Genomic DNA, 56,417 nt, shown 5'->3' on the forward strand with positions numbered 1-56,417 from the left:
GCCCGCCATGCCTCGCGAGCGGCCGGCATCGATCCGCAGGATCTTCGCATGGGCGTGCGGGCTGCGGACGAAGACGGCGTGAAGCTCGCCCTCCGCCTTCTGGTCGGCGACATAGCGCCCGCGCCCCGTGACGAAGCGCAGGTCCTCGCGCCTGAGCACGGACTCGCCGATCCGGTACGGGGCTTCCGCCCGGCTTTCGCCGGCTGCGTCCGACTTTAACGGCAGCATCAGCGCCACGCACCTGCCTGGCCGAGACCCGCGAGGGGAGTAGCTCCGCGCACGCGCGTCACGCCTCGCGCGTGCGTACCTCGGACCAGCTCCTGTCCTTCGACAGGTAGTCGATCGCGCACAGCGTATGCACCCGGACCGCGTGCAGGAATTCCTCGATCAGCACGGATTCGTTGGGCGCGCTCACGTTCTTAGGCGACGGGCCGTACACGAAGGCCGGCACGGCCCGCTCGCGCCACATCCTGCAATCGGAGGCGGCCAGCATCGGGATGCGGATCGGCTCCGGCCAGCCGAGGCTCTGGACGTTAGCCGCGATCAGCTCCGCCATCTCGTGCGTCGGATCGGAATAGTTCGGCACGCTCCCCTGACGGAGCTCGCCGACCGTCGCCCCGGGATGGCGCGCGACGATCCGATCCAGCTCGGCCAGGACCGCATCACGATCGACGCCGATCGGCACGCGGATGTCGACCTCCATGACGCAATCCGAGGCGACCATGTTGATCTTCGAGCCACCGCGGATTGTCCCGACATTCACCGTCACGGCCGCCATCACCTCCGTGGTGCCCGGCCCCATGGTCTCGTTGATAATCGCGCTCGCGCGCTCGCCCGTAATCCGCTCCGCCACCGCATCGGGGAGTTTCGCCTTGAATGCCTTCAAGGCATCGAGCTCGCGCATCAGCTCGCCGGCGATGCGGATCGCGCTCGGGCTGAGATGCGCATAGGGGCCATGCGCGCCCCGCGTGCGGATATCGATCGAGAATTGCAGGATTCCCTTCTCGCCGAACCGGATCGTGCCAACGCCACCCGGCTCGCCGGACAGGAGGCAATCGCCCGTGACCTCGTCGCCCAGCTTCTCCAAGAGGTACTGGGATCCCCACCGCCCCCCGGTCTCCTCGTCGGAGACGATCATCAGGGTGACCTTTCCGGTCAGCTCGTCATGCAGCCGGGCGAGATACCGGTAGGCGAAGATGGCAGCCGTGGTGCCGGCCTTCATGTCGGCAGAACCGCGGCCATGCAGCCGCCCGTCAGCGATCGTGCCCGACCAGGGATCGTGCTCCCACAGGTCGGCCCGGCCGATAGGGAAGACGTCGGCATGGCCATTCAGGACGAGGTGCCGCCCGGGCTGGGGAAACGTGATCGAGCCCACCAGGTTCGGGAGATGCTCCTCCGCGGCATGGCGGCGGTAAGGCAGGGCCTCCCGATCGAGATAGGCGGCAACGAAGTCGATCGCCTCGCGCGTGTCCCCCGGCGGATTGGGCGATTGGCATCGGACGAAGTCGCGGAAGAAGCCGATCAGCAGCTCGCGATCCTCATCGATCCAGCACAGCGCACGCTCTCTCAACCCTGCCATGCCAGCCCCCTCAGCCCGCACACGCAGCGCGAGTGCCTGACGTACCACAAACTGAACCGCAACTTGCTGTAGCTACTAGGGGCTATACGCAAGAAGCGATACCGAAACCTCAGGCAACCAAGTACCATCGCCGCTTTACAGGCGTCTAGCCCCGTGCAACTTTCTTTGCATCATCGGCAGCCTGCGGGGCATTCTAGCATGTCAGTGCGTCTGACGGATCTCGGGTCGTGACCGCGGCGGCGCACCGTCCGTGGCTATTGCTCGCTCCGGCGCTCGTCCTGTTGGCGGTGCTGCTCGTCGCGCCGATGCTCGTCATGACCGCGTACTCCTTCTTCGAGTACGTCGACATCGGGGTGGAACGTCCTGCCTTCGAGCTGAAGAACTGGGCCGACTTCCTCCGCGACCCGTACTACCATTACGGTCTGGCGAAGACGGCTAGGGTTGCGTTGATCTCGACCGTCGCGAGCGTCGTGCTCGGCTATGTGCCGGCCCTCGTCATCGCGTCGACCCGGTCGCGCGGCCGCTGGCTGCTGATGCTGCTCCTGCTGCTGCCATTCTGGATCAGCTTCGTGATCCGGACGATGTCTTGGATCCAGGTGTTGGGCGCCAACGGCCTGATCAATGCCGTGCTTATATCGCTCGGCCTGATCGACGCGCCTCTTGAGCTGCTCTACCGCGAGGCGGCCGTCGTGATGGGCCTCGTCCACTTCCTCCTGCCGTTCACAATCCTGAACATCTTCGTAGCGCTGGAGGGGATCGACGCAAACCTGGTCCCAGCCGCCCGGACGCTCGGCGCGTCGAGCTTCCAGGCCTTCCTCCAGGTGACGCTACCGCTGTCGCTGCCTGGCGTCGCCACGGCCGCGCTGCTCGCCTTCGTGCTGGCAGCCGGATCCTACGTGACGCCACTGATTTTAGGCGGGCCGGGCGACTTCCTGTTCGGCAACCTCATCTACTCGGCGGTGATGACAGAGCTGAATTGGCCGCTCGGCGCGACGCTCGCGATCGCGCTCACGGTGATCCTTGCCGCCTTGCTCCTCATCTACAATCGGTTCTTCGGGGTGGATCGCCTCGCCAGGGGGCTGTCGTGAGCGGCCTCGCCCGGGAAGGGCGCTGGGCCTGGCGCCTCCTGATCTGCGCGACGGCGCTGGTCTACGTGTTCCTATTCGCCCCGATACTAGTCGTCGTGCTGCTGTCCTTCAACGACTCGACATTCGGCGCCTTCCCTATGCGGGGGATCTCCCTGCGCTGGTTCGCCAAGCTCTGGGAGAATGGCGCCATCGTCAGCGCCTTTGCGACCTCTCTCGCGCTCGGCGCCCTGAGCGCCCTGATCGGCACGGCGGTCGGCCTCATGGCGGCGCTCGCGCTCGTGCGTCACCGGGTGCGGTTCCGCAGGCCGATCTCCGCCCTGCTCACCGCGCCGCTGCTCGTACCCGAGACCGTGCTCGCAGTAGGGCTCCTCCTGCTCCTGCGTGCGGCCGACCTGCCGCGCACATTCGGTCTCCTGCTCGCAGGCCACACGCTGCTCACGATCCCGTTCGCGACCTTGGTGATCCAGGCGAGGCTCGCCGGCACCACCCGGGTCTACGAGGAGGCCGCACGCAGCCTCGGCGCTCCACCCTTCGCGGCGTTCCGGGAGGTCACGCTGCCGCTCGCCATGCCGGCTATCGTGGCGGCGCTCCTGTTCTCCTTCACGATCTCCTTCGACAACCTCACGGCCTCGCTCTTCTGGCGTCCGGCCGGGACCGAGACGGTACCGACCCAGATCTTCTCGATGCTCAAGGATTCGGTGAGCCCGGAGATCAACGCCCTCGGGACGGTGATGATCGTCATGACCGTCGGGCTCGGGCTGATGGCAGGGCTGATCGGGCGAACGCTGCCCGGACGCAAGCCATCCCCGGGCGGGCGCGGTCACACTTAGCCCCGATTTAGAAGCCGCAAGCCAGAGGAGACACGACCATGCGTCCCGAAGACCCGCAACGCCTCGACGTCCTGCTCGATCGCTACCGCGACGGGCAGATCGACCGCCGCACCTTCTTGTCTCTGCTCGGCTTCGCTGGCCTCGCCGCCGGCGTGGTCGGCGGGCCACTGCGTGCCATGGCCCAGGCCGGCGGCGACGCCGTCAAGCAGATCCGCTTCGACAGCTGGGGCGGCGTCGTGTCCGAGGCGATCCGCCGGACCGCGATCACGCCCTACGAGAAGACGACCGGAATCAAGGTCGTCGAGGGCACGTTCGGCCTGGAGGAGGAGATCCTGTCCAAGGCCAAGGCAGGACGGCCGGGCGACTACAACGTCATCAGCTCCGCCGGGCTCAGCTGGTACAAGCGCTGGATTGACGCCGGCTTCGGCGTGACGCTGAACGAAGGCAACATCCCGAATATCAAGAACGTGATCCCGGCCCTGCTCGAGCCGTTCCGCAAGATCACGCCGGACGGGCTGTCCGCCGTGCCCTACACCTACGGCAATACAGGCATCGCCTACAATTCGAATTTCATCTCGCACGACGAGGCGAAGGCTAAGCGGGAGAACCTGCTTCTCGATCCGAAGTACAAGGGCAAGCTCTCGGGCCACAACGATTTCCAGACCCGGATGTGGATCGCGGCCGCCCAGACCCGGCAGGACGGCAACGACATCAAGGACCTGGACAAGGTCTGGGCAGCGATCCGCGAAAACCGGGGGCTCGTGAAAAAGTACTGGAGCTCCGGGGCGGAATCGATGGAACTGCTCGCCTCCGGCGAGGTATATGCGGCGGATATCTGGTCCGGCCGCGCCGCCGCGCTGATCGAGCGCTCGCCGCATATCGGCTACGTAGACTTCAACAAGGCCTACTGCTGGGGCGGCGACATGCTCGTGCTGAAGGGCTCGCCGGTCGGGGCCTGCGAGCGATTCCTCAACTTCCTGCTCGAGCCGGAGGTCGGGATCGCGATCGGCGAGGCGCAGCTTTACCCGACGCCTTTCGACCCGAACAAGGTGCCGATGCCGGAGAAGATCAAGCGCCTGCCGAACTACGATCCCACGGGCACGCTCGAGCGCTACGTCTTCGCCGATCCGAACTACTGGACGAAGTACGAGAAGGACTGGAAGCCGATGTATTCCAGGATCGAGAAGGGCTTCTGATGCTCAAGCGAGCGTCGTCTCCGGCTCGGGACGCGGCGGGCTCCTCGCCCGCCGCTTCGGTCCGGATCTCCAGCCTGGTGAAGTCGTTCGGCAGCGTGAGGGCGGTCAGCGGTGTCGATCTCGCGCTTCCGCCGGGCAGCCTGACGAGCCTTCTCGGACCGTCCGGCTGCGGAAAAACGACGCTCCTGCGCATGATCGCCGGCCTCGAGGAACCGAGCGCCGGCGAGATCGAGGTGAACGGCCGGCCGATGCGGGACGTGCCGATCCACAAGCGGAACATCGGGATCGTGTTCCAGAACTATGCGCTGTTCCCGCACAAGACCGTCCGGGACAATGTCGGGTTCGGGCTGAAATATCGCGGCATCACGGGGCAGGAGGCCGAGACGCGCGTCCGGCGGGCGCTCGAGATGGTGCGCCTGGACGGCTTCGAGACGCGGCTGCCGAGCCAGCTCTCCGGCGGCCAGCAGCAGCGCGTGGCGCTGGCGCGGGCCGTGGTCTTCGAGCCCGACCTCCTCCTCCTCGACGAGCCGCTCTCGGCGTTGGACGCCAACCTGCGCGAGCAGATGCGCCTGGAGATCAAGCTGATCCAGCGGCAGCTCGGCCTGACGACGATCCTGGTCACGCACGACCAGCAGGAGGCGCTCGCCATGTCCGACGAGATCGTAGTGATGCACGAGGGCCGGGTGCAGCAGAAGGGGCCGCCGGCCGAGGTATTTCGGCACCCGGCGAACCAGTTCGTCGCCGGCTTCATGGGCCAGGCGAACATCCTTCCGGCGACGCTAGCCGAAGCGTCCGAGGCCGGTACGTGCCGCGTGTCGCTGGTGGGCGGCCATGTGGTCGACGGCCGACTCGGCGCCGGCTCGGCAGGCGCGCTGGCGCCGGGCGACATCGTCGACCTCGTCATCCGGTCCTCGGAGATCGGGCTGAGCCGGCGCGGGGTCGGCTGCGACGGTGCGATCGAGGGCCGGGTCGAGGATGCGAGCTTCCTCGGCGACGACGCCCTCTACCTGGTCGACCTCGGGAGCTTGAAGCTCAAGGTGTCCCGGCGGGTGTCGGACGAGGCGGATGCGGAACTGCTGGATCCCGGGACACCGGTCTGCATCGAGCTGAGGCCGTCGGCCTGCACTGTCCTGCCGAGAATGGAGACGCGATCGTGAACGCCCCTATCACCTGTTTCCGCGCCGCGGATTGGCTGGTCGCCTGGGACGAGGGCGCCGGCCGGCACCGCTACGTCCGCGGCGGCGACCTCGCCTTCCAGGGCGACACGGTCATCCACGCCTCGGCCGCCCGCTTCGAGGGCCGCTGCGACGAGGAGATCGATGCCGGCGGCATGTGCCTGCTGCCGGGCCTGGTCAACATCCACACGCATACCGGATCCATGCCCACCTTCCGCGGCGTGCGCGAAGATCTCGGCAACCCGAACTTCTACTTCAGCGGCCTCTACGAGGGATGGGGCCTGTTCATGCCGCCGATCGAGCGGCGGTCCGTGTGCTGCACGGTCGCCATTAGTGAGATGCTGTTGAGCGGCGTCACCACCTATGTCGACATGTCCTACCCGTTTCCGGGCTGGGTCGAGACGGTGGCGCGGAGCGGGATACGGTCGTTCGTCAGCCCATTGTTCGATTCCGCCCGCGTAGTGGCCGAAAGCGACCACGCGGTGCGCTACGAGTGGTCGGACGATGGCGGGGAGGGTGCCTACCGGCGTGCTCTCGATGTCCTCGAAGTGGTCGAAAGCGACCGTTCGGGACTGCTCTCGCCGATGATGTCCCCGATGGCGGTCGACACCGTCTCGCCCGATCTCCTCCGGCAGAGCCACGCCGTCGCCCAGGAGCGCGGCTGGCCGTACCACCTGCATGCCGGCATGGCCGTTCTCGAATTCCAGGAGATGACCCGCGGGACCGGACAGACCCCGATCCAGTGGCTGGCGAAGCTCGGCGTGCTCGGCCCGGGCACCATCATCGGGCACGCCATCTTCCTGGACCATCATTCCTGGCTGCACTGGCACACCCGCTCTGACCTCGGGATCCTGGCGGAGAGCGGCTCGTCCGTCTCGCATTGCCCGGTTGTGTTCGCCCGCTACGGCGTGCTGCTGGAGAGCCTCGGCAGCTACCGCCGAGCCGGGATCACGGTCGGAATCGGCACCGACACCCACCCGCACAACATGCTGGAGGAGATCAGGATCGCGGCGACCAACGCCCGCATCGCGGACGAGCACATGTTCTCCGTCACCACGGCCGACGCCTTCGACGCCGCGACAATCGGCGGGGCGGAAGCGCTCGGGCGCCGGGACATCGGCCGCCTCGCGCCAGGCGCGAAGGCCGACATCCTGGTCGCCGACGCGACCCATCCCATGATGCTGCCGCTTTACGATCCGATCCGCAGCCTCGTGTACAGCGCGGCCGACCGGGCCGTGAAGGACATCTATGTCGGCGGCCGCAGGGTCGTCGAGAACGGACGCGTACTGACGCTCGACCACGCGGAGGCGGTCCGCCAACTGCACGAGATCCAGTCCGAGGTCACGGCATCGATGCCGGGGCGCGACCGCAAAGGCCGCCGCGCCGACGAGGTTGCGCCGCGCGTGTACGAGGGCGCCTAGAGGCCTAACCTCCCAATACTCCTCCAATTACCTCATCCGGCAGGCGGTTTCCTTTTACCGCACCACCCGCGCGGGGCGCTTGACACTCTGTGGCCTGAGCATTCCTCGACCGAGCCTCCGCTCGATTCCAGGGATCACGTTTCTGCGGCCGGTCCAGTCGAGAAACTGCGAGACACTGTCGACCTGGTCGTCGTGCCGCATTTGCGGGAACCCCTGCAGCTCTCGCTTGAACTCGGGCAACCAGTGCGCCTCGCGGAGAAGCGCAACTTTTCCGTCCTCGATCTTCGCAAGCTGGGTCTCGAACCGCACCTCCTTGGAGAGTAGCGGCTTGTACCCTTCCAGCATGCCCCGCCGCTCATTGCGGAACTCTTGCCACAGCGCGAAGCCCGGATTGGCAGTCTCCACGATGACGGTTTCCGCCCTCCAACGGCCTCGCAGCTCTGTCACCTTGCGCTTGAGGGACGGGTAGTCGAGGCGCTGGCGGAACACGTCAAGCAAGAGCCAGGTTCCGGTCTTTTGCCTGCGCCACAAGCTTGTGGTTCAGTCCCAGTCCCGCAACGGAGCCGCCGAGCGGATCAGGACAACCACGCGCCGCGTCGCGCCAGAATGTCTGGCGGTGCAATCCGCGACGACCTCCGCCGGTCACACCTCAAGAACTCGTGGCCTGAGTGCAGGAACCGGGGCCTAGGAGGGGCCGATGCGTCTCAGGCCGCCCGGATTTGGCACAGCGTGACCTTCGGTTCCTGCATGCCTGTCACCGGATCGAAGCCATAGGTCGTGACGGTGTTCATGCTTTCGCCGAGGACGACAGGGTCCGCTCCGGCGGGGTATTTGGAGCGCTGATCCTCGCCCTGGTACCAGCCGGCGAAGTGGTACGGCATCCAGGCGACGCCCTTGCCGACGCGCTCGGTGACGAGTGCCTTCACCTTGATCCTGGCGTTGTTCTCAGGACCCAGGACCCAGCACCAGCCGCCGTCCTTGATGCCGCGCTCGGCCGCGTCCACCGGGTTGATCTCGACGAACATGTCCTGCTGCAGCTCGGCGAGCCACGGGTTGGACCGCGTCTCCTCGCCGCCGCCCTCGTATTCGACCAGACGGCCGGACGAGAGGATGATCGGGAAGGATTTGGCGATGTTCTTCTCGACCGCCGCCGTCTGCACCGAGAAGCCGTTGTTCGGGATGCGGAACTGCCGCTCGTCCGGCCGCGTCGGGTACTTCGCGACGAGTTCCGGCTTCGGCGAGTAGATCGGCTCGCGATGCACCGGGACGGGGTCCGGCAGGTTCCAGGCATTCGCCCGGGCCTTCGCGTTCCCGTAATGCATCACGCCATGCTCGAGGCAGACGCGCTGGATGCCGCCCGAGAGGTCGATCGCCCAGCTCACGGCATCGACGTTGTTGCCGCCGATCCGCTGGATTGTCGCCAATTCCTCCGGGGTCAGGTCCCTGTCCCAGCCGAGCTTCTTCAGGATGCCGAAGGTGAACTCGGGATAGCCGTCCGTCAGCTCGGAGCCGAGCGGGTAGGAATCCTCGGCCAGCAGGGTCGCGCCGTTCCGCTCGACGCCGAAGCGAGCCCGGAAGCAGCCGCCGCCGTCCTTCACGTGCAGGTTGGTGTTGTAGAGGATCGCCGAGCCCGGGTGGCGGATCTCGGGCTTGCCCCAGCACGGCCAGGGCAGGCCGTAATAGTCGCCGCCGACCTCCGGATCGTCCTTCGGCGCGCGCAGCGTCACCAGGTCAAACTTGTGCTGGTTCTTCATATGGGCCTTCAGGCGCTCGGGCGACTGCCCGCAATAGCCGGTGGACCATCCGCCACGGTTGATCTCACGGAGGATGTCCTCCGCGGAAGGCACGTTGTTCTCGACCTTGATGTTCTTGAACAGATCCTCCGCGAAGCCGAGCTTCTTCGCGAGCAGGTACATGAACTCGTAGTCGTTCTTGGACTCGAAGGCGGGCTTCACGATCTGCTCGCCCCACTGGAGCGAGCGGTTGGAGGCCGTGCGCGAGCCTTCCATCTCGAGCGAGGTGCAGATCGGCAGGAGATAGACCCCGTCCTTGCGATCGCCCATCGTGGCGAAGCTCGTCGGATGCGGGTCGGCGACCACGAGCAGTTCGAGCTTGTTGACGCCCTCGACCGCCTCGGGGATGCGGGTGACGGTGTTGCCGCCGTGGCCGAACACCATCATGGCCTTGATGTTGGCCTTCTGGTCGACCTGGTCCTCGGGCAGGTTCACGGCGTCGAACCACCGGGTCGAGGTGATGCCCGGGGCCTCCATGTTCTGCTTGCGGGTGCGGGCGGGGCGGCCGGCCTTCGCCGGCACCTCGTCGAACCGCGACTGCAGCCAGTCGTAGCTGACGTCCCAGACGCGCGCCCAGTGCCGCCATGCGCCCTCGACCAGGCCGTAATAGAGCGGCAGGGTCGTTACATCGAGGCCGAGATCGGTCGCGCCCTGCACGTTGGTGTGGCCGCGGAAGATGTTCGCGCCGGTGCCGGGCTTCCCGACATTGCCGGTCGCGAGACACAGGATGCAGAAGGCACGCACGTTCGCGGTCCCGACAGTGTGCTGGGTCGCGCCCATGCACCAGATGAGGGTGGCGGGCTTCTCGTGCGAGAAGAGGTAGGCGAGGCGCTTCAGCTGCTCGCCGGGCACGCCCGTGACGCGCTCGACCTCGTCGGGCGCCCACTTCGCAACCTCCGTGCGGACGTCGTCCATCCCGTAGACGCGCCGGCGGATGAAGTCCTTGTCCTCCCAGCCGTTCTGGAAGATGTGCCAGAGGATACCCCAGATGACCGGGATGTCCGTGCCCGAGCGCAGGCGGACATACTCCGTGGCGTGAGCGGCCGTGCGGGTGAAGCGGGGATCGATGACGACGAGGTTGGCGTTGTTGAGCTCCTTGCCGGCGAGCACGTGCTGCATGGAGATCGGGTGCGCCTCGGCCGGATTGCCGCCCATGATGAACATGGTCTTGGCGTTGCGGATGTCGTTGTAGGAATTCGTCTGGGCGCCGTAGCCCCAGGTGTTGGCGACGCCCGCAACCGTGGTCGAGTGACAGATGCGCGCCTGGTGATCGACCGAGTTCGTGCCCCAGAAGGCGCCGAATTTACGCAGGAGATAGGCGGCTTCGTTGGTGTACTTGGCCGAGCCGAGCCAATAGGCGGAATCGGCGCCGTACTTCTGACGAATTTCGAGAAGCTTGTCGCCGATCTCGTTAATCGCCTGGTCCCAGCTGACGCGCTGCCACTGGCCCTTCTCGAGCTTCACCGGGTATCTCAGCCGGCGCTCTCCCTGGACGACCTCGCGGATCGCGGCGCCCTTGGCGCAGTGCGTGCCGCGGTTGATCGGCGATTCCCACGAGGGCTCCTGGCCGACCCAGACGCCGTTCACGACCTCCGCCGTCACCGTGCAGCCCACCGCAGTGGGTGCAGATGTTCTTCTTGATCGTCACCTGCGGGCCGCTCACGGACGTGCCGGCCGCCTCGGCCTGCCGGATCAAACCGGGCTGGACGGGTCCAAGAGCCGCAAGGCCGGCGACCGCAAGCCCGGATCGGCGAAGGAGGGAGCGGCGGTCCATCGTTCCCGAGGAGAGGCCGGCGGCCGTGGCCTGGAGCTTCGCGCGGCTCGCTTCGCCGCTCCTGCGCTTCGTCAGCATCGGGCAGCCCTCACATTTTCAGGGTCTCGCACCCATTGGCTCGTCGCGGAGTCGGATCCGCCTTCGCCTCACCCTCCGCGGCCCTCTGCCAATAACCCGAGCCTTCAGGCTGCACAGCCTGTCAGTTGTCTCGGCTGTCACGTCGGATGTCAGCCTGTTCGTATGCGTAGATGACGAGAAGCGGCTGCGAGAGGCCCCGAAACGTGTCGGCAAGCTCAAGGCATTGAACCTGGCGGCCGACATGAGCCGGAGTGAAGAGCGCAGCGCAACCGAAGGCGGTTGCGTGGAACGGTCGGCCTAGTTCAGCGGATCGAGGCCGATGTCTGCCCGTCCGACCGGCAGGTGCGGGAAGAACGAATACCGTGGAGGAAGACGTCATGCTGCATGAACCGTCTGGAACGAGTCGTGGCGCGCCGACGTCCTTCGCGATCGAGTTGACGGTCAATGGAACCCGCCATTCGCTTCGGCTGGATCCGCGAACCTCGCTACTCGACCTGTTGCGCGAGCATCTTGACCTGACTGGCACCAAGAAGGGCTGTGACCAGGGTCAGTGCGGTGCCTGCACGGTGCTCGTGGATGGCCGACGGGTCGTCTCGTGCCTGACGATGGCAGTGATGACGGACGGTGCGAGCGTCACCACCATCGAAGGATTGGCGATCGACGGAAAGCTGCACCCTCTACAGCAGGCCTTCATCGACCACGACGCGTTCCAGTGCGGCTACTGCACTCCGGGTCAGATCTGCTCGGCAGCCGGGCTGATCGCCGAGGGCAGGGCGAAGACGGCGGCGGAAATCCGCGAGCTGATGAGCGGCAATCTCTGCCGCTGCGGTGCCTATCCCAACATTGTCGCGGCCATCCAGCAAGCGATGGGGCAGCCATGATCAGCTTCGAATACTCACGCGCCAGCGACGTCGCCGATGCTATGCGGCAGATCGCTTCCGGCGGGACTGCCAAGTTCATTGCGGGCGGAACGAACCTGTTCGACCTGATGAAGATGGACGTCGAGCGGCCCGGCAAGCTCATCGACGTCACCAGGCTGCCGCTCCAGGACGTCGAAGGAACTGCCGCGGGAGGGTTCCGCATCGGTGCACTCGTGCGCAACACCGATCTGGCTTACCACCCGGAGGTGGAGCGCCGTTACCCGATGCTGTCGAGCGCCATCCTGGCCGGAGCATCGCAGCAGCTCCGCAACATGGCGTCGGTCGGCGGAAACCTGCTCCAGCGTACGCGCTGCGCCTACTTCTACGACCTCGTCACCCCGTGCAACAAACGCGCGCCGGGCAGCGGCTGCTCCGCCGTCGGTGGACTTAATCGCGGCCATGCCATCCTCGGCACGAGCGATTCCTGCATCGCGGTCCATCCTTCGGACATGTGCGTGGCTCTCGCCGTGCTCGACGCGAAGGTGCACGTGACGGGCGCGGCGGGCGAACGCGTGGTTCCCATCGGGGAGTTCCACCGCCTGCCCGGCGATACGCCGGAACGCGACACCAATCTGGGCGCGAACGAGCTGATCACCTCCGTCGAGCTGCCGCCGCAGGGGTTTTCCGCGAACTACACCTATCTGAAGATCCGTGATCGGCTCTCCTATGCCTTCGCGCTGGTTTCCGCGGCGGTGGGTCTCGAACTCGAGGGCGACCGGATCAGGGACGCACGCTTCGCGCTCGGCGGGGTCGCCCACAAACCTTGGCGTGATGCCGAGGCCGAGGCGGCGCTCCGCGGCCGGACGGCCGACGACACAGCCTTCGGTCAGGCGGCGGATATCCTCCTGCGCGACGCGAAGGCTTTCGGCCACAACACGTTCAAGATCGATCTCGCGCGGCGTGTCCTCGTACGCGCGCTCTCGCAGGCGGCGCGGGGCACTCCGCAGTCGCAAGCCGACAAGAAGATCGCGTGAGGAGAGCCATGGCCGCCTATATCGGAACCGCCACATCACGGGTCGACGGGGCCGCAAAGGTCACGGGCGCAGCGAAATACGCTGCCGAGTTCGCGGCTACCGGGGTCGCGCATGCAAGCGTCGTGACGTCGACCGTCACGAAGGGCCGCATCGTCCGGGTCGACGCCAGCGCGGCGATGGCACTACCCGGCGTGATCGAGGTGCTCACGCACGAGAACCGGCCGCCCATGGCGGAGAGCTTCGAGGCCTACAAGGACGAGGTGGCCCCGGACGGGTCGCCGTTCCGGCCGCTCTTTGACGATCGGGTGATGTTCAACGGCCAGCCGATCGCGCTCGCTCTTGCCGAGACGTCGGAGATCGCGCGCCAGGCGGCCTCCCTCGTCCGGGTAGAATACGCCGAGGAGCCGCATGAGACGGACATGTTCCGCCGCCGCGACGCTGCGGTCCCGGTGAAGGATCCGACAAACCCGATCGAGGCCCTGTTCGCGCCGCCCAAGGTGCGGGGAACCCCGGACAAGGCATTGGCCGCCGCGGCCCTGCGCCACGAGGCCGAGTATTTCGTGCCGATCGAACACCACAATCCAATGGAGCTCTTCGCCGCGACCGTGGTGGTCGAGGACGACGGAAAGCTCACGGTCTATGACAAGACGCAGGGCGTGCAGAACGTGCAGAGATATCTCTGCAGCGTGTTCGGCATGGAGGCGGACCAGGTCCGCGTCATGAACCCCTTCATGGGAGGAGGGTTCGGAGTGGGCCTGCGCCCGCAATACGAGGTGGTGCTGGCCGTCCTCGCCGCTCGCGCGCTTCGGCGCTCGGTGCGGGTCGTTCTCACCCGTCCGCAGATGTACGCCCTCGGTTACCGGCCTGCGATGATCCAGCGGATCGCGATCGGTGTCGCCGAAAGCGGAACGCTGGACGCGATCACGCACGACGCCGTCACCGTGACGTCGCAATATGAGGATTTCCATCGCCAGGAGACAGGCTGGTCGGGGCTGCTCTACAAGTCGGAGCATGCGAGCTACGCGCACAGGCTCGCGCGGCTCGACCTGCCCACCTCATGCGACATGCGTGCGCCGAGCGCCGCTCCGGCACTCTTCGCTCTCGAGTCCGCGATGGACGAGTTGGCCATCGCGCTGAAGCTCGATCCGGTCGAGCTAAGGCTGCGGTGCTATTCGGACCGCGATCAGCACGAGGACAAGCCCTACAGCAGCAAGGCGCTGCGGGAATGCTATCGCGAGGGGGCCGAGGCGTTCGGCTGGGACAGGCGCAACCCGGAGCCTCGCTCGATGCGCGACGGTCGTGAGTTGGTGGGCCTCGGAATGGCAACCGGCGTCTGGGAAGCTTTGCAGGCGCCGATCACCGTCCGCATCACTCTGACGGCAAACGGGCACGCCGAGGTGGCGTGTGCGACCTCGGACATCGGGACCGGCACCTACACCATCATGGCGCAGGTCGCGGCCGACATGCTTGGGCTGCCGCTCGACAACATCAGCGTCCGGCTCGGCGATTCCAGCCTGCCGCAATCGCCGGTCGAGGGTGGATCGTGGATCGCGGCTTCCGTGGCGAACGGTATCGCCGCGACCGCGGATGCGCTTCGGGACGAATTGCTGCGTCTCGCCCAGGGGACGCCGGGCTCGCCCCTGGCAGGCACCGAGCCAGGTGACGTGGTCTTGATGGAGGGCAGTCTCGTCAGCAGGCGCGACGCCACGCGAGCGGTGTCGATCGTCGATGCGATGCGCCAAGGCAGGGTGGACCGCGTCGAGCAGGTGAGGTCGACGAACCCATCCCCGGATTCACGGGCGCACAACGCGCATTCCGCGGTTTTCGTGGAAGTGCGGGTGGATGAACAGCTCGGCGTGGTCCGCGTCACGCGGGTCGTCAGCGCGGTGGCGGCCGGACGCATCCTGAATACGAAGACGGCGGGCAGCCAGATCCTCGGTGGCGTGGTCTGGGGCATCGGGATGGCGCTGCACGAGGAGACGCAAATCGACCACCGCTTCGGGCGGATCATGAACGCCAATATTGCCGAGTATCATGTGCCGGCGAACGCCGACATCCACGACATCAAGGTGATATTCGTCGACGAGCAGGACGACAGCAATCCTCTCGGGATCAAAGGCGTAGGCGAGATCGGCATCGTGGGGGTGGCAGCCGCCGTTGCCAACGCGGTTCATCATGCCACCGGCAGGCGCGTTCGCGATCTTCCCATCACCCTCGACAAGGTGCTGGTTTGAAAGGAATTCCATCGGATCTCGCCGACGAGCTGGGTGCCGCAGCAACGTCGCCCGCCCGATGGCCCCGATCTGTCCCTCGAGGGGCCTTGCGGCTCGACCGAGCACTGCCGTGCCCCCGGAAACGCAGCCCTGTCCCAACGATCCGCAAGCATTCGCCGCTCAGCCTCGCCCGCTCTCCGATGGCCTTACGGATCACACTCCCGCGTAGACGATCATCCAGGACCCGCGGCTCCACCGGGTCGATGCGCCCTTCCTCGACCGGGTCGGCAGCCTCTGGCGCCCAGTGCCGCAGATGGACCACCCGCCGGACATCGCCGGCGCCGATCATCCGCGCGAATGGCCGGTACGGCTCTATCGATTGGGTGGCGGGACCACTCCACTTCCTGCAACAAGCGATGGGCATGAGAGCCGGTAAGGCGGCAGATCCTGATCGTCCGCTTCGAAGCAGATGTTCCGGCCAGCCAGATGGCGGAGTTGGAGGCAATCTGGAACGTCCGCTCTCGGGCGCTGGCCCAAGTTCCGCTTCTGGCGCACGCCCGTAGTTCTCCGGCGTGCCGAGCGCGATGCTGACCTCTCCTACCTAGGAGAGTGTCATGCGTTCAGATCACGAGGCCAATCGCGGATCCTGGAACCACGGCCGGATCATCGGACCTAAGCCGCCTCTCAAACCGAAGCATATCTGGGCCATTCGGACCAGGTTGCAGCACGAAGGCCGCGTCCGCGACCTCGCGATGTTCAATGCCGCGATCGACAGCAAGCTGCGGGGCTGTGACTTGGTGCGGCTTCGCGTCTCCGACATCCACCTCGGCGACTCGATCCGGCTGCGCACTACCATCGTGCAACAGAAGACCGGCAGGCCCGTCCCGTTCGAATTGACTGAACCAACGCGGGAGGCGCTCGCGTCCTGGCTCCGTGTTCGTGGGCTACGAGGCAGCGATTGGCTCTTCCCCAGCCGGAGCCGCCCAGGCGATCACCTCACCACGCGTCAGTACGGCCGATTGCTGGACGACTGGGTCGCGCTGATCGGGCTCGATCCGGCGGCCTACGGCACCCACAGCCTGCGTCGGACGAAAGTCGCGCTCGTGTACAAGCGCACAGGCAACCTGCGGGCCTGCCAGCTTCTGCTCGGCCACACGAAGCTGGAGAGCACTGTGCGCTACCTCGGGATCGAGGTGGACGACGCCTTGGTCCTCTCCGAGCAGACGGACCTTTGAGAGACCCACGGCGGCTGCTGAAGCCGCCGTGACAACCCAAGGACCGGACAGGGTGGTGAGCCGACATCATGTGCGACGGAGCGACGTGATGAATGCCTCCAGCCGCCGAAAAATGGCGTCCCACTGCTCCTGGGGCGCGTGCCGATCAATATCGAAAAGGACCGCAAGGCCATCCTCGGTCCGTCCCGAAATTCGATACCATCCGAGCCATGGATTTCCCGGCTCTGGCCGGGCCGCCTTCCATACTATGGTGCGTTCGACGAAGAGCCGTGGCCCGAATTCCGCGTCGGGGATCAGCCGTAGCGGCCCGTGGGCAACTGATAGCCGGAGCAAATGAACCGAGGGCACAGGTTGGGGGGCCGACTGCAAATGCCGACCGGCTACGAAGATGCGTGTCACGGCGGCTGGAGCATCATCCGCGCGCTGGCAGTAGTCAAATAGAGGATTTCGCCCTGGATGAACCTCGGTGCGGACAGTACCGGGATCGAAGCTCGGCTGCATCGCGGCCGGAATCGCGAAGCTGATCTCGCCGAGCTTCACTCGGACCTGTTCAACTGGCGAGCAAGATGTCCTATCTAGGCGAGGCTGTTCAGAGCACCACGCCAAGAAGATTGCGATGGTGAAGACGAGGGCAAGGAAGCTCCACGTTGCACGGCCCGGCATGGGTACTCGCAAGTCCCGGAGGAGGCAGTTCCCCGGCGCCCAAGTAGCGGGACCGGGTCACTTACGACTTACTAAGATCACTCAACATTAAGCTTGGGTCAGATGCACGCGCACATCGAATGGCGGCCTAGGTCCGCTCAGGGTCGGAAGCGGCTGGAACCGAGTTGCGCTGCTCGCGTCCGCTTTCGGGCAGGCACCTGGAGTCTGCTCATGGCGCGACCCAGAAGTGAACCGCCGGGCGTACATACTTCGTCCGGCTTCAGTGAATCGCGGGCTTTCGATCAAGCGGTTTGCTTGCAACGACGCAGGTACTCCCGCGCTCAGGGCCCGCGAAGGTAGACTAGCCTCCTGGTAGCTCGGGCAGCATGACTCAATTGCGGTAACGTAGCGCTTCGACCAACAGGGCGAAGGCCTGCGTCGGCTGGCGACGGCTCGGGTAGTAGAGGTGATATCCTGAGAAGGGCGGGCACCAATCCGCCAAAACGCGCACCAGCTGCCCGCTCTGCAGATCCGGCCGCACCTGCTGCTCGGTCAGGTAGGCGAGCCCAATCCCCGCCCGTGCAGCCATGATCATCAACTGGGATGTCCCAAAGATCAGCTGGCCATCGACCCTGACGCTGAGTTCCCGTCCGGACTTCTCGAACTCCCAGGCATAGAAGCCGCCATGCGTCGGCAGGCGCAGGTTGATGCAGTTGTGGTCCGTCAGGTCCTGCGGATGCTTCGGCGGCTTCCGCCCCGCGAAGTACGACGGCGCGCCGACGACCGCCATACGCAGGTCCGGGCCTATCGGGACGGAGATCATCCCGCTCGCGACTGTCTCACCAGTTCGAACGCCCGCGTCGAAGCGCTGCGCCACGATGTCTGTCAGTCCGTAGTCGATGACGATCTCCACCTTGATGTCCGGGTATTGAGGCAGAAGCCTCTCAATAGCCGGCCAGAGGATCGACGCCGCGGCATTCTCAGTCGATGTTAGCCGGATGGTGCCGGCTGGCTTCTCGCGCAGCTCCGTGACGGCTGCAAGCGCGGCGTCGACTTCTTCGAAACGTGGCCCTACGGTGCGAAGCAGGTGTTCCCCTGCTTCGGTGGGCGATACGCGCCGCGTCGTACGCGTGAGCAAGCGCACACCGAGCCGCTCCTCCAGCCCTTTCACGGTCTGACTGAGCGCGGATTGTGACACCCCGAGCTTCGCCGCCGCCCGAGTGAAGCTCTGCTCCTGTGCGACCAGCAGGAATGCCACCAGATCGCTCGCCGTATCTCGCTGCATTCGTAAGCTCAGCTTCTAGGTTTATGCATCGAACCGAGTCTAATCACGGCCAATCGCGCGCGCTATCTCCCATGAGGCACGGACGCTCGGCGTCCAGACTTTGGGAGACGATCATGAACACAGCCGTCGCGGCTACCCTGGCGCTCGCGGCCTCAGCGGCTCCGGCCCTGGCCGAAAGCATGCGCATCTTCCCGAACGGTTCGCGGCCGTCGGTGAAGGGACCGGAGGCGACGTTCACCGGCCCGGTGCGGGTGGACATGCAGTTCGCGGCGCCAGAGAGCCGCGTTTCGGCTGGCCATGTCACCTTCGAGCCGGGCTCTCGTTCTGCGTGGCACACCCATCCGGCCGGTCAGGTTCTCATCGTCACGTCCGGCACGGGCTGGGTGCAGGAGGAGAACGGCCAGAAGCGCGAGATCAAGCCGGGTGACGTGATCTGGACGCCGCCGGGCGTGAAGCACTGGCACGGCGCGACGGCCACGAACGGCATGACTCACCTCGCGATCACCGAGACCGTCAACGGCAAGAACGTCGACTGGATGGAGAAGGTCACCGACGAGCAATACGCGAAGTGATTTGGCTCTCGGCCGGTCACGCCCGACGCCCTCACCCGGCCCCGAACACCACGGAGGCAAGCTCATGAGAACCGTTGCCGCAACTCTCCTGTCACTCGGCTTGCTCAGCCCCGCTGTGGCGCAAAGTCCCGTCACGCCGACAGACGTACAGGCGGTTTCGCCGGCGCTCGCGCAGTACACCGAGCGCGGACTGCTCGGGGGGGTGTGGAAGCGGCCCGGCCTGTCCGCCCGCGACCGCAGCGTTGTCACGCTCGCGATCCTCATCGGCAAGGGGCAGACGGTCGAGATGCCGTTCTACCTGAGCCTAGCGCTCGACAACGGCGTGAAGCCGGCCGAGATCTCCGAGATCGTCACCCACCTCGCATTCTACTCGGGCTGGGCGAACGCGACCGCCGCCATCCCCCACGTCAAGGACGCATTCGCGAAGCGCGGTTTCGACCCCGACCAACTGCCGAAGGCCGTACCCACACCACTGCCGCTTAACGAGGCCGCCGAGGCCACGCGGGCCAAGAACGTGGGAGACAACTTCGGCACGACCTCGCCGGGTCTTGTCGCCGACACGACGAACTTTCTATTCAAGGATCTGTGGCTGCGGCCCGACCTCGCACCCCGTGATCGGAGCCTCGTCACGGTCTCGTCGCTGATCGCGAACGGGCAATCGGCTCAGCTGACCTCCCATCTCCGGATCGGGATGAACAACGGCCTGACGAAGGATGAGATCGGCGAAGTCATCTCGCACAGCGCCTTCTACGCCGGCTGGCCGAACGGCTTTTCCGCGATGACGACCGCGAAAACCGTGTTCGAGGCGCAGGCGAAGTAGCCATGACGGGCCAGCCACAGGCGGCCGTCCCGGCTTCGCTCGGTTTGAGCGAGCCCGCACAAACGTCCGTCGTCGTCGCGCTCTTGCCTCTCAAGGCGGCGGTCCTTGTCGCCTTCCTGGTGATCGGGCTCGCCTTTCCGGTGGTCCCGCTGCACGTTCGCGACGGGCTCGGGTTCGGGCCTGTCGTGGTCGGGGTCGTGGCCGGCTGTCAGTTCGCCGCCTCCCTGATCGCGCGGATCTGGTCGGGGCATGCCGCCGACGCGCGAGGGGCAAAGTGGGCCGTCGTCGCCGGGCTGATCAGGGCCACCGTCTTGGGCCTCCTCTATCTCTCCTTGCTCGCGTTCGTCGGGCGGCCGGAGGTGTCTGTCGCGGTGCTCCTCGCCGGGCGGGCACTCCTGGGTGCCGCCGAGAGCTTCGTGATCACGGGCGCGACGGCTTGGGGCCTCACCCGGGTCGGAGCGGCGAACGCAGGCAAGGTCATCGCCTGGATGGGTACGGCGATGTTCGCCGGCTTCGCCGCCGGAGCCCCGCTCGGGAGCCTGCTCTACGCGGGCGGTGGATTCGCTTCCGTGGCTGCCGTGACCTCGGTCGCTCGGCTCCTGACGCTCGCCCTTCTCTGGCCCTTGCGAGGCTCCGTTGCCGCCGCAGTCGCTCGGCCGCGCATCGCTTCGGTGATCGGACGCATCTGGCTACCCGGACTAGGCGCGGCGTTGAGCAGCGTTGGGTTCGGCGCCATCCTGGCATTCGGGTCGCTCCTTTTTGTCGAGCATGGCTGGACCCCGGTCTGGCTCGCCTTCTCGACGTACGCGATCGCGCTCATGGTCGCTCGGCTCCTCTTCGGGCATCTCCCTGACCGCCTCGGCGGCGCCAAGGTCGCGGTAGGCTTCGTGGTCGTGGAAGCGGCCGGGCTCGCCACCATGTGGCTTGCGGCTTCCGGAGGGCTCGCAGCCTTCGGCGCGGCGCTCACCGGTTTCGGCTACTCGCTGGTGTTTCCGGGGCTCGGCCTGGAGGCTGTCCGCCTTGCTCCACCCGAGAGCCGCGGCGTCGCCATGGGCGCCTACACGGCCTGTCTCGATCTGGCGCTTGGGATCGCCGGTCCAGCCCTTGGCCTTGTCGCCTCCGGCGCCGGTTACAGCGCCGTGTTCGAGGTCAGCGCGATTGTCGTGCTCTGCGCCGCGCTGGTCAGCATCCCGCTGCTCACGAAGCGCGCACCCCGGGCCCAAGCAACCTGAAGGAGGATCGAACATGTCTCATCTGAACCGCCGAACGCTCCTCGCTGGAGGCACCGGTCTCGGAGCGGCGTCTCTTCTGACGGGCCTCCCCGCGAGGGATGCCCAAGCGCATCATGGCTGGGGAACGTTCGACACGCGCTACGCCTACTACGTCACCGGTGCTCTCGCCTCCGTGCGTTGGGGCAACCCCCACGGGGAGGCTGTGCTGCGGGTCGAGAAGGCCGGACTTCCCGCAAACTGGGCGGGTCGGCAGCTTCCGCCCGGCGCGAACGAGCGGAACGCTCGCCTGACCATGGCGTCGGCTCGCCCGTACGATGGGCGGCATCGGGAACTGCACCTCGTGCTCGCCGGCCCGGAATGGATGGCGCGCTGGGGGCTCAATCGTCCGCTTCAAGCGGGGGAGCGCATCGAGGCCGTCGGCTTCCTGGACGCCCGTGGCGGGCACGACCTCCGCCCGGTCATGTTCTGGCTCGCCGACGGCCAGGGCGTCTGGCAGCAGCTGACGTCGTTCCCGCGCGACCGGAACCCGCGCGATAGCCATGGAGTGCCTTTCCGACATGCTTGGGCTGCTGGAGCAGTCCTGGCTTGGCTCAACGGTCCGGGCGACGCCGTTCCTCTACGCCGTGCTGGAGAGTGGCCACATAATCGGGCTGGCGCTCCTCATCGGCTCGGCGGTCGCGGTCGACCTCCGTTTGCTGGGTGTGGGCCGGAACGCGGTGCCGGTGACGCTGGCAACACGCTACCTGCTCCCCGTCTCACGTGTCGGCTTCGCGATTGTCGCCCTAACTGGGGTCGCGATGTTCGTCGGGAACGGGCTGGCTGTGGCGTCGAGCCCGGCCGCGCCCTGGAAGTTTGGCCTGATCGCGCTCGCCGGGCTGAACATCCTGATCTTCCATCGAGGAATCTACAGGACGGTCGAAAGCTGGGATCTCGGGGAGGCACCTCCCGCGGCGGCGAAACCCGCGGCGCTGCTATCCGTCTCCACGTGGTTCGGCGTCGTTACTGCGGGCCGCTTTCTCGCCTACTGAGCCTAACGTCCGCTTTCGGGCAGGCATCTGGAGTCCGCTCATGGCGCGCTGCTGACCACAAGGTTTGACGTCGCGTGGCACCGGGTGAAATCATGTAGCTCGAGTTGCGGCGAATGCCGGGCTGAGAGCGCATCATGAGAAGCGTCGTCATCCATCCGCCTCACCAGCTTCGGGTCGAGGACGTCCCAGACGAGCTTATGGGCCCCGGCCAGGTCAGGGTGGCCGTGAAGGCCGGCGGCATTTGCGGCTCGGACTTGCACTACTACCGGCACGGCGGCTTCGGAGCGGTGCGCGTAAAGGCGCCGATGGTGCTCGGGCATGAGGCATCAGGCGTCGTCCGGGCGGTCGCGCCGGACGTTACAGCCGTCGCCGTCGGCGATCGCGTCGCCATCAATCCGAGCCGCCCCTGCCGTGCATGCCGCTACTGCCTCGAAGGCCTGGCGAACCACTGCGAGAACATGCGATTCTACGGCAGCGCGATGCCCTGGCCGCATGTGCAAGGGGCTTTCCGCGACGAGCTCGTCTGCGATGCCGGACAGTGCGAGATTGCGCCCAGTGACGTGTCGTACGAGGAGCTGGCGCTCTGCGAGCCGCTCGCCGTCGTTCTTCATGCCGCTCGCCAGTCGGGCTCGTTGCTGCAGAAGCGCGTGCTGGTCACCGGATCAGGCCCAATCGGGGCCCTCGCCGTAGCCGTGGCCCGGCATCTCGGCGCGGAGGAGATTGTGGCGACCGATGTGCTTCCGGAGCCCCTCGAGATCGTGCGCAGGCTCGGCGCCGACCGTGCGATCGAGGTATCGACCTCTCCGGACCAGCTGGCGGCCTACGCTGCCGGCAAGGGCACCTTCGATGTCCTGTTCGAGTGCTCCGGCAACGAGACAGCCATCCGCGCCGCCTTGCCGGCAATGCGGCCACGAGCGACCATCGTTCAACTAGGCATTGCGGGAGCCGAGGTGGCTTTTCCCATCAACTCGGTCGTTGCCAAGGAGCTGGAGCTGAAAGGCTCCTTCCGCTTCGTGGAAGAGTTTCGCCTTGCCGCGAAGCTCATCGGCTCGCGCCGGCTCGACCTACGGCCACTGCTGACCCGCACCTATCCGGTGGATGATGCCGTCGCGGCCTTCGAGGCAGCGGGCGACCGCCGCTCGGCCATGAAGGTCCACCTCGCCTTCCGTTGAGTTGGGCCTGCAGTCACAGCGAGGCCGTGATGCCCCCATCAACATAGAGAGTGTGACCGTTCACGAAGGAGGACGCGTCCGAGGCGAGGAACACGGCCGCGCCGACGAGCTCTTCCACGTCGCCCCAGCGGCCCGCAGGCGTTCGCTTTTCGAGCCAGGCGGAGAACTCCGCGCTGTCCACGAGAGCCTGGTTGAGTTCGGTCCTGAAGTAGCCCGGCGCAATGGCGTTGATCTGAAGCCCGTGCTTCGCCCAATCGGTGCACATGCCCTTCGTGAGCTGCTTGATGGCGCCCTTTGTCGCCGTGTAGGGCGCGATGCCGGGCCGGGCGAGCTCGCTCTGCACCGAAGCTATGTTGATGATCTTCCCGCGGCCTCTGCCAATCATCCGCCGGGCTACCGCCTGGCCGACATAGAAGGCCGTGTCGATGTTGGTGCGCATCAACTCCGACCACTTCTCGACGGGGAAGTCTTCCAGCGGAGAGCGGAACTGCATGCCGGCGTTGTTGATAAGGATCTCAATCGCGCCGATCTTCGCCTCGATGTGCTCGACCGCGGCTGCCACCGCTGCATGATCGGAGGCGTCAAAGGACACCACTTCGACGTCGAGGCCTTCGTCGCGCAGCATTCGCGCTGCTTCTGACAGCCTCCTCTCGTCGCGGCCATTCAGGACGATCCGCGCTCCGGCCTGCCCGAGCCCACGGGCAAGACCGAAGCCGATGCCCTTCCCGGAGCCGGTGACGAGCGCAAGTCGGCCTTTAAGATCGAACAACGCCATCGCTTCACCTTGTGCAGCGTCGCGGCACCGCGCGAGGAGTCTCCGCGCCGCATCTCTAGCCATCCAGGCAATTGGAACTCAACCGGAGCGGCAGTTCGCTAGGTGCTGTGACCTACGCCCTCCGCCCTGCTTCTGTCGATGTGCGAAATGTCCGCTTAGTGGCAGCGTCTGAACGTCAGCTCCTGGCGCTGCTGAGACGGTCGTCAGCGTAGGTTGTCGACCAGAAAATCCACGAAGGCACGGACTCGCGCCGGCGTACCTGCCCCTCCGACGAAAACAGCATGGATGTGCTCGACGTCTCCTGGATTGAACTCCTCGAGAAGACGCACGAGCCGACCGTCGGAAAGCTCGTCCCCGACGCTGAACGCGCCAACCCGCGCGATACCGACTCCAGCTGCTGCGAGTTGACCGAGGGTCTCGCCATTGTTTGCGACGATGCTGCCGCCCACCGACAGCGAAAAGTCCACGCCATCGCGGCGGAATGGCCAAACAGGTTCAGCACGGCGGAAGTTGAAGTTGAGGCAGTTGTGCTGGTGGAGGTCTTCCGGCGTCTCAGGAGTACCATGCCGGGAGAGATAGCCGGGTGAGGCGACGATCACGCGCCTAGTCTCACCGATCCTGCGCGCAATAAGCGCGCTGTCTGGAAGCGGGCCGAAGCGGACCGCGACGTCGGCTTCCCCGGCTGCCACGTCGACCAGAGTGTCGGTTAGCGCGATGTCGATCAGGATGGTTGGGTAGAGTTCAGCAAACGCCCCGAGGATGGGCACGACGCAGAGCCGCCCGTGTGACAGTGCGGCGCTCACGCGAAGCCGGCCGCGAGGAGAGCCCTGATCGGCAATCTGCTGCTCCGCGTCGTCCAGGTCGGCCAAAATGCGACGCGCCGCCTGCACGTATGAGCGTCCTTCAGCCGTGAGCGTCAGGACACGAGTAGAGCGGAGCAGCAGCCGAACCCCAAGCCTCGCTTCAATGCGGTCGACCGCACGAGCGACAGCCGACGGGCTGAGATCGAGGTCTCGTCCCGCCCCCGAAAAGCTCCCCCGTTCAGCGACCCTGGCGAACAGCGCCAACTCCCGCGCCCGATCGGCCCCGCTGCCCACTTTTGCGTTCAATGCAGCAATCCTTCGCGTCGGCTGAGGATAGCGCAGCTCTCGATGCGCCGGCATCTATGCGCACCAGTAGCAGTCAGCGGGCGAATATGGATATCGGCAACTCAGATCCTCGGACGTCGTCGCGAACTCGCGCGCTGGATGAGGGGTCGAGATCGTCCAACCTCGGCCTGATAGCTCTGGCTTCGGGAGCCTTCGGTATCGGGGTCACCGAGTTCGCCCCGATGGGTCTGCTGCCTGTCATCGCCAACGATCTAGGCGTCTCGATACCGTCAGCGGGCCTCCTCATCAGCGCCTATGCGCTCGGCGTTCTGATCGGCGCGCCGTTGATGACGCTTACCACCGGCCGAGTTCCCAGGCGAACCCTGCTCGTCGGACTGGCCGCGATCTTCACGCTGGGAAACCTCCTGGCCGCGATCTCGGACAGCTACGGCACCCTCCTTGCGGCGCGCCTGCTGACCTCCTTCAATCACGGCGCGTTCTTCGGCGTTGGCTCGATCGTGGCGGCAAGTCTCGTTGCGCCGAACCGCCAGGCCAGTGCCGTCGCCGCCATGTTCATGGGCTTGACGATCGCCAACGTCGTCGGCGTCCCACTGGCGACGTGGGCGGGAGAGCATCTGGGCTGGCGCTCCTCCTTCTGGGGCATCACGGCACTTGGCGTCGTGATCATGGCCGCCCTCCGGCTCACCCTCCCCAACCTGCCGGCCCCCACAGGCGGGAACGCGCTGGCCGAGTTGCGCGTCCTGCGGCGAGGCAGCGTCCTCGGCGCGCTGGCGCTGACCGTGGTGGGTTCGAGTGCCATGTTCACGGTCTTCACCTATATCGCGCCGATTTTGCGTGAGGTGACCCAGGCCTCGCTTCCGTACGTGACGGCTATGCTCGTCACGTACGGTGTCGGTCTGACAGTCGGGAATTGGCTCGGTGGCAAGTTCGCGGACCGCTCCGTCGACCGCACGCTTATCATCACTCTCGCGTCGCTCTCAGCGGTGCTTGTTGCCTTCGCGGCCCTCATGTCGTTCGGAGCTCCCGTCGCGGTGCTGATATTCCTTTGGGGTGTCGCAAGCTTCGCGCTGGTGCCACCGCTTCAGGTCCGCGTCATGACCGCCGCAGCTGACGCGCCGAACCTTGCATCTTCCGTCAACATCGGCGCGTTCAACCTCGGAAACGCTCTTGGCGCAGCTCTCGGCGGAGGCGTGATCGCGCTCGACCTGGGTTACCCGGCCGTCGCATTAGCCGGAGCCGCCACCTCGGCCATTGGGCTTGTCGCCGTCCTGCTCGCAGTACGAAGTAGCGCGGTGTCTGCCGAACAGCAGCTCTGTCGCGCCTGAAAGGTCCGCTTTCGGGGACAAGAGCAACGTCAGCTTGTGGCGCACACGAGTAGTGCGTCAGCGCGGCGGGTTCGATGCTGACCTCTCCTACGTAGGAGAGTGTCATGCGTTCAGATCACGAAGCCGCTCGCGGGTCCTGGAACCACGGCCGCATCATCGGACCGAAGCCGCCTCTGAAGCCGAGGCATATCTGGGCTATTCGGACCAGGTTGCAGCACGAGGGCCGTGTTCGCGACCTCGCGATGTTCAATGCAGCGATCGACAGCAAGCTGCGGGGCTGCGACCTCGTCCGACTTCGCGTCGCCGACATCCACCTGGGCGACTCGATCCGGCTTCGCACCACCATCGTACAGCAGAAGACCGGCAGGCCGGTGCCGTTCGAGCTGACCGAGCCGACGCGCGAAGCGCTCGCGGCGTGGCTCCGCGTCCGGGGTCTACGAGGGAGCGACTGGCTCTTCCCCAGCCGCAGCCGCCCAGGCGATCACCTGACGACGCGTCAGTACGGTCGGTTGCTGGACGCCTGGGTTGCTCTGATCGGGCTCGATCCGGCCGCCTACGGCACACACAGCCTGCGCCGGACAAAGGTCGCCCTCGTGTATAAGCGCACCGGCAACCTGCGAGCGTGCCAGCTTCTGCTCGGACACACGAAGCTGGAGAGCACCGTGCGCTACCTCGGGATCGAGGTCGATGACGCCCTCGTCCTTTCAGAGCAGACCGACCTCTGAAGAATCCACGGCGGCTCCTAGACTAGCCGCCGTGACCTCGAGCGACCGCTCAGGGTGGATTGCGGCCGTCCGAGGCGTCGAAAGCTAAGGTCAGCTCTCGCCTAAGCAGCGGACTTAGATCCGGCATCAACCGGTCGTATTCAATCGCCGTGGGGGCGAAAGCGGAATGTCCGGTTTCGAGTGGTAGGCTCGGCGCAGCGGATGGTTGATACAGTCTGGAGCGCGGCAGCCACGTGAGCCGCATAACACTATCGACCAGGGCCCGTCGCTTTCGCGACGGAACTCGCAATAGCGGCCGCGATCCGCGTATCCGGCAGGGCAACTTTGCACGCAGGCCCCGGCAGCGAATTTGAGGGGCGGCCGGCAGTAGGAGCCGGCCCGCGGGTCGAAGCGCTGCGCGAAAGCTGCGGGCGTTCCGAGAACCATCTCGAAAAGGATGCAAACCGCCAGCCTATCATCGTTGCCATCCTTCGACGCGGGCCAGATTCGCTGAAAGCCCGGTTCGGATACCGCTGGGCTCCACGACGTACGCATCAGGCGCCCGCCTTGGCAGGCGCGGGGGCGATCAAGCAAGTTGGGTAGCCGACCGAAGCTCGTCCTGCGCCGCCGCATTCCGCTTCGGGAGGACCCAGTTCGGGCGCGGGAAATGGCAGGTGTACCCGTTGGGGTAGCGCTCCAGGTAATCCTGGTGCTCGGGCTCGGCTACCCAGAAGGGGCCGGCGGGCGCGACCTCGGTCACCACCTTGCCCGGCCACAGGCCGGAAGCCTCCACGTCCGCGATGGTGTCCTCGGCAACGCGCTTCTGCTCCGGGCTGTCGTAGTAGATCGCCGAGCGGTAGCTCAGGCCGCGATCCCCGCCCTGGCGATACAGCGTCGTCGGATCGTGGATCTGGAAGAAGAATTCCAGCAGGTCGCGATACGTGACCCGCGCGGGGTCGAAGATGATCTCGATGGCCTCGGCATGCGTGCCGTGGTTCCGGTATGTGGCGTTCGGTACGTCGCCGCCGGTATAGCCGACGCGCGTGGAGAGGACGCCATCGCGGGGGCGGATCAGGTCCTGCATTCCCCAGAAGCAACCACCGGCCAGAATCGCGCGTTCTTGTGCCATAGCCCGTCCTCCGTTCGCTCAGGTGTCGCAGCTCTACGCCGCCCTTCCTTGGGCAGACGTTGAGCAGGTCGCGGAAGTTCCGGCTATGCCGCTACTTCCGCCTCTTCGGCCAATGCTAGGGCAGGCTCCACCGCGAAGGACGATCCCTCCACCCTCGCGAGCCGACCCCGAATGGACTGTTGCGTCACCCTGGCTACCCGCTCGCCGAGTGCCTCGGCCGTGCGAAGATCGGATGCGGGCGGGGCGATTTCGGAGCCCTCGTCAGTGTTCGACTGCGCAGCCGCGCCAAGGAAGAATACGAGGCGGTTGAGGTCGTTCTCGGACCCGTCCGACCGATTGTTTCCAGGCAGCATTCCGAGGCTAACCCAATGCATTCCGAGCTGGGCAGCGAGGATGTTGAACTCGATCAGGGTCAGCAGCTTGTCGCCGGCGCGCGACCCCGAGTTCGTGAAACCTGCCGCGATTTTGTCGCGCCATGCGCCTGAGACGAATACCTGCGAGGTCGCGTCCATGAAGGTTTTGAACGGGCCTGACGCGCTGCCCATGTAGGTCGGGGCGCCGAAGATGATCGCGTCGGCGCCTTCGAGCGCGCTGAAGCGCGCCTGCGCCTCGTCCGATTTGAGGAACAGCACCGCCGCGCCCGGCACCTTTTCGACCCCGCGCCGCACGGCTTCGGCCTGGCGGGCGGTGTGGCCGTAGCCGCTGTGATAGACGATCGCGATCACGGCGTCTGTGTGTTTGATGTCTGAGCTCATGGTCGTCACGCCGCGTTGGAGGTCGGGGAGGCCTGTTGGCCCGAGATCGTCTTCAGGAGCAGGCTGGCGGCGGCAGTTGACGAGGCAGGGTTCTGGCCGGTGACGATTTGGCCATCGACAAGCGCAAAGCTCTCCCAGTCCGCCGCCTTTTCGTAGATCCCGCCGATCCGTTTCAGCTCGTCCTCAACGAGGAACGGAACCACGTGAGTGAGGCCGACAGCAGCCTCCTCGCCGTTGGTGAAGCCGGTGACACGCCTTCCCTTCACAAGCGGGACGCCACCATGCATCACCTTGTGAAACACCGCCGGCGCATGACACACGGCCGCGACCATCTTGCCCGACTCGTAGAAGGATCGGATCAGCGCGATCGAATCTTCATTTTCGACGAGGTCCCACATGGGGCCATGGCCCCCGACGTAGAAGATCGTGTCGAAATCCTCCGAGCGCATGTCGCCCAAACGCGCCGTGTTCGCGAGGGCTGCGCGAGCGACTGGGTCGCTCTTAAACCGGGTCATGGCCGGCGTTTGGTTCTCGGGCTCGTCGCTCTTGGGATCGATCGGCGGCTGGCCTCCTTTCGGAGACGCGAGCGTGAGCTCAACGCCTGCATCGCGAAACACGTAGTACGGCGCCGCGAACTCCTCCAGCCAGAAGCCGGTCTTCCGGCCTGTCTCTCCCAGGAGGTCGTGTGAGGTGAGCACCATCAGAAGCTTCATCGTCCAGCTCCTTAGTTCAGTCGTCGTAGTTGTTATGTTATGAAGCGCCTCTCTGGGATGATCACTTGCACCGTGGTATCACATACACCATCGTGTAGGCCCTGTATCAGAGAGATATTAGGGGCGTGTGTGCTTCAGTATACGCGTTTGCCTAGCGGGATGGGTCGCGTATCGAAAGACAATGGCTCGAGGTGAACCGGCCGGTAGTCGAGGCGCGTCGTGCCATCTTTATCCAGCCAGCAATAGCTGTGCTTGAGCCACCGCTGGTCGTCTCTGTCCGGATGATCCTCCCGGGCATGAGAGCCACGACTCTCAGTCCTCGCGAGAGCCGAGGTCAGGCTGACCACCGACTGCGCCATCATGTTGTCGAGCTCCAGCGCCTCAACCAGTTCGGTGTTGAAGAGCAACGAGCGATCCGTGAGCCGCAGGTCCGAACGAAGCGTCTCATCGATCTGGCGAAGCTTCGCCGCGCCTTCGAGGAGCAGAGGCCCGTCCCGAAACACAGCGCAGTGACGCTGCATCGCGCGCTGCATGGCAAGCCGGACCGTACCGACGTGTGTCTGGCCGGACGACAACCGGAGCCGGTCAAACCGGTCGAGGGCTCGTTCAGTCGCGATTCCTGGGACAGGTGCATGACGGTCGCCGGGCGCGACTGCCGCTACGGCCCGAGAGGCGGCTGCGCGACCGAACACGATGATGTCGAGCAGGGAATTCGAGCCCAGCCGATTGGCGCCATGTACCGAGACGCAAGCTGCCTCTCCGATCGCCATCAGGCCAGGAACCACGGACTCGGGATCTCCGTCGTGCAGAGTGACAACCTCGCCGTGCAGGTTCGTTGGCACTCCGCCCATGTTGTAGTGCACCGTCGGGAGGACCGGGATCGGCTCGCGTGTGACATCGACGCCGCCGAAGATCCTCGCGGTCTCGATGATCCCAGGAAGGCGCTCGTGGAGCAGGGACGAGCCAAGATGCTCGAGATGGAGATGAATGTGGTCCTTCTGCGGGCCGCAACCCCGACCCTCGTTGATCTCCAGGGTCATCGCGCGGCAGACCACGTGCCGGCCGGCCAGATCCCTGGCTGTCGGGGCATAGCGCTCCATGAAGCGCTCGCCCTCTGAATTGGTCAGGAAGCCTCCCTCGCCGCGCGCACCTTCGGTGATCAGGCAGCCTGACCCGTAGATGCCAGTGGGATGGAACTGCGTGAATTCCATGTCTTCGAGGGGCAGGTTGGCGCGCAGCACCATGGCGTTGCCATCGCCCGTGCAGGTATGAGCAGCCGTGCAGGAGACGTAGGCCCGGCCGTAACCACCGGTCGCAAGCACCGTCCGGTGCGCGCGGAACCGGTGCAGCGTGCCGGTTTCGAGGTTCCAGGCGATCAGCCCGCGGCAGGCGCCCTCGTCATCCATCAGGAGGTCGAGTGCGACGTATTCAACGAAGAACTCGGTGCGAAGCTCCAGGCACCGTTGGTACAAGGTGTGCAGGATCGCATGGCCCGTGCGATCTGCCGCCGCGCACGTGCGCTGCGCGATCCGTGAGCCGTATTCGAGGGTCTGACCGCCGAACGGGCGCTGGTAGATCCTCCCGTAGGCCGTGCGAGAGAAGGGCACGCCGAAATGCTCGAGCTCGAGCACGGCAGCCGGCGCCTCCCTGCACATGAACTCGATCGCATCCTGGTCGCCGAGCCAGTCCGACCCCTTCACGGTGTCGTACATGTGGTAGTGCCAGTTATCGCCATCGCTCATGTTGCCGAGCGACGCCGCCATGCCGCCTTGGGCCGCGACCGTGTGACTGCGCGTCGGAGCCACTTTGGTGATGTACGCCGTCCGCAAACCCGCAGCCGCCATGCCCAGCGCAGCGCGCATACCCGCACCCCCGGCTCCGACGATCACGACGTCGTAGAGGTGTTCTTCAACCTCATAAGCTCGTGCCATGGCGGCCTGCCTCGACGGCAATCAGTGCCCGGCGCTCTGGCCGCCATCGACGTGAAGGATCTCGCCCGTCACGAACGGGGCCGACTCGAGGTAGAGCGCGGCCTGGACGACGTCGGTGATGTCACCCATGCGTCCGATCGGATGCATCCGGTCTAGCGAGGCGTGGGTCTCGGCTGCGTGCATCGGCGTCTTGATGATGCCCGGGGAGACGGCATTCACGCGGATCCCGCGCTGGGCGTACTCGATCGCGAGCGCGCGGGTGGCGGCGTTCAGCCCGCCCTTGGTCAGGGAAGCGAGGGCCGACGGAACGGCGGAGTTCGCCTGGTCCGCCAGGGTTGTCGTGATCTGGACCACATGGCCGCTCAGGCGCTTCTCCATGTCCGCGAGCGCCTGTTGCGTGATGTAGAAGAACCCGGACGTGTTGACGGCAATGATGTTCCGATAGTCGGCTTCTGTGTAGTCCGTGAACGGCTTGGCGATGAAGATGCCCGCGTTGTTGATCAACGAGTCCACGCGCCCGAACCGAGCCACAGCCTCTGAGATCACACGCTCGGCGGTCTCGCGGAGTGAGATGTCACCAGGGACTGCCAAAACATCATCGTCAGCGCCTGGCCTGATCGTACGAGCGGTGGCGACCACCCTGTAGCCGCGCTCCCGATAAGCGGTGACGAGCGCAGCGCCGATGCCCCGAGACGCCCCGGTGATAACGGCGACCTTTCTGTCCATCGCTGCCTCCTCTCTTTCTGCGGATCGAGCCGGGTCAGGTCAGAGCCCGAGTTTGCCGACGTAGTGGCCGAGCCTCGTTTCGACGTCCCCCGGCTTGTGAAACCCGAGGTTCATCAGCGCCTGGATCCGCCGCTGGGCCGCGGGACGGTTCAGGGATCCAAGGAAGGCATCCCATTCGGGGGCTATGTCGGTATCGGGAGGAAGGCTGGCGGCATCGACCAGCCGCTTCGTTTCGGCGATCGCCTGTCGATCGAAGGTGGCGATGCGGCTTGCGAGGGCATCGACAAAGGCGTCGAGTTCCGCATCCGGGAAGCTTCTGTTCACGTAGCCGTAGCGCTCTGCGAGCTCGCCATCGACGTCGTCGGCGCCCAGCAGAACCTCGAGCGCCCGACCTCGCCCGATCAGGCGCGGTAGCCGCGCCATTGGCCCGCCGCCTGGAACAAGTCCTGCGCCGACCTCCCATTGCGAGAGGATCGCCTTCTCGCGGCTTGCGAAGCGCATGTCGCTGGCGAGAGCGAGCTCGCTGCCGACGCCGGTCGCCCGGCCGCGGATCTTGGCGATCGAGACGACCGGGGCCCTGCTGATGCGGACCAACATGTCCGGGAGCTGCTGCAATCCGGTCGGCCCGGGCGGAAGGCTCAGCGTCCGTTCGCGATCTGCAAGGAAGTCATAATGCGTGATGAAGAAGCCCGGCACCGCGCTTTCGAAGACGACGACCTTCACTTCCGGGTCGGTCTCCAGCTCCCGCACAACCATCTCGAGTTGCGGCATGCCATCCGGGCCGAAGATATTCAGCGGCGGATTGTCGAAGATGACGCGCCACCATTCCGGCGAGCGACGATCCAGGCGAACCAGTTGATTGTCTGACATGACCGACCTCGCTCACCCGGGCATCCGGCTTCATTCGGTCAGTCGCAAATGACAAAGGGTGTGTCGCGATCCTATTGCACGAAGGTGTCGTCGATACCTGAGTATCAGTTCCGACTGATGATCCCGAGCTGCGCCGCCATGTTGACGAGATCGGCGAATGAGGTCGCGCCCATCTTGTGCATCGCCCTGCCGCGATGAACCTTGACAGTGATTTCGCTGATCCCAAGCTCGCCGCCCACTTGCTTGTTCAGGAGCCCGGTCACGACGAGCGCCATCACCTCCCGCTCCCGCGTGCTGAGGGAGGAATGGCGCTCCTGAAGCGCCTGCAACTGAGAGCGCTGGTTCAGGGCGGCGGTGCTGCGCACGAGGGCCTCGCTTATCGTCTGAAGCAGGGCCTCGTCCCCGAAGGGCTTGGTGAGGAACTCGATGGCGCCCGCCTTCATGGCCCGGACGGTGGTCGGCACATCGCCATAGCCGGTGATGAAGATCACCGGCATGTCGGCTCCGTCCTGGAGCAGCCGTTGCTGCAGCTCAAGGCCGTTGAGATCCGGCAGGGAGACGTCGAGCACAAGGCAGCTCGGTGATCTTGGTCGTGGATGCGAGAGGAAGTCCTGCGCCGATGAGAAGACGACCGGCGCCCAGCCGGCTTCGTCGATCAAGGCTTCCAGTGCCTCGCGAACGGAGATGTCATCGTCAACCACGTAGACGGTCGGCTTGACCTCTACGTTCGCGCGCGACGCGAGGCTATCCAGAGGAGAGTTCCGCCACTGCATCCCGCACCTCCCGTCTGGATAAAGCCTCGCCGGCTCACTTCGGCATCAGGACTGTTTCAAGCGCGTCGAGCAGCGCCGTATCCGTGAAAGGCTTCAGTAGGCACTCGGTATTGCCGGGCCTGCGCAGGCGGGCGCAGGTCTGCTCATCGCCGTGCGCCGTGATGAACACGACGGGGATGGCCCGGCCGCGATGCACCAGCTCCCGCTGGAGCTCGATGCCGGACATGCCGGGCATGGCAACATCGAGCACGAGGCACTCCGCCTTGTCCAGGAGATCGGACGCGAGGAAATCCTCCGCGGAGGAGAATGTCTCAGCGTTGTGTCCGAACAAGGAAATCAGATCGGGCAGAGATTCGCGAACCGATTCATCGTCGTCGATCACCGCGATCATCGCTCTTCGTGTCATCATCTGAACCCGTTCGCATCCATCCCACCCGGCAGCGCGCTTTGTGGGGGAATGAATGTCTGGCCGGCGGCCTTTGCGGGGATGGAAAAGCAGAAGGTCGAGCCCGACCCGGCGTTGCGCTTCGCCCAGAGCCGCCCCTGATGGCTTTCGATGATGGTCCGGCTGACCGCGAGGCCGATGCCCATGCCGTTGCTCTTCGTCGTGAAGAAGGGATCGAACAGCTTCTGTTCGTGGGCGGGATCGAACCCGACGCCGGAATCCATGACGCGGACGATAACGTGGTCGTCGCCCGCGCGCTCGGTCGCGAGCAGCAGGTCTCTCGGGCGGTCGGCGATGTCGCGCATCGCCTCGGAACCGTTGAGGAGCAGATTCAGAAGAACTTGCTGGAGCTGCACCCGGTCGCCAACGACGGATGGCAGATCCTCTGCCAACTGCGTGCGAAGGGTCACGCCGTTCCTCCGCAACTCGGTGAGCGAGAGCGTGACGACCTCCCGTGCTGCGGCGTTCAGGTCGACCGCTTCCGGGGCGGGCGCGCGCCTCGAAAACAGTGCCCGCAGGCGCGCGATGACTTCGGATGCCCGCTTCGCATCTCGGATCGTGCGACGCGCTGTCTCCTGGGCTCCACCTATGTTCGGCGGGTCGGCTGCCAGCATGCGCAGCCCGGTCCCGGCATTGGTCATGATCCCGGCCAGCGGCTGGTTCAGCTCGTGCGCGATCGAGGCCGTGAGCTGCCCCATCGTCATCACGCGGGTCGCGTGCGCGAGCTCGGCCTGTGTCTCGCGGAGCTCGTCCTGCGCTTGCTTCCAATCATGCATGTCGACGCAGACGCCGTGCCACTTGACGATGTGGCCTTCCTCGTCACGCAGGGGGAGGCCGGCAGTCAGGCACCACCGATAGGAAGCGTCTGACGCGTGAATCAGCCGGACCTCGGCCTGGAACGGCGCGCCTGTCGCGGCGCTCGCCTCCCAGGCGCCCGTGGCCCGCTCGCGATCGTCGGGATGGAAGAGACGCCGCCAGCCGCCCCCCCTGATCTCGTCGGCCGTAAAGCCGGTGTAGTCCAGCATACGGGTGTTGCAGTAGTCGCACGATCCGTCCGGATCCGCGCTCCAGAGCATCTGCGGGATCGTCTCGGTCAGATTCCGGAGGTTCCACTCGCTAGCCCGCAGCATCTCCTCCGTGCGCTTCAGCTCTTCGATGTCGATGGTGACGCCGAACCATTTCGTTGCCTTGGAGCCGCGTTCGAGCGGGTGCGCCCGGTTCAGGAACCACCGGTAGCGCCCGTTGAAGCGGCGGATGCGGGTTTGGGCCTCTCCGGCGTTCCCCGAGGCAAGGCAGGCATTCCGGAAGTCGACATGGCTCCGAAGATCGTCGGGGTGCACGACCTGCAGCCATTTTCGCCCTTCGACATCTTCGAGCGTCAGGCCCAGGTAGTCTCGATAATGCCTGTTGATATAGGTGATCCCGCCATCCGGGCCTGCAGACCAGACATAGGCCGGTATCGTGTCGATGATCTCGGCGAGATTGCGCTCGCTCTCGACAATGGCCGCCTCCGCAACCTTTCGATCGTGGATGTCGATACAGGTGCCGTACCACCTGATGATGCCGCCATATCCGTCCCGAAGGGGAAGGGCGTTGGTCAGGAGCCAGCGATAGGTGCCGTCGGCCGGGTGTACGGTGCGCACCTCGACCTGGTACGGCGCTCCGGTCTCGATGCATGAGAGCCAGACCTGGCTGGCCGGCTCGACATCGTCCGGGTGCAGCATCTTGGTCCAGCCGGTGCCCATCACCTCGTCTGCAGAGAGGCCGGTGAAGTCAAGGAGGCGAGTGTTGCAATAATCGATGGAGCCGTCGGGCAGCGCGCTCCAGAGCATCTGCGGGATCGTTTCGGTGAGCTGGCGCAGCTTCCACTCGCTCGTACTCAGCGCCTCCTCGGCGCGCTTCCGATCCTCGATGTCGATGTTAATTCCGAACCACTTCACGACCCGGCCGGCGTCGTCGCGAAGCGGGTTCGCGCGGAACAGAAACCAGCGATATTCGCCGTCAAAGCGCCTGACCCGCGCCTCCGCGCCTCCGGGTTGGCCCGAGGCGAGAAGCTCCTTCCAGACGGAGATCAAGCCCGCCCTGTCGTCGGGATGAACGCTCGCTGCCCAGCCGGCTCCGAGAACCTCGTCCAGCGTCAGTCCCGTGTAGTCCAGATAATGCTTGTTGAAGAAGTCGGCCGAGCCGTCGATCTCCGCGGACCAAACGACGCTCGGGATGGCATCGACGATCTGCGCCAGCCTGCTCTCGCTCGCGGCGAGAGCCTGTTCGGCCCGCTTCTGATCGTCGATGTCGACGATCAGGTGAAACCAGCGGAGAATGTTTCCCGCAGGATCGCGCAGCGGGACGCCAAGCACGTTGAACCAGCGATAGACCCCATCGTGACGGCGATGCCGGCTCTGCACATTGTAGGTGTGCCCGGCCCGGTGAGCCGAGAGCTGTGCGCTGATCGTCGCCTCAATGTCGTCTGGGTGGACGAGGTCGGACGCTTTCCATTCCTTCAACTCGTCGAAAGATTTGCCGAAATACGTCATCGTCGGCCGGTTGACTCCCTCGACCGCTCCGGTCGGTGTCGTGACCGCGACCGGAACGGGGATGCTGTCCACGACGAGCTGAAAATCCAGCTCCCTCCGCCGCAACTCCTCGTTCGCCGCGGCGAGCTCGCGAGTTCGGGCCGTGACACGCTGCTCGAGTTCCTCCGCAAGGCGCTTCTGTTCGCCCAGGCGCCGAGCTGCCTGGAGGCCGATCGTCGCCTGGCTGGCAGCGACATTCAGCAGGAGAGCCTCCGTTTGGCTGGGAAATCCGGCTTGCCGCGACCCGACCACAAGCGAGCCGTGTTCCCCAAGCAGCCCGAGCGGGGTCGCGTGGATTGCCAACTCTGCGCCGGCAATGGTCAGGCACCGCGCCCTGTCATGCTCTTCGGCGTTCAGCCAAGGGCCCAGGGCGGCATCGAGTTCCCCCGGTTCCGCGACGGCCGCGGCCCAGGGGGACAGGCGGCTCACGATGGGCGGCAGCTCGGAGCCCGCGAGGTTCAGGTGGAGATACGCAAACTCCGCCTCCAGCAGGTTGAATACCGCAGCGACGAGGCTGCTCGCGATCCTGTTTGCATCCTGTCCGGCCCAAGTGGCGGGCAGCGCCATCAGGCCGATCATGTCGCCGATGCAGCGCTGGAGCCGCCTGTTCTCCGCCAGCACTGAGCCGAGCTCCATGGTCAACTCGCGCAGGCGCAGGCGCAAGACCGGGGCTGACGATCGCGCAGCTCCCGGAGGAAGACATCGGGCGGCACGAAGAACGGGTTCCGCTGGATGACCCCGCCCACGATGATCAACGGGTGCGTGCGCGTGACATCCAGGACGGCGTCGCTGCTGAACTTGGCGAGGTCGTAGACGCACACGACCGTGTCGCCGTGGCGAGACCACAGGTGGTTCACGCGCGCTTCGAACTCGATCACGTCATGGATGCAGGATGGGTGATCGGCGGCCCATTCCATCTGGCAGACGATGCGGTTCGCCGGAAAGATCGCCTCGCGGCGGCTTGCGATCTTCTCGAAGGTTTGGAGCATCCGGTCCTGGTTGAACCGGCCGCCATGCAGATATGCGCCGGTGCTGGAGCGGATGTCCAGTTGCCCGCGGCGCCGCGCGTCTGCCGCGTCGATCCCGGCAGCGATGAGCCTGTCGACGTGCTGGTCGTGCCGGTCTGGGCTGACCACATGCACCGCCTTGTGACCGACGGCGAAGCCGTCCTTGATGAAGGGCAGGAGAACCCGGTACTCCTCGTCTTCGCTGTTGAAGAATGCGCAGACATGGCGGGGAGGATCCAACAGGGCACCCGCTAGCCGAGGCGGCTCGTCTTCCCTCATCACCCGGATCCTTCGCGCGATCGCTTCCAGCTGCCGCGCACCATGCACTCGGGAGGCGCCGCACACCGATAGCACCTTGGTATCGGTTTGGCGGATTTCGCCCTCCCCAGAGCCGCTGATCGACCTCGCCGGGGCGGGCGGGACCGACCACAAGGTATAGGCGACACCATCGTGCAATCGCCGTGCTCCCGCTGAAGACGGACTTTGACCGGGCGAAACACCTCGCTCGGCCCGTCGGGCCCAGGGGAGAAGCTCCATGTTGCAGGCCCACTCGTCACCGGCGCGCCGAGAGGTGCTTGTCGCCGCCGCAGCCGCCGGGGCGGCCAGCATCGTGTCTGTGCCGCTCCACGCGGCGCCGGCCGAGATCCGACCCTTCCAGGTGCGCTTTCCCGACGAGGCGCTGCTCGATCTGCGCCGCAGGATCGGCGCCGCGCGCTGGCCGACGCAGGAACTAGTCGGCGACGCCTCCCAGGGCGTCCAGCTCGCGACGATGCGGAGCCTGGCCCGCTATTGGGCGAGCGAGCACGATTGGCGGAAGGTCGAGGCGAAGCTGAACGCCTTGCCGATGTTCCTCACCGAGATCGACGGGCTGGATATCCACTTCATCCACGTGCGCTCGAAGCATCCCGGGGCCCTGCCGATCATCATCACGCACGGCTGGCCCGGCTCGGTCATCGAGCAGTTGAAGATCATCGGCCCGCTGACTGACCCGACAGCGCATGGTGGCGCACCCACCGATGCCTTCGACGTGGTGATCCCGTCTCTCCCGGGGCATGGGTTCTCTGGGAAGCCGACCGCGACCGGCTGGGACCCGCAGCGGATCGCGCGTGCCTGGACGGTGCTGATGAAGCGCGTCGGCTATACCCGCTACGTCGCACAGGGTGGCGACTGGGGCGATGCCGTCTCCGAGCAGATGGCGGTGCAGGCGCCGCCCGAACTGCTCGCCATCCATACCAACATGCCCGCGACCGTGCCGGACCGCATCGCCAAGGCGCTCGCGGCAGGCGCCGAGCCTCCCGTCGGCCTCTCGGCCGAAGAAGCGAACGCCTACGCCCAGCTCGACTTCTTCTACAAGCACGGCCTCGGCTACGCGCAGGAGATGGCGAACCGTCCGCAGACCCTCTACGGCCTGGAGGACTCGCCCGTCGGCCTCGCCGCCTGGATGCTCGATCATGACGCGCGCAGTTACGAGCTGATAGCGCGCGTATTTCGGGGCGAGCGGGAAGGATTGTCGCGAGACGACATCCTCGACAACGTCACGCTTTATTGGCTGACGGGTACAGCGGTTTCGTCGGCACGGCTCTACTGGGAAAACAAGCTGGCCTTTTTCGCACCCAAGGGCATCAAGATACCGGTCGCGGTGAGCGTCTTTCCGGACGAGATCTACGCGGCACCGAAGAGCTGGGCGGAAGAAGCGTTTCCGAAGCTCATTCACTACAACCGGCTCCCCAAGGGCGGGCATTTCGCGGCCTGGGAGCAACCCGAGGCCTTCACGGCCGAGCTGAGACAGGCGCTTCGCCAGCTCCGCGCGTAGGGCGCCGAGCCGCAGCGCACCACCCCTCGTCCAACCTGCCGCTGCCCGGGAGGCACGCTATGAACCAGCAGAGCAAGCTCATCTACACGGCCAAGGTCCACACGACGGGTGGGCGCGAAGGCGGAACGTCCTTGAGCTCGGACAGCAATCTCGACGTCCATATCGCGCCGCCCGGCAGCGGCCGGCCGGGCACGAACCCCGAGCAGCTCTTTGCTGCCGGGTGGTCCGCCTGCTTCGAAAGCGCAATCGGGATTGCGGCCCGCCGCAAGCGTGTGACGCTGCCGCCTGGCTTTGCGATCGACGCTGAGGTCGATCTCAGCCTCGTGGACGGGTTCTACACTCTGGGGGCCCGGCTGGACGTTACCCTACCCGGACTGGCCCGCGAAGTCGCGCAGGGACTCGTCGACGAGGCCCACACGCTCTGCCCGTACTCCCGGGCCACGCACGGCAACATCGAGGTCACGACGACGGTCGCGGTCTAGTCGCCTGTCATCGAGGAGCAGCACCGATGAGCAGCTTGGGGCAAACTCAGGGGATGGATCTCGACCGCCGGCGGCTTCTCGGCGGAGCGGCGCTCATCGTCGCCGCTTCGGAGATCGGCATCACGGGCGCCGCAACGGCGCAAACCTCCGCGGGCACCGGGGGCGGATCGCTCGGTCAAATCAGGCAGATCGGTGCCGGGCTCCTCAACATCGGATACGCCGAAATCGGCCCGGCGAGCGGGGCCGCCGTGATCCTGCTGCACGGCTGGCCCTACGACATCCACAGCTATGCCGAGGTTGCTCCGCTCCTCGCGTCCAGCGGCTTCCGGGTAATCGTGCCCCATCTCCGCGGCTATGGCTCAACGCGCTTCCTCTCGAGCGACACGCCTCGGAACGGGCAGCAGGCGGCGCTCGCGGAAGACGTTCTCGCGTTGATGGATGCCCTGCGGATCCAGCGCGCCGTCATTGCGGGATACGATTGGGGCGCGCGCACCGCCAATATCGTCGGCGCGCTCCGACCCGACCGCTGCGCGGCGATGGTTTCGGTCAGCGGCTATCTCATCGGCAGTCAGGCCGCCAACCAGCGCCCGCTTCCGCCCCAGGCCGAGCTCGCATGGTGGTATCAGTTCTACTTCGCCACGGAACGCGGACGGGCCGGCTACCAGGCGAATACACGCGCCTTCGCCCGCCTCATCTGGCAGACGGCCTCGCCCCGCTGGGAGTTCGACGAGGCGACCTTCGCGCGTAGCGCCGCCGCCTTCGACAATCCGGACCACGTGGCCATCGTGATCCATAACTATCGCTGGCGCCTCGGTCTGGCTGAGGGCGAGAGTCAGTATGACGCGATGGAGAAGACGCTGGCCACCGGGCCCGCCATCTCCGTCCCGACGATCACGCTGGAGGGCGATGCCAACGGTGCGCCGCATCCGGACCCGAAGGATTACGCCAGGAAGTTCTCCGGGCCTTACGAGCACCGCACGATCCGCGGCGGCGTCGGGCACAACCTGCCCCAGGAAGCACCGCAGGCCTTCGCGCAGGCGGTGCTCGACGTGAGCCGGATCTGAGCTCATGGGCTCGCCTGCCTGTTACCGCACCGTGAGCGTCGATGGCCTGCCCATCTTCTACCGCGAGGCCGGCCGGCAGGACGCGCCGGTCCTGCTGCTCCTGCACGGTCTGCCCTCGTCGTCCCGCATGTATGCCCCGCTGCTGGACCGCCTCTCCGACCACTATCGACTGGTCGCACCGGACTATCCGGGCTTCGGCCACAGCGCCGCTCCAACACCGAGCGCGTTTTCCTACACGTTCGATCGCATTGCGGAGGTGATGGTCCGCTTCATCGAGACGATCGGCATCTCCCGCTACACCTTGTTCATGCAGGATTACGGCGGTCCGGTCGGATTTCGCATGGCGATGGCGCATCCTAAGCGCGTGGAGGCGCTGATCGTCCAGAACGCGGTGGCCCACGATACGGGCCTCGGCGAGGCCTGGCTGGCGCGCCGTGCCTTCTGGGCAGATCGCGCCGCGCACGAGCGCACGCTCCGCGAGAACCTGCTCTCGCTCGAGGCGACCCGACGCCGCCATATCGGCCATGATCCCAATGTGGAGCGCTACGATCCGGACCTCTGGACGGACGAGTTCGCTTTCCTCAGCCGGCCCGGCCAGGCGGAGATCCAGACCGAGCTGTTCTACGACTATCGCAGCAACGTCGCGGCCTACCCGCGGTGGCAGGAGTGGATGCGGAGCTTTCAGCCCCGAATGCTGGTGCTGTGGGGCAAGTACGACGCGTCCTTCGACATCTCCGAACCGGAAGCGTACCGGCGCGACGTTCCCGGTGCCGGGGTCCACATACTGGAGGCGGGCCACTTCGCGCTCGACACGGAAGCGGACCGGATCGCCGCTCTGATCCAGGGCTTTCTCTGACGTCTCTTTTCCGAGACCGGCGGCGCCACCAGGCCCCCGCTCAACGATCATGAATGACCTCTCGGCAGCTCACCTGCCGGGCCGACCCTGCTCACCCGGAATCCGTAGCTTGAGGACAGCGACATGACCGGTCACGAGATCGTCGATTCCAGCTTCACCGCCATCATCAACGCACCCATCCACATGATCGATATTCCGGAATGGTGCTTCTCGCTCGGGGAGAAAGACTACCAGGATTGCTCGCCCGCCCACATTTCGGCTGGGTTCACGACCACGCCGGATGGCCGGCGGATGTCGATCAACGTCGAGGTCATCGGCGGCAGCCTGATGGTCCAGCATTATGTCGATACCCTCGGTAGGCCCGACCATCTCGTACTGGAGTCGGTGTCAGACGTCTTCACGCCCTCGGGCCGGACCACCATCCATGTGCTCTGGGAGCTGACCGTTAAGGCGATCGACTCCGAGCGCTGCGAGTTCATCAACCGCGTGCGGTCGAAAGCGACGGACGAGTTCAACGCCTTCCTGGACCGCCAAGGCATCCCGTTCGACGTCTTCCGCGCGCAGCGCCAGCCGATGTCGATCGCACATAACCGCGGCGAGACGCCCTTGTTCGCCGCGAGCATCGAACGTGCGGCCCTCAGGCGCGCCACGGCAAACTGAGAGCCGGGGCAGGGAGATCAGCCATGCGACCGACGACCTATGCGAAGGACTCGACGGCTCTCCTCTTCGTCGATCCGTACAATGACTTCCTGTCCGAGGGCGGCAAGATCTGGCCGCGCGTAAAGGCGGTCGCCGACGAGGTGAACCTCCTCGAGAACCTGAGGCAGGTCACCAAGGCCGTGCGAAGGGCCGGCATGAAAATCTTCATCGTTCCCCATCGCCGATGGGAGCCCGGCGACTACGAATGCTGGTGCCACCCGAACCCCACCCAGATCGCGATCATCAAACGCCACTCTTTCGCGCGGGGGGAATGGGGCGGGGACTGGCACCCCGATTTCGCCCCGCAGGCTGGCGACATCATCGTGAAAGAGCATTGGGCCCAGAGCGGGTTTGCGAACACCGATCTCGATCAGCAGCTTCGGCAGCACGGTGTCACGCATGTCATCGTGGTGGGCCTGCTCGCGAACACCTGCATCGAGTCGACGTCCCGGTACGCGATGGAACTAGGCTATCACGTCACGCTCGTCCGGGATGCGACGGCCGCGTTCACGATGGAGATGATGCACGCAGCTCATGAGCTAAACGGGCCGACTTACGCGCATGCAATCTTGAACACACACCAGATGCTGGCCGCTTTAGCTTGCTAGACGGCCGAGGGATTATCCCGAAAGGTCGATGATGCGCATTCGAGAAGTGCCTTGACTGATGGAGCCGTGCATATGTTCACCAGCTTTTCTAGCAAACATCAGCCTGGCCAGGATCGTTTTCGAGCGATCTGCAGTGAGGATTTGCTGTGGAAGCCCTTCCCTGCATTCCCGCCAGCCGCTCGACTCGCGGTCGTGGTGGGCGATCCGCAAGGCGTCGGTGTCTACGTAATCCGGGTCCATCTACCCGCCGGGACGAAGATGATGCCGCACAGACACCCCGAAGATCGGATCTACACCGTGATCTCAGGCGTGTTTTATATCGGCCTCGGTGACGAATTCGACGAGAGCAAACTCTTGGCCTATGCGCCCGGCACTGTCGTCATATTGCCCGGAGGAACATCGCACTTCCATTGGGCAAAATCTGGCGACTATATAACCCAAGTCAGCGCCGTTGGTCCGCTTGGTCTCGATTATGTGGATTCCGCAGAGGACCCCCGTGCCTTGGCCAGAGTAGAAGGGGAAGCAACGTCCGAGCATAAGTGGGTCGCAATTCCTTAGGCCATCGTTCTTCGACGTCTACTCCGGGCCGAACGTCCGCTTCGGGGTTAATATCGAGCCCGGCTGGTTGGCTGAAATGGGCGCAGTTCGGAATGTCCGCTCTCGGGCGCTGACCCAAGTTCCGCTGTTGGCGCGCCCCGGAAGCGAGAGCTCGGGATTCCATCCTGTCCGGGTCCGGGTGGATTGCGGCCGTCCGAGGCTTCGAAAGCTAAGGTCCGCTCTCGCCAAGCAGCGGACTTAGATCCGGCATCAACCGGTCGTATTCAATTGCCGTGGGGGCGAAAGCAGCCTGACTGGTTCCGGGCAATTGGGGCGGGGAAGCGGACCTAGCGCTTAGCTCGAGGTTTGAGGGCTTGATGGGGAAGGGCCTTGCGCACTTTAGATCTTTGCTCTAACAGGCGGCATCCCGTCAGAGTACCCCCGCACGATGTGATCTTTCCCCGAAGCTGTGCCTCGTCCAAGCCTGTTTCGGAAACAGATCCATGTCTGCTACTATCGCGCTTTCGCGCCTATCTTATTCGACACCTGACGGTCGTCTGCTCTTTTCTGATATTGACCTGACTCTAGGGCCTGTTCGTACCGGACTGGTCGGTCGGAACGGGGTTGGAAAGTCAACCTTGCTTCGCCTGCTCTATCGCGAGCTTCGCCCGAATGCGGGTTCGGTCATGCTGCACGGCCGTCTCGGCTTCTTGCGGCAAGTCGTTCAACAGGATCTGTCCCAAACTATCGCAGACCTGTTTGGCATCCAGGCCGATCTTGCGCGCCTGAGCCGCGCGGAGCGGGGCGAGGCCGACGCAGATGACCTGGCCGCAGCCGATTGGACGCTCGGCGCACGGCTCGACGCCGCTCTCGCGGGTTTCGATCTGAGGATCGCACCAGACACGCTGCTCGCCAGCCTGTCGGGGGGGCAGCGCACCCGGGCTGCGCTGGCCGCCCTGACCTTCGCCGAGCCGGACTTCCTGCTCCTCGATGAACCGACGAACAATCTGGACCGGTCGGGCCGAGACACGGTGGCGGAATGGCTGGCGAATTGGCGCAAGGGGGCTCTCGTCGTCAGCCATGATCGCATGCTTTTGGAAAGCATGGACGCGATCGTGGAACTCACGGCGTCAGGTGTAAGCCGCTACGGAGGCGGCTGGAGCGCTTATCGCGCTCAGAAGGATCTTGAGCTCGCGGCCGCAGAGCGCGATCTATCTGATGCTCTGAAGGAAATCGCCGCTGCTACCCGCGCGGCGCAGGTCGCGTCCGAACGCAAGGTCCGCAAAGACAGTGCAGGCGCGCGTGCGGCGGCAAAGGGCGGCGGACCCCGCATCCTGCTCGGCGCAAGGAAGAACCGCAGCGAGGTGACCGGCGGTGTGAGAGCTCGCCAACTCGAGCGCCGGACGAACGACTCCAATGCCGCCGCCGCGTCCGCGCGCGAACGCGTCGTCGCGAACACGCAGCTTCGGGCAGCAACGACGTCAACCGGCCTATCTGACGACCGGAGGGTACTTACGGTGCGCGAGGTGACCGTGGGCTATCGCGCCGACAAGCCGGTTCTCCGCGACGTGTCGCTGGAGATCGTCGGCCCCGAGCGCGTGGCGGTGGTGGGGCCAAACGGGACGGGCAAGTCGACCCTTATGCGCCTTCTGCTAGGGACGCTGAAGCCGTGGTCCGGTGAGGTCGCCGTGCATGTCCCCTTCGCGATGCTGGACCAGCGCGTCAGTCTGCTCGATCCGCGGACGACGATCCTGGACAACTTTCGTCGCATCGCTCCGGGAAACAGCGAAAATGCCTGCCGAGCATCGCTCGCCCGGTTCCAGTTCCGAGCGAACGCCGCTTTGCAGCCGGTATACTCGTTGAGTGGTGGGGAGATGTTGCGGGCCGGCCTCGCCTGTGTGTTGAGCCCTCAGGCTCCGCCAGCTCTGCTCATCCTGGACGAGCCGACAAACCATCTAGACACCAGCTCAATCGAGGCGGTCGAAGAGGGTCTTTCCGCCTATGACGGTGCTCTCCTGGTCGTAAGTCACGACGAGCCGTTCCTGACCGCGATCGCGATAGACCGACGCGTAGCCCTGGCGCCGAATGATGTCGGGTTCTCGCATGGGTTGTCGGATGCCTCGGGGTGAAACGAGAGCGGTCTTGCCCGAATCGCCACAACGCCTAACGGCTCCACGCGCCCTCGGATGTGGCGCACGCCAAGATCGTTGAGTTCGAGCTCGTTCGGGACGGTTAGGCAAGCGAGAAGGTCCCTGGAAGCCAGCACCGACGCGCCGACCTCTTTGGCCAAGTGCTCGAGGCGGCTCGCAATGTTCACCGCGTCGCCGAAATACGTGATCTTGCGTCGTTCCAGACCTAGCTCGGCCGTCACCACCGAGCCGCAATGCAGCGCGGCTCTGAACCGCGGCACTTCACCGACCTGCGCCGCCCACCGCTCCGCGTCCTGTTCGATCATGCGAGCAAAGTCGAACACGCAGCGCAGGCAGGCGGCATCTCGCACGCCAGCGCCCATGGTCCAGCTGACGATGGCCATGTCGCCGACATAGTCGTCGATCGAACCGCCCCAACGATGGACGGGAAAAGCGAGTTCGCTGAAGATTGCGTTGAGGTACGATTGGATAGCGAAGTTCCCATGCTGCTCCGCGAAGCGCGTCGACCCGAGCACGTCCAGGAAGAGAAACACGCGCTCCTCCGTGACCGGACGATGATACCGACCCAACACGAAACTTCCGAAGATGCGGGGTCCGATGAAGTCGCGGACCCGGAACAAGAAGGTGGCAAGTGCTGAGATCGCGAGGGCGAAGGCTAGGCCATCGTCCGACATGATCATCGCCACGCGCGGGCTCGGCGCGTAATCGAAGGCGTGATGCAGCAACGTTCCGGCGGCTGCATTCCCAATGAGGATGAGCACCAGGTAGGTGGTGATGGCGGCGGCGGCATAGATCGGCGTTGCCGCCCGCTCGTCAGGTTGCGCCAGCGGCGGATCAGAAGGCCGCGCTCATACAAGAGGACCGGCCAGCCGATGAATGCGCCTCTTATTGCGGATATCGCGGCATCGACATCGAAGGCGAGCCCGTAGATCAGGCCTGCAGATGCACCGGTGGCGGGAGCGACAAGCCAAATTCGGGTGATGATCGGCCAAGGTCTGGACGCGCGCCTTCGGCCGGTGGGACCGCACGGCTCTAGTCTCGCGTCACTGAGCATAACGGGTGAAGACGTAGTCGCGCGCCTTCACGCGAGCCTCGTGACAGGCAAAGCAGGTCCGATGCTGCTCTTCATCAACGGGCTTGCCGCCGATGAACCGGCCGAAGCCCCATCCGCCGGTCGCCGCATACCTCTTCGAGTCCTTGACCATCACCTGCACGGTCGTCGGCGAGCCGGGGACCGTGGCCGGTTCGAACTCGGCTGATGGGACGTGCATCCAGGCGAGCTTGACGAGGATGGTTCCGTCGGGGAACGGCAGCTTCCCGGCCCGGTACGTTTGCACCGCGGCCTCGTTGCCGAGGACCGTCCTCAGTTCGTTCAGCGGCTCGCCTTCGAGAGCCGGCGCAATGAGCTGCCAATCACGATAGAGCTCCGGGATCGTGACCCCGAAGATCGGAGAACGAGGTTTCTGGCGCTCATCCCTGTCGATCGCCGCCGCGATCGCGGCTGAGCCGATCATCAGCGTGAGAAGCAGGAGCCCGCCGCAGCGTCGGAAGACGGTGGTCACGGCGGTCATCCGAACGTTGCGCTGAAGACCGAGAGGCCCGGCCTGTCCGTCTGGATGGTGATCGTATGCTCGCCATAGCTCGCGCCGTCGAGCAGCGTGTAGAGCGTCGGCTCCCCAATCTCGACGGTCCGCACCGGAGCGCCATCCGACGCGACCAGTAGCGTTGTCGGTCCGGCGGAAGCGGCTACGAGATGCAACTTCGCCGCGGAAAAGCGTAGCTTGAGGGCTCCCCGGGGTGAGCGCAACACCAAGGCTTCCCCTTCGCGCGCCCATCGTCCGTCCAGTTGATACTCATTCAAGCGCGGTCCGGTCGGCGGAAAGACATACGTCGTCTCGCCTGAACGCGGCTCCTGCGTTCGATCCTGCCGACTGGATTGGTGATCGCCGAAGTAGATCTCCAGGCTGCCGACTCGGGACAGATCTGTATCGTCGCCTGGCCTGGGACTTGAGGGCGGCACGCCGAGTAGCGCGCGGATGGAGCTCTCCAGCTCTCGGGCGTGCCCCTCCCCTTCTCGCATCAGCACGATGCGCCCACTCCGGTCCAGGAGGTAGAACGCGGGCCACGCTCGATTTCCCCAGGCCTGCCACGTCAGCCGGTGGTTGTCCTGTCCGACCGGGAATTCGATCCCGAGCCTGCGCGTGGCGACATCGACATTCGTCCGGCTGCGCTCGAACCCGAACTCAGGTGTGTGTATTCCGACCACCTGGAAGCCGTGAGCGCCGTATTCCGCTTGCCAGCGGTTCAGGTACGGAACGGTGCGACGGCAGTTGATGCAGGAATACGTCCAGAAGTCGACCAGCGCGACACGGCCCCGTAAGCCGGCAACCGTCAGCGGCGCTGGCGCATTCAGCCATTGGTCGATGCCCACGAACTCCGGAGCGGCAGACGACGCCTGCACGCTGGCTGGCACCGCGGCTGCAACGAGACCGCTGGCGAGCATGTCTGCGATAAATCGGCGACGGTTTTTCATAGGCGCGCTCCTGCCAGATCCTCGCCTTCAGACGGCATCGACATCGATGACTGCTCGGGCGAAGTCCTGGGGTGCTTCTTGTGGCAGGTTGTGACCGATACCTCCCGTGATCAGCCGATGCTCGTAGCGCGCGCCAAACTGCCTGGCATAGGAGGCCGGCGCTGGATGCGGGGCGCCATTCGCATCGCCCTCCATTGTGATCGTCGGTACGCCGATGATCGGAGCTTTAGCCAAGCTCTGCTCCAGGGCGTCGTATCGTCTCTCACCATCGGCGAGGCCGAGGCGCCAGCGATAGTTGTGGATCACGATGCTGACGTGATCGGGGTTGTCGAATGAGCGGGCGCTGCGTTCGAACGCTTCGTCGCTGAAACGCCATTCCGGCGAGGCTGTCTGCCAGATCAGCCGTGCGAATTCTTTCCGGTTTGCCTCGTAGCCGGCTCTGCCACGGCTGGTGGCGAAATAGAATTGATACCACCAGGAGAGCTCGGCTCGGGGTGGCAGCGGCATCTTCCCAGCCTCCTGATTTCCGATGAGATAGCCGCTGACGGACACCAGAGCCCTGCATCGCTCCGGCCAGAGTGCCGCGACGATACATGCGGTCCGAGCTCCCCAGTCGAAGCCCGCGAGAACGGCCCGCCGAATGCCAAGTGCATCCATGAGGTCGATGACGTCGACCGCGAGCGCGGATTGCTGGCCGTTGCGAACGGCATCGCTTGCCAGAAACCGGGTCGACCCGTAGCCGCGCAGGTGCGGCACGATCACCCGGTAGCCCGCGGCAACCAGAAGCGGCACGACCTCGGTGAAGCTATGGATGTCATAAGGCCAGCCATGCAGAAGGAGGGCGACCGGCCCGTCGTTTGGCCCGGCCTCGACATAGCCGATATTCAGCACACCGGCCTCGATCTGCTTCGGCGTGCCGAAGTCCGCGCCGCTCCTGTTGCTGCTTGGCGCTTGCGCCTGAGCGAGTGTCGGAAGGCCCAACTCAGCCGCGGCGATCGCTCCCGCGGCGACTCCGAGAAAGCGGCGCCGCCCTTTATCGATGATCTCGTTCTGCATGTCGGTCTCGCTCGTGCCTGACTGAAAGAGTCTTGCACCTTCGCGACGAGCCGCGCTTTGAGCTGCCTTTCATTTGACTTTCAGGCGATCATGATTTTTGCGGCAGGCCAGCCGCGCACCTGCCTGCACCCTTATCGGCCCGCCCGTGATCTACCAGTTCGAAGACCTCCACCTGGACGTCGCGCGCCGCGAGTTGAGGAGGAACACCGACCTCATCGCAGTTGAGCCGCAGGTCTTCGACCTCCTCCTTGTGCTGATCGAGGCGCGGGACCGCGTGGTGAGCCGTGACGAGCTGCTGGAAGCGGTCTGGAACGGTCGCATCGTCTCGGAAGCTACCATAGGCAGCCGCCTCAACGCGGCGCGGACAGCCATCGGCGATACGGGCGCCGAACAACGCTTGATCCGAACCATCCCTCGCAAGGGTGTTCGGTTCGTCGGCAAGGTGCTTGAGGCCGCCGATCGGAAGCCTGAGCGACCCAAGAGTTCCGAATCATCCGCCCCAATGAGCCTGCGCCCAGAACAGAGGCTACCCGGAATTGCGGTGCTCCCTTTCACCAACATGAGCGGCGATCCAGAGCAGGATTACTTCGCCGACGGCATGGCAGACGAGATCATCACCGCCCTGTCTCGCAGCAGCGGGTTGCTCGTTGTCGCCAGGAATTCCTCGTTCACATACAAGGGTCGCGCGGTTGACGTGCGGCAGATCGGGCAGGAGCTCGGCGTCGGGTACCTGCTCGAGGGAAGTGTCAGGCGCAGCCGAGATCGAGTCCGCATCACTGGCCACCTTATCGAGACGGCAGCGGGCGCTCATCTCTGGTCGGAGAAGTTCGACGGCGACCTGGCCGATGCGATCGCCTTGCAGGAACAGGTTGCTGAACGCGTCGCTGCCGCGATCGAACCGACCCTTCAGCTGGCGGAGGCCAGGCATCACGGGCGTGAGATCCGACCGCAGGTGGACGCCTATGACCTGTTGCTCCGCGCCAATGCGCTCATCTCCGAGTTCACGGCGAGCAGCATGGTCGCGGCGCTCGACTGTCTGGCGCAGGCCCTCGCGATTGATCAGGCATACGCACCGGCCATGGCGTCGCTGGCCTACTGCCGTGCACAATGCGACTTCCAGGGTTGGGCAAGGCAGAACGAGGCCGACCGCGCGAGCGCAGTCCAGCTTGCTTGGCGGGCCGTGGAGATCGCACCCGACGATGCACAGATCGCCTGGATGGCCGCCTTCGCGATCTGGGCGATGGGACGATCCGAGGGACAGAAAGCTCGCGACCTGTTCGCCCGCTCGTTGCTCCTCAATCCCAACTCCGCGATGGCACTCACATTTGCGGGTTGGATCGAGATCATGTGCGGCAATGTGACCGATGGGCGCTCCATGGTGGCTCGCGCTCACGTCCTCAATCCGCGCGATCCCCGCGGCTGGCTGACTTTCGGCGTCCAGGCGCTCGCGTCGCTCGTCGAAGAAGATTACCCGAGCGCGCTGCGCCTTGCAGAACAGGCGCTCGCGCTCAATCGGCGCTTCGCCGTGGCGTTGCGCGTCATCGTGGTCGCACACGTAAAACTCGGCAATCTCGATCGTGCGCGTGGTGCTGTAACGGAGCTGCTGGCGATAGAGCCAGAACTCACAGTTTCCGGATTTCTGTCGCGTATCCCGATGCCACTCGAGAGCATGGCCCAGACATACGCCAAAACATTGCGACTGGCCGGCCTACCGGACTGACACTTGGTGGCGCGTGCCCCCTGTCCTGCCTAGCCGAGTGGCTGCCGTTCGCGTTTTGCCTCAAGCGCTTCTCGGGCGGCGAGTTCTGGCCGACAGCAGAAGGACTGCTTAAGGTGGAGCGATGCAGTACAGCAGACACTGAGTACAGGCAGCTTGGGCTATCGATGCTCCGGATCCAGATTGGCCGTCTCGCGTGTAACACTACCTTGGACTCACTCACGCTCCTGCGATTTCTGTTTGTCCTTTGAGCGATGACGGGATCAACGCCAGACAACCAGGGGGCGAAGCACACTTGGTCGCTCTGACCGGACGATTCCGCGACTGAGATCCTCAGCGCGCGACGGACGCCGATCACTCGTCTAAGACGACCGTGGCCCGGTCGGCGGGGGCTTCGTCGATCAACAGCAATCGAACCGTGTCCGGACCGGGATTTACGGCGAAGTGCGGGAGGCCGATCGCCTCCACGATGAACTCGCCCCGGCCGAAGGTGTGCGCGGTCCCGGTAGCGGCGTTGGTGACCGTCAGCGATCCGGACAGCACGTAGCCGAACCGCAGATAATCGTGGTGGTGCTTAGGGAGCGTCGCGCCCGGCAAGATCACATAGGTGGCGACGCTGATCTCAACCGGTCCGCTGGGCGCGACGATGGTCTGGCCGGCGACCGTCGTCTGAAACTTCTTGAGGAGCGTGACGGTCACATCCTGGGCGCTCACCGATTCCGCACAGGACGCCGAGAAGAGGCCGATGAGGGCCGCGATGATTTTCTGCATCTCAAGTCCTCATCCGACATCCGCAGCCCAGATCCCTGCGGACGGCACCTACGACGCATCGCCTCCGTGGAGCGCCGACAAGGGACGACCGTCGGAACGCGACGTGACCCGGCATCGCCGTTCGGCAGATCCGGGCGCCTAGAGATCGTGTTCCTGATCGGTGTCCAAAGGAGCTCGATGCGAACACAGCATCCCTATCGCGGAACGATGATGAGACGCGGCGCGCAGGCGTCAGAGCGGAAGCAATCCGACGACGCATTTTTGCGCATCTGCTCCCTAAGTCTGCGGATCGACCGACCGAGGATGTTCCGAGCGCCGCGACAGCATTAGCTCACGTGTATCGAAGCCGGAGATATGCATGTCGATCTAGAAGAGAGCGGCGATCGTGACCGGCTCGTCGCGCGGCATCGGTGCCGCGATCGCGAGACGCTTGGCCGTGGAGGGATCGTCCGTCGTCGTGAACTACGCGGGAGGGGCGGCTGAAGCCGCGGACGTCGTTGCCGCGATCATCGCAGCCGGCCGCTCGGCCATCCCGGTTCGAGCCGACATCAGCAAGCCGGACGACTTCGCGCAGCTGTTCGACGTCGCCGAGGAGACCTTCGGGAGCGTGGACGTGCTGGTCAACAATGCACGCATTGTGAAGCTATCGCTGATCGGGAAACGGACCACGCGATGTTCGATCGCCAGATCGCCCTCAACCTCAAGGGCCTTTTCAATGGCGTGGGCCCGCGGCGCAACGGCTGCGCGACGGAGGCGCGATCGTCAACTTCTCGTCGAGCGTCGTCGGGCTCCTGAGCCCGACCCACGGTGTCTACACGGCGATGCCGCCATCCTGCCAAAGTTGTTGATGGACCGAGACGCCTCCGAGCCGATCCCCGCTCTGTTGAAGCACTACGATGACATAGGCTTCCCTACACGCGTGCGCTGGTGGAACACTCGATGCGGCTGTCCGCCGAGTTCAATCGGTACACAGCGCAGTGGGTCGACCGCGGCAGCCTACGCGCCCCGCCCCGGAGAGGTCGGCGAATCGCGCGGGAGGATAGTTGCACGCGTTCTACGCCTGAGCGGCGCGCCGGTAAGCCGTCGGGTTCGCTTGGTGAAGTCGCCGAAACACGACCGAGAAGGCGTTCGCCTAAGTGTATCCGCACATGAAGGCGACCTCGGTCAACGCGACGTTGGTCGTGCGGAGCAACGCTTCCGCCAGCTTCATCCTGCGGTCCTCGAGATGGCGGTGGGGCGCCATGCCGACGGCCGAGCTGAAGAGTCGGCAGAAGTGGAAAGGGCTCACGTTCGCGACCCTTGCCAGCTCGGTGATCGTCATCGGCGCGGCAAGGTTTACGCGGACGTACTCGATTGCCCGGGCGACTCGGGTATCGCCGATATGCCCGACGTGCCGGTTGTCCTCCGTGGGATCGAACGGACGGCCATATGCGTGGACGAGGTGAGACGCGAGCCAGCGAGCGCCCTACTCAGCATAGAGGTGGCAGGCACACCGAGCGGCCGCCTCCAGTATCGCGATTACGGTGCCCGAGATGGCGCTTTCGCTTAAGACGAGAGACGTCGGAATGCGGTGTTCGAGCTTCTGTCCCGGGCTGTAGAGATCTGCAGCCTCCTCCATCAGCCTCGTGGGAGGCAGGCGGAGGCGACGCGGAAGCTCGCGTTCTTGTTGCGATCGCGCCAGCGGATCCGGACCGACTCGCAGCTCCCGATCACGTTGACGCAGTTGGCGCAGATGACCGCGTTGGACCAGTGGCCATTGATCAGGGCCAAGAGATCGAACGCCCCCGACAGGCTGACGGTGATCTTGACGTCCGGCGTGGAGTATCCGTCCCAGATCTGCTCCTCGGTCCCGTGCGTCTCCAGGTCGTCGACCAGGATCGTCTTCCATCCGAGATGACGGCTCGAGCCTCGCAGAACGGTCGTAGCGGGCGTCCTCTCGACGAGACGCAGGCTCTCCGTCGCGAACATCACCGTGTCGTCGCTCTCGGCCATGTCGCACTCCTCGTGAGACTACGACCGGAGGCCCAACGCGCCACCTGCGTCTCGCAGACGCGGGCGCGGGCCGGGGGGAAACTCAGTCAGCTTGACTTGATGAGCGTCGGGTCGCCCGGATCCGGCACCGTCGCCGGCGGCTTGCGGCCTCCCTGGCTCGCAGTCGGGCCCGCGACCGTCGACGGGTCCGATGACTTCGGCGGCGTGCCGGCCCGCAGGGCGGAGGGAGGGTTCGCCCTTCCGATAGCCGAAGAGCCGTACCGGCACGCCGAAGCCCCGCAGCTGGTGCATCCCCAGTTCAGTGAGATGCTCCAGCACCGCCGTCGAGCGTTCGCGTTCTATAGCCGCGACGACCGCCTCCGTCATGAGCAGATCGACGCCGAGGTCGCGACAGTACGCCTCGATGCGATTCGCGAGGTTGACCGTGTCTCCCAGCACGGTCAGCTCCAGGCGCCTCTCGCTGCCGACGTTGCCCAAGATGACGGCGCCGAAATGAAGGCCGACCGCGACCGTCACGTCCGGCTTGCCGCTCCTCCGCCGTTCCCCGTTCCAGACTTCGACCGCTCGCAGGATGTCGAACGAGGCGCGCACCGCGTTCGTTGCGTTCGGCTCGTCGCAGTTCGATGCTCCGAACACTGCGATCACGCCGTCGCCGAGAAACTTGTCGATCGTTCCGCGGTTCGCGAAGATACCGTGGCTGAGGACGGCGTGGAGTTCCCGCAGCAGAGTGATGACGTCTTCGGGCTGCAGCTTGCACGCCATCGCCGTGAACCCGATGACGTCCGCGAACATCACCGTCGCGTCGATCCTGCGCGCGAGGGAAAGCGGAACGTCGAGTTCGGTCAAGTCGTCGACAAGGTCAGACGGGAAGTACCGCGCGAAGTTGGCGCGCTGCCGCTCGACCGTCAGCACCTGCTCCTGGATGGCGATGTTCCGAAGGCAGAGCGCCGACGTTGCGACTATCGCTGCCAGGCTGACGCCGGCCCTCAGCGTCGCCGTATCCGGTATCATGAACCGGTGAACGACGAGCCAGCTGACGATCGTGAGCACCCCGCACAAGGCGGCGACCGCGACGACCGTCCTGGGCTCGCGCAGCATCGCTGCGATCACCACCACGAGGACGTAGAGCACGGCCACCGCGAACTCGAAGGGAACGAGCGTGTCGACGGCGAAGATCAGCAGCGCGACCCCGGCTGCCGTCAGCAAGGCTGTGAGCCGGCCAATGCCGCCATGTGCCGGATGCATGAGATCAAGCTTCACTGGCAACCCCGTCGCCTGGCCCGCGCTGCAGCGCGACGGCAAATCGCCACGATAGGGCGAGACCACACTTGTTGGCCGCGCGGGTAGACAAACGCGTGTCGCTTGGTCACGCAAAGAAAATAAGTTACTGATCGGCTCGACGAAAGACGGCTGTCTTGAAACGTAGCGTCCGATCGATTGAACGATAGGAGCAGTGAATGCTCGATTTGAATAACCTATTCTTGTTCGTTCAGGTGGTTGATCGAGGGGGCTTCACTGCGGCCGGGCATGAACTTCACATGCCGAAGTCGACGCTGAGCCATCGTATCCAGCAACTGGAGGAAGAACTCGGCGTACGGCTGCTGAACCGAACATCCCGACGGTTCGGGATGACCGATGCAGGCCAGGATTTCTATCACCACGCCGTGGCGACGGTGCGCCAAGCGGAGCGAGCGGAGATGAGTGTGCGGCAGCTTCTCAGCGAGCCGACTGGAACCGTACGATGCACCGCTGGCGTCGCGACGATGCAGTGCGCCATGGCCGGCATTATCGCCGACTTCCTGGTCCGAAACCCGAAGGTGAACGTCACCGCGCACGCGACGGATCGAGCCGTCGACATCGTGGGCGAGAACTATGACATTGCGGTCCGCGCCCACACGAAACAGCTGCCCGACTCTAACCTCGTACGGCGCACGCTCGCGCCCGCGCCCTGGTACCTGTTTGCGGGCGCGGGATATCTCGAGAGGAACGGCGCGCCGGAGAATCCGCGCGATCTCGAGAACCATCCCTCGCTGTTCATGATGCGGGTCGGCGTCGATCCGATCTGGCAGCTCCGTCACGTGGCCGAGCCGCAGAACGAGATCGCCATGCGGCTGACACCCCGGCTCTTGAGCGACGACATGATCGGGCTCCAGCAGGCCGCAGCCGCCGGCCTCGGGATCGTGGCGCTGCCCGGCTACATCTGCCGCGACGCGGTGCTCCGTGGCAACCTACAACGCGTCCTGCCGGACTGGCAGGCCGGCGAGTCCACCATCACGG

51 protein-coding genes and 1 pseudogene (1 of these 52 running past the window's edge) are annotated in these 56,417 nt (G+C 65.3%); 27 read left to right on the forward strand and 25 right to left on the reverse strand.

Translation table 11 applies throughout. The annotated features are described in order from the left end of the window. Both ACO2SS_RS25030 and ACO2SS_RS25035 read right to left on the reverse strand, forming a co-directional pair. The coding region (locus tag ACO2SS_RS25030; RefSeq protein ID WP_423280582.1) for a hypothetical protein at window positions 1-228 on the reverse strand (228 nt) is incomplete at its 3' end. A 58-nt stretch (window positions 229-286) separates the two neighbouring features. Continuing rightward, a complete protein-coding gene (locus tag ACO2SS_RS25035; protein ID WP_423280583.1) occupies window positions 287-1,579 on the reverse strand; it encodes a M20/M25/M40 family metallo-hydrolase in 1,293 nt (430 codons plus the stop codon). Between the two features lie 227 nt (window positions 1,580-1,806). On the opposite strand from ACO2SS_RS25035, the gene ACO2SS_RS25040 reads away from it, so the two are divergent. Genes ACO2SS_RS25040 through ACO2SS_RS25060 form a run of 5 tightly spaced genes read left to right on the forward strand, consistent with a single transcriptional unit; the run spans window position 1,807 to window position 7,289 of the window. Beyond that, window positions 1,807-2,667, forward strand: coding sequence for an ABC transporter permease (locus tag ACO2SS_RS25040; protein WP_423280584.1), 861 nt, complete (start codon window positions 1,807-1,809; stop codon window positions 2,665-2,667). Next, the gene (locus tag ACO2SS_RS25045; protein WP_423280585.1) at window positions 2,664-3,497 is read left to right on the forward strand and encodes an ABC transporter permease; all 834 of its coding nucleotides are present in this window, start codon (window positions 2,664-2,666) and stop codon (window positions 3,495-3,497) included. The genes ACO2SS_RS25040 and ACO2SS_RS25045 overlap by 4 nt, the downstream gene beginning before the upstream one ends. A 38-nt stretch (window positions 3,498-3,535) precedes the next feature. Continuing rightward, a complete protein-coding gene (locus ACO2SS_RS25050) occupies window positions 3,536-4,693 on the forward strand; it encodes an ABC transporter substrate-binding protein (protein ID WP_423280586.1) in 1,158 nt (385 codons plus the stop codon). Then, window positions 4,693-5,850: an ABC transporter ATP-binding protein gene (locus ACO2SS_RS25055; RefSeq protein WP_423280587.1), complete on the forward strand. Its 1,158-nt coding sequence runs from the start codon at window positions 4,693-4,695 to the stop codon at window positions 5,848-5,850. The genes ACO2SS_RS25050 and ACO2SS_RS25055 overlap by 1 nt, the downstream gene beginning before the upstream one ends. Continuing rightward, window positions 5,847-7,289 carry an amidohydrolase family protein gene (locus ACO2SS_RS25060; protein WP_423280588.1) on the forward strand — a complete coding sequence of 481 codons (1,443 nt, stop codon included), beginning with the start codon at window positions 5,847-5,849 and terminating at the stop codon, window positions 7,287-7,289. Before ACO2SS_RS25055 ends, ACO2SS_RS25060 begins: the two co-directional genes overlap by 4 nt. 54 nt (window positions 7,290-7,343) lie before the next feature. Here the strand turns inward: ACO2SS_RS25060 and terL are convergent, their stop codons facing one another. Continuing rightward, window positions 7,344-7,820 carry a phage terminase large subunit gene (terL, locus tag ACO2SS_RS25065; protein ID WP_423280589.1) on the reverse strand — a complete coding sequence of 159 codons (477 nt, stop codon included), beginning with the start codon at window positions 7,818-7,820 and terminating at the stop codon, window positions 7,344-7,346. Window positions 7,821-7,993: 173 nt separating this feature from the next. Beyond that, window positions 7,994-10,934, reverse strand: a pseudogene (locus ACO2SS_RS25070) (formate dehydrogenase subunit alpha). 377 nt (window positions 10,935-11,311) lie between these two features. Between ACO2SS_RS25070 and ACO2SS_RS25075 the strand changes: the two are divergent. The 4 genes from ACO2SS_RS25075 (at window position 11,312) to ACO2SS_RS25090 (ending at window position 16,276) form a co-directional block, all read left to right on the forward strand. Further along, complete coding sequence (locus tag ACO2SS_RS25075; protein WP_423280590.1) at window positions 11,312-11,815, forward strand: (2Fe-2S)-binding protein; 504 nt, start codon at window positions 11,312-11,314, stop codon at window positions 11,813-11,815. Further along, window positions 11,812-12,828 carry an FAD binding domain-containing protein gene (locus tag ACO2SS_RS25080; protein ID WP_423280591.1) on the forward strand — a complete coding sequence of 339 codons (1,017 nt, stop codon included), beginning with the start codon at window positions 11,812-11,814 and terminating at the stop codon, window positions 12,826-12,828. Before ACO2SS_RS25075 ends, ACO2SS_RS25080 begins: the two co-directional genes overlap by 4 nt. A gap of 8 nt (window positions 12,829-12,836) precedes the next feature. Further along, complete coding sequence (locus ACO2SS_RS25085; protein WP_423280592.1) at window positions 12,837-15,062, forward strand: xanthine dehydrogenase family protein molybdopterin-binding subunit; 2,226 nt, start codon at window positions 12,837-12,839, stop codon at window positions 15,060-15,062. Window positions 15,063-15,655: 593 nt separating this feature from the next. After that, window positions 15,656-16,276: a tyrosine-type recombinase/integrase gene (locus ACO2SS_RS25090; RefSeq protein WP_423280593.1), complete on the forward strand. Its 621-nt coding sequence runs from the start codon at window positions 15,656-15,658 to the stop codon at window positions 16,274-16,276. Window positions 16,277-16,342: 66 nt separating this feature from the next. Here ACO2SS_RS25090 and ACO2SS_RS25095 read toward each other — a convergent pair whose 3' ends face one another. Together ACO2SS_RS25095 and ACO2SS_RS25100 are read right to left on the reverse strand one after the other, a co-directional pair. Further along, on the reverse strand, window positions 16,343-16,816 hold the full coding sequence (locus ACO2SS_RS25095; RefSeq protein ID WP_423280594.1) for a hypothetical protein: 474 nt from the start codon (window positions 16,814-16,816) through the stop codon (window positions 16,343-16,345). A gap of 493 nt (window positions 16,817-17,309) precedes the next feature. Next, a complete protein-coding gene (locus ACO2SS_RS25100; RefSeq protein ID WP_423280595.1) occupies window positions 17,310-18,203 on the reverse strand; it encodes a LysR family transcriptional regulator in 894 nt (297 codons plus the stop codon). A gap of 113 nt (window positions 18,204-18,316) precedes the next feature. Between ACO2SS_RS25100 and ACO2SS_RS25105 the strand changes: the two genes are divergently transcribed. The 5 genes from ACO2SS_RS25105 to ACO2SS_RS25125 all read left to right on the forward strand — a co-directional run bounded on the left by ACO2SS_RS25105 (window position 18,317) and on the right by ACO2SS_RS25125 (window position 23,027). After that, on the forward strand, window positions 18,317-18,775 hold the full coding sequence (locus ACO2SS_RS25105) for a (R)-mandelonitrile lyase (protein WP_423280596.1): 459 nt from the start codon (window positions 18,317-18,319) through the stop codon (window positions 18,773-18,775). 64 nt (window positions 18,776-18,839) lie between these two features. Continuing rightward, on the forward strand, window positions 18,840-19,595 hold the full coding sequence (locus ACO2SS_RS25110) for a carboxymuconolactone decarboxylase family protein (RefSeq protein ID WP_423280597.1): 756 nt from the start codon (window positions 18,840-18,842) through the stop codon (window positions 19,593-19,595). 2 nt (window positions 19,596-19,597) lie between these two features. Further along, a complete protein-coding gene (locus tag ACO2SS_RS25115) occupies window positions 19,598-20,827 on the forward strand; it encodes an arabinose transporter (RefSeq protein ID WP_423280598.1) in 1,230 nt (409 codons plus the stop codon). Between the two features lie 557 nt (window positions 20,828-21,384). Further along, window positions 21,385-21,855, forward strand: coding sequence for a DUF6644 family protein (locus ACO2SS_RS25120; RefSeq protein WP_423280599.1), 471 nt, complete (start codon window positions 21,385-21,387; stop codon window positions 21,853-21,855). Between the two features lie 134 nt (window positions 21,856-21,989). Further along, window positions 21,990-23,027, forward strand: a complete 1,038-nt coding sequence (locus tag ACO2SS_RS25125) for an L-idonate 5-dehydrogenase (RefSeq protein WP_423280600.1) — start codon at window positions 21,990-21,992, stop codon at window positions 23,025-23,027. A 13-nt stretch (window positions 23,028-23,040) separates the two neighbouring features. Here ACO2SS_RS25125 and ACO2SS_RS25130 read toward each other — a convergent pair whose 3' ends face one another. Beyond that, complete coding sequence (locus tag ACO2SS_RS25130; RefSeq protein ID WP_423280601.1) at window positions 23,041-23,802, reverse strand: SDR family oxidoreductase; 762 nt, start codon at window positions 23,800-23,802, stop codon at window positions 23,041-23,043. A gap of 203 nt (window positions 23,803-24,005) precedes the next feature. Then, entirely contained in the window at window positions 24,006-24,911 is a 906-nt protein-coding gene (locus tag ACO2SS_RS25135) for a LysR family transcriptional regulator (protein ID WP_423280602.1), read from the reverse strand. Between ACO2SS_RS25135 and ACO2SS_RS25140 the strand changes: the two genes are divergently transcribed. Both ACO2SS_RS25140 and ACO2SS_RS25145 read left to right on the forward strand, forming a co-directional pair. Next, complete coding sequence (locus ACO2SS_RS25140) at window positions 24,911-26,236, forward strand: MFS transporter (protein WP_423280603.1); 1,326 nt, start codon at window positions 24,911-24,913, stop codon at window positions 26,234-26,236. The genes ACO2SS_RS25135 and ACO2SS_RS25140 overlap by 1 nt on opposite strands. A 104-nt stretch (window positions 26,237-26,340) precedes the next feature. Beyond that, window positions 26,341-26,961, forward strand: a complete 621-nt coding sequence (locus ACO2SS_RS25145; protein ID WP_423280604.1) for a tyrosine-type recombinase/integrase — start codon at window positions 26,341-26,343, stop codon at window positions 26,959-26,961. Window positions 26,962-27,526: 565 nt separating this feature from the next. On the opposite strand, the gene msrA is transcribed toward ACO2SS_RS25145, so the two are convergent. The 10 genes from msrA to ACO2SS_RS25195 all read right to left on the reverse strand — a co-directional run bounded on the left by msrA (window position 27,527) and on the right by ACO2SS_RS25195 (window position 38,141). Continuing rightward, entirely contained in the window at window positions 27,527-28,069 is a 543-nt protein-coding gene (gene msrA / locus ACO2SS_RS25150) for a peptide-methionine (S)-S-oxide reductase MsrA (RefSeq protein ID WP_423280605.1), read from the reverse strand. A gap of 83 nt (window positions 28,070-28,152) precedes the next feature. Beyond that, complete coding sequence (locus ACO2SS_RS25155) at window positions 28,153-28,824, reverse strand: flavodoxin family protein (protein WP_423280606.1); 672 nt, start codon at window positions 28,822-28,824, stop codon at window positions 28,153-28,155. Window positions 28,825-28,829: 5 nt separating this feature from the next. Further along, a complete protein-coding gene (locus tag ACO2SS_RS25160; protein WP_423280607.1) occupies window positions 28,830-29,537 on the reverse strand; it encodes a type 1 glutamine amidotransferase domain-containing protein in 708 nt (235 codons plus the stop codon). Window positions 29,538-29,671: 134 nt separating this feature from the next. Next, window positions 29,672-31,468, reverse strand: a complete 1,797-nt coding sequence (gene sdhA / locus ACO2SS_RS25165) for a succinate dehydrogenase flavoprotein subunit (protein WP_423280608.1) — start codon at window positions 31,466-31,468, stop codon at window positions 29,672-29,674. Between the two features lie 21 nt (window positions 31,469-31,489). Further along, window positions 31,490-32,194: an SDR family NAD(P)-dependent oxidoreductase gene (locus tag ACO2SS_RS25170; protein WP_423280609.1), complete on the reverse strand. Its 705-nt coding sequence runs from the start codon at window positions 32,192-32,194 to the stop codon at window positions 31,490-31,492. Window positions 32,195-32,233: 39 nt separating this feature from the next. Further along, on the reverse strand, window positions 32,234-33,064 hold the full coding sequence (locus tag ACO2SS_RS25175; RefSeq protein ID WP_423280610.1) for an enoyl-CoA hydratase/isomerase family protein: 831 nt from the start codon (window positions 33,062-33,064) through the stop codon (window positions 32,234-32,236). Window positions 33,065-33,168: 104 nt separating this feature from the next. Then, window positions 33,169-33,837 carry a response regulator transcription factor gene (locus ACO2SS_RS25180; protein WP_423280611.1) on the reverse strand — a complete coding sequence of 223 codons (669 nt, stop codon included), beginning with the start codon at window positions 33,835-33,837 and terminating at the stop codon, window positions 33,169-33,171. Between the two features lie 34 nt (window positions 33,838-33,871). Further along, entirely contained in the window at window positions 33,872-34,246 is a 375-nt protein-coding gene (locus tag ACO2SS_RS25185; protein WP_423280612.1) for a response regulator transcription factor, read from the reverse strand. After that, window positions 34,243-37,491 (reverse strand): PAS domain S-box protein, encoded by a 3,249-nt coding sequence (locus ACO2SS_RS25190; RefSeq protein WP_423280613.1) that lies wholly within the window; start codon window positions 37,489-37,491, stop codon window positions 34,243-34,245. Before ACO2SS_RS25190 ends, ACO2SS_RS25185 begins: the two co-directional genes overlap by 4 nt. A 2-nt stretch (window positions 37,492-37,493) precedes the next feature. Next, on the reverse strand, window positions 37,494-38,141 hold the full coding sequence (locus ACO2SS_RS25195) for an MEDS domain-containing protein (protein WP_423280614.1): 648 nt from the start codon (window positions 38,139-38,141) through the stop codon (window positions 37,494-37,496). Window positions 38,142-38,397: 256 nt separating this feature from the next. Here ACO2SS_RS25195 and ACO2SS_RS25200 point away from each other — a divergent pair, with 256 nt between their 5' ends. From ACO2SS_RS25200 to ACO2SS_RS25235, 8 genes are all read left to right on the forward strand, one after another. Further along, window positions 38,398-39,675, forward strand: coding sequence for an epoxide hydrolase family protein (locus ACO2SS_RS25200; protein ID WP_423280615.1), 1,278 nt, complete (start codon window positions 38,398-38,400; stop codon window positions 39,673-39,675). A 59-nt stretch (window positions 39,676-39,734) separates the two neighbouring features. Continuing rightward, complete coding sequence (locus ACO2SS_RS25205; protein WP_423280616.1) at window positions 39,735-40,157, forward strand: organic hydroperoxide resistance protein; 423 nt, start codon at window positions 39,735-39,737, stop codon at window positions 40,155-40,157. A 26-nt stretch (window positions 40,158-40,183) separates the two neighbouring features. Continuing rightward, on the forward strand, window positions 40,184-41,221 hold the full coding sequence (locus ACO2SS_RS25210) for an alpha/beta fold hydrolase (RefSeq protein ID WP_423280617.1): 1,038 nt from the start codon (window positions 40,184-40,186) through the stop codon (window positions 41,219-41,221). A gap of 4 nt (window positions 41,222-41,225) precedes the next feature. Then, a complete protein-coding gene (locus ACO2SS_RS25215) occupies window positions 41,226-42,077 on the forward strand; it encodes an alpha/beta fold hydrolase (RefSeq protein ID WP_423280618.1) in 852 nt (283 codons plus the stop codon). Between the two features lie 123 nt (window positions 42,078-42,200). Beyond that, window positions 42,201-42,737, forward strand: coding sequence for a hypothetical protein (locus ACO2SS_RS25220; RefSeq protein WP_423280619.1), 537 nt, complete (start codon window positions 42,201-42,203; stop codon window positions 42,735-42,737). A 23-nt stretch (window positions 42,738-42,760) separates the two neighbouring features. Further along, window positions 42,761-43,384, forward strand: coding sequence for a cysteine hydrolase family protein (locus tag ACO2SS_RS25225; protein ID WP_423280620.1), 624 nt, complete (start codon window positions 42,761-42,763; stop codon window positions 43,382-43,384). Between the two features lie 72 nt (window positions 43,385-43,456). Next, on the forward strand, window positions 43,457-43,942 hold the full coding sequence (locus ACO2SS_RS25230) for a cupin domain-containing protein (RefSeq protein WP_423280621.1): 486 nt from the start codon (window positions 43,457-43,459) through the stop codon (window positions 43,940-43,942). A 482-nt stretch (window positions 43,943-44,424) separates the two neighbouring features. After that, window positions 44,425-46,050: an ABC-F family ATP-binding cassette domain-containing protein gene (locus ACO2SS_RS25235; RefSeq protein ID WP_423280622.1), complete on the forward strand. Its 1,626-nt coding sequence runs from the start codon at window positions 44,425-44,427 to the stop codon at window positions 46,048-46,050. On the opposite strand, the gene ACO2SS_RS25240 is transcribed toward ACO2SS_RS25235, so the two are convergent. The 4 genes from ACO2SS_RS25240 to ACO2SS_RS25255 form a co-directional block, all read right to left on the reverse strand. Beyond that, on the reverse strand, window positions 45,948-46,751 hold the full coding sequence (locus tag ACO2SS_RS25240) for an adenylate/guanylate cyclase domain-containing protein (protein WP_423280648.1): 804 nt from the start codon (window positions 46,749-46,751) through the stop codon (window positions 45,948-45,950). The two genes, ACO2SS_RS25235 and ACO2SS_RS25240, sit on opposite strands and share 103 nt — an antisense overlap. Window positions 46,752-47,114: 363 nt before the next feature. Further along, a complete protein-coding gene (locus ACO2SS_RS25245) occupies window positions 47,115-47,585 on the reverse strand; it encodes a cytochrome P460 family protein (RefSeq protein ID WP_423280649.1) in 471 nt (156 codons plus the stop codon). A 53-nt stretch (window positions 47,586-47,638) separates the two neighbouring features. Then, entirely contained in the window at window positions 47,639-48,604 is a 966-nt protein-coding gene (locus ACO2SS_RS25250) for a redoxin family protein (RefSeq protein WP_423280623.1), read from the reverse strand. Between the two features lie 27 nt (window positions 48,605-48,631). Then, window positions 48,632-49,660 carry an alpha/beta fold hydrolase gene (locus ACO2SS_RS25255; RefSeq protein WP_423280624.1) on the reverse strand — a complete coding sequence of 343 codons (1,029 nt, stop codon included), beginning with the start codon at window positions 49,658-49,660 and terminating at the stop codon, window positions 48,632-48,634. Between the two features lie 145 nt (window positions 49,661-49,805). On the opposite strand from ACO2SS_RS25255, the gene ACO2SS_RS25260 reads away from it, so the two are divergent. Next, window positions 49,806-51,380: a winged helix-turn-helix domain-containing tetratricopeptide repeat protein gene (locus ACO2SS_RS25260; RefSeq protein ID WP_423280625.1), complete on the forward strand. Its 1,575-nt coding sequence runs from the start codon at window positions 49,806-49,808 to the stop codon at window positions 51,378-51,380. Window positions 51,381-51,731: 351 nt separating this feature from the next. Here ACO2SS_RS25260 and ACO2SS_RS25265 read toward each other — a convergent pair whose 3' ends face one another. Then, entirely contained in the window at window positions 51,732-52,148 is a 417-nt protein-coding gene (locus ACO2SS_RS25265; protein ID WP_423280626.1) for a cupin domain-containing protein, read from the reverse strand. Between the two features lie 385 nt (window positions 52,149-52,533). Here ACO2SS_RS25265 and ACO2SS_RS25270 point away from each other — a divergent pair, with 385 nt between their 5' ends. Continuing rightward, window positions 52,534-53,697 carry an SDR family NAD(P)-dependent oxidoreductase gene (locus tag ACO2SS_RS25270; protein ID WP_423280627.1) on the forward strand — a complete coding sequence of 388 codons (1,164 nt, stop codon included), beginning with the start codon at window positions 52,534-52,536 and terminating at the stop codon, window positions 53,695-53,697. 68 nt (window positions 53,698-53,765) lie between these two features. Here ACO2SS_RS25270 and ACO2SS_RS25275 read toward each other — a convergent pair whose 3' ends face one another. Continuing rightward, entirely contained in the window at window positions 53,766-54,140 is a 375-nt protein-coding gene (locus ACO2SS_RS25275; protein ID WP_423280628.1) for a hypothetical protein, read from the reverse strand. Between the two features lie 18 nt (window positions 54,141-54,158). After that, window positions 54,159-55,400, reverse strand: coding sequence for an adenylate/guanylate cyclase domain-containing protein (locus tag ACO2SS_RS25280; RefSeq protein ID WP_423280650.1), 1,242 nt, complete (start codon window positions 55,398-55,400; stop codon window positions 54,159-54,161). Between the two features lie 197 nt (window positions 55,401-55,597). Between ACO2SS_RS25280 and ACO2SS_RS25285 the strand changes: the two genes are divergently transcribed. Further along, window positions 55,598-56,417 carry the 5' portion of a LysR substrate-binding domain-containing protein gene (locus tag ACO2SS_RS25285; RefSeq protein ID WP_423280629.1) on the forward strand. The gene runs 92 nt beyond the window's last position, so the window shows 820 of its 912 coding nt (coding positions 1-820); it begins with the start codon at window positions 55,598-55,600; the stop codon falls past the right edge of the window.

Source organism: Enterovirga sp. CN4-39, assembly GCF_049446235.1.
In the GTDB taxonomy this organism is placed as follows: domain Bacteria; phylum Pseudomonadota; class Alphaproteobacteria; order Rhizobiales; family Beijerinckiaceae; genus Enterovirga.

What these genes read in the sequence shown, in the direction of transcription:
- ACO2SS_RS25245 (WP_423280649.1), bottom strand. Translation starts at nt 47,585, where the DNA reads ATGATCGGCTCAGCCGCGATCGCGGCGGCGATCGACAGGGATGAGCGC.
- ACO2SS_RS25220 (WP_423280619.1), top strand. Translation starts at nt 42,201, where the DNA reads ATGACCGGTCACGAGATCGTCGATTCCAGCTTCACCGCCATCATCAAC.
- ACO2SS_RS25130 (WP_423280601.1), bottom strand. Translation starts at nt 23,802, where the DNA reads ATGGCGTTGTTCGATCTTAAAGGCCGACTTGCGCTCGTCACCGGCTCC.
- ACO2SS_RS25195 (WP_423280614.1), bottom strand. Translation starts at nt 38,141, where the DNA reads ATGAGGGAAGACGAGCCGCCTCGGCTAGCGGGTGCCCTGTTGGATCCT.
- ACO2SS_RS25255 (WP_423280624.1), bottom strand. Translation starts at nt 49,660, where the DNA reads ATGCAGAACGAGATCATCGATAAAGGGCGGCGCCGCTTTCTCGGAGTC.
- ACO2SS_RS25100 (WP_423280595.1), bottom strand. Translation starts at nt 18,203, where the DNA reads ATGCAGCGAGATACGGCGAGCGATCTGGTGGCATTCCTGCTGGTCGCA.
- sdhA (WP_423280608.1), bottom strand. Translation starts at nt 31,468, where the DNA reads ATGGCACGAGCTTATGAGGTTGAAGAACACCTCTACGACGTCGTGATC.
- ACO2SS_RS25160 (WP_423280607.1), bottom strand. Translation starts at nt 29,537, where the DNA reads ATGAAGCTTCTGATGGTGCTCACCTCACACGACCTCCTGGGAGAGACA.
- ACO2SS_RS25265 (WP_423280626.1), bottom strand. Translation starts at nt 52,148, where the DNA reads ATGCAGAAAATCATCGCGGCCCTCATCGGCCTCTTCTCGGCGTCCTGT.
- ACO2SS_RS25190 (WP_423280613.1), bottom strand. Translation starts at nt 37,491, where the DNA reads ATGGAGCTCGGCTCAGTGCTGGCGGAGAACAGGCGGCTCCAGCGCTGC.
- ACO2SS_RS25215 (WP_423280618.1), top strand. Translation starts at nt 41,226, where the DNA reads ATGGGCTCGCCTGCCTGTTACCGCACCGTGAGCGTCGATGGCCTGCCC.
- ACO2SS_RS25080 (WP_423280591.1), top strand. Translation starts at nt 11,812, where the DNA reads ATGATCAGCTTCGAATACTCACGCGCCAGCGACGTCGCCGATGCTATG.
- ACO2SS_RS25050 (WP_423280586.1), top strand. Translation starts at nt 3,536, where the DNA reads ATGCGTCCCGAAGACCCGCAACGCCTCGACGTCCTGCTCGATCGCTAC.
- ACO2SS_RS25170 (WP_423280609.1), bottom strand. Translation starts at nt 32,194, where the DNA reads ATGGACAGAAAGGTCGCCGTTATCACCGGGGCGTCTCGGGGCATCGGC.
- ACO2SS_RS25090 (WP_423280593.1), top strand. Translation starts at nt 15,656, where the DNA reads ATGCGTTCAGATCACGAGGCCAATCGCGGATCCTGGAACCACGGCCGG.
- ACO2SS_RS25140 (WP_423280603.1), top strand. Translation starts at nt 24,911, where the DNA reads ATGCAGCAATCCTTCGCGTCGGCTGAGGATAGCGCAGCTCTCGATGCG.
- ACO2SS_RS25155 (WP_423280606.1), bottom strand. Translation starts at nt 28,824, where the DNA reads ATGAGCTCAGACATCAAACACACAGACGCCGTGATCGCGATCGTCTAT.
- ACO2SS_RS25125 (WP_423280600.1), top strand. Translation starts at nt 21,990, where the DNA reads ATGAGAAGCGTCGTCATCCATCCGCCTCACCAGCTTCGGGTCGAGGAC.
- ACO2SS_RS25240 (WP_423280648.1), bottom strand. Translation starts at nt 46,751, where the DNA reads ATGATCATGTCGGACGATGGCCTAGCCTTCGCCCTCGCGATCTCAGCA.
- msrA (WP_423280605.1), bottom strand. Translation starts at nt 28,069, where the DNA reads ATGGCACAAGAACGCGCGATTCTGGCCGGTGGTTGCTTCTGGGGAATG.
- ACO2SS_RS25230 (WP_423280621.1), top strand. Translation starts at nt 43,457, where the DNA reads ATGTTCACCAGCTTTTCTAGCAAACATCAGCCTGGCCAGGATCGTTTT.
- ACO2SS_RS25055 (WP_423280587.1), top strand. Translation starts at nt 4,693, where the DNA reads ATGCTCAAGCGAGCGTCGTCTCCGGCTCGGGACGCGGCGGGCTCCTCG.
- ACO2SS_RS25075 (WP_423280590.1), top strand. Translation starts at nt 11,312, where the DNA reads ATGCTGCATGAACCGTCTGGAACGAGTCGTGGCGCGCCGACGTCCTTC.
- ACO2SS_RS25185 (WP_423280612.1), bottom strand. Translation starts at nt 34,246, where the DNA reads ATGATGACACGAAGAGCGATGATCGCGGTGATCGACGACGATGAATCG.
- ACO2SS_RS25235 (WP_423280622.1), top strand. Translation starts at nt 44,425, where the DNA reads ATGTCTGCTACTATCGCGCTTTCGCGCCTATCTTATTCGACACCTGAC.
- ACO2SS_RS25105 (WP_423280596.1), top strand. Translation starts at nt 18,317, where the DNA reads ATGAACACAGCCGTCGCGGCTACCCTGGCGCTCGCGGCCTCAGCGGCT.
- ACO2SS_RS25145 (WP_423280604.1), top strand. Translation starts at nt 26,341, where the DNA reads ATGCGTTCAGATCACGAAGCCGCTCGCGGGTCCTGGAACCACGGCCGC.
- ACO2SS_RS25210 (WP_423280617.1), top strand. Translation starts at nt 40,184, where the DNA reads ATGAGCAGCTTGGGGCAAACTCAGGGGATGGATCTCGACCGCCGGCGG.
- ACO2SS_RS25205 (WP_423280616.1), top strand. Translation starts at nt 39,735, where the DNA reads ATGAACCAGCAGAGCAAGCTCATCTACACGGCCAAGGTCCACACGACG.
- ACO2SS_RS25250 (WP_423280623.1), bottom strand. Translation starts at nt 48,604, where the DNA reads ATGAAAAACCGTCGCCGATTTATCGCAGACATGCTCGCCAGCGGTCTC.
- ACO2SS_RS25225 (WP_423280620.1), top strand. Translation starts at nt 42,761, where the DNA reads ATGCGACCGACGACCTATGCGAAGGACTCGACGGCTCTCCTCTTCGTC.
- ACO2SS_RS25115 (WP_423280598.1), top strand. Translation starts at nt 19,598, where the DNA reads ATGACGGGCCAGCCACAGGCGGCCGTCCCGGCTTCGCTCGGTTTGAGC.
- ACO2SS_RS25085 (WP_423280592.1), top strand. Translation starts at nt 12,837, where the DNA reads ATGGCCGCCTATATCGGAACCGCCACATCACGGGTCGACGGGGCCGCA.
- ACO2SS_RS25180 (WP_423280611.1), bottom strand. Translation starts at nt 33,837, where the DNA reads ATGCAGTGGCGGAACTCTCCTCTGGATAGCCTCGCGTCGCGCGCGAAC.
- ACO2SS_RS25275 (WP_423280628.1), bottom strand. Translation starts at nt 54,140, where the DNA reads ATGGCCGAGAGCGACGACACGGTGATGTTCGCGACGGAGAGCCTGCGT.
- ACO2SS_RS25175 (WP_423280610.1), bottom strand. Translation starts at nt 33,064, where the DNA reads ATGTCAGACAATCAACTGGTTCGCCTGGATCGTCGCTCGCCGGAATGG.
- ACO2SS_RS25035 (WP_423280583.1), bottom strand. Translation starts at nt 1,579, where the DNA reads ATGGCAGGGTTGAGAGAGCGTGCGCTGTGCTGGATCGATGAGGATCGC.
- ACO2SS_RS25120 (WP_423280599.1), top strand. Translation starts at nt 21,385, where the DNA reads ATGCTTGGGCTGCTGGAGCAGTCCTGGCTTGGCTCAACGGTCCGGGCG.
- ACO2SS_RS25200 (WP_423280615.1), top strand. Translation starts at nt 38,398, where the DNA reads ATGTTGCAGGCCCACTCGTCACCGGCGCGCCGAGAGGTGCTTGTCGCC.
- ACO2SS_RS25110 (WP_423280597.1), top strand. Translation starts at nt 18,840, where the DNA reads ATGAGAACCGTTGCCGCAACTCTCCTGTCACTCGGCTTGCTCAGCCCC.